Annotated in this window: 47 protein-coding genes and 2 pseudogenes (2 of these 49 running past the window's edge); 26 read left to right on the plus strand and 23 right to left on the minus strand. The window is 72.9% G+C overall.

Features of this window, described 5'->3' with window-relative positions:
• Positions 1-74, minus strand: the beginning of a protein-coding gene (locus BX285_RS33765) for an esterase family protein (RefSeq protein ID WP_097241094.1). Its footprint begins 1105 nt before the window's first position; the window shows 74 of its 1179 coding nt (coding positions 1-74); it begins with the start codon at positions 72-74; its stop codon lies beyond the left edge, outside the window.
• Positions 75-468: 394 nt separating this feature from the next.
• Between BX285_RS33765 and BX285_RS33770 the strand changes: the two genes are divergently transcribed.
• The gene (locus tag BX285_RS33770) at positions 469-1467 is read left to right on the plus strand and encodes a chitinase (RefSeq protein WP_121179384.1); all 999 of its coding nucleotides are present in this window, start codon (positions 469-471) and stop codon (positions 1465-1467) included.
• 20 nt (positions 1468-1487) lie between these two features.
• On the opposite strand, the gene BX285_RS33775 is transcribed toward BX285_RS33770, so the two are convergent.
• The 4 genes from BX285_RS33775 to BX285_RS33790 form a co-directional block, all read right to left on the minus strand.
• Positions 1488-2303: an SDR family oxidoreductase gene (locus BX285_RS33775; protein ID WP_121179385.1), complete on the minus strand. Its 816-nt coding sequence runs from the start codon at positions 2301-2303 to the stop codon at positions 1488-1490.
• A 390-nt stretch (positions 2304-2693) separates the two neighbouring features.
• Positions 2694-3710 (minus strand): MerR family transcriptional regulator, encoded by a 1017-nt coding sequence (locus tag BX285_RS33780; RefSeq protein ID WP_097241092.1) that lies wholly within the window; start codon positions 3708-3710, stop codon positions 2694-2696.
• A gap of 3 nt (positions 3711-3713) precedes the next feature.
• Positions 3714-4427: a HEAT repeat domain-containing protein gene (locus BX285_RS33785; protein ID WP_183107325.1), complete on the minus strand. Its 714-nt coding sequence runs from the start codon at positions 4425-4427 to the stop codon at positions 3714-3716.
• A 79-nt stretch (positions 4428-4506) separates the two neighbouring features.
• Entirely contained in the window at positions 4507-6024 is a 1518-nt protein-coding gene (locus tag BX285_RS33790; RefSeq protein ID WP_220784016.1) for an MFS transporter, read from the minus strand.
• Positions 6025-6272: 248 nt separating this feature from the next.
• On the opposite strand from BX285_RS33790, the gene BX285_RS33795 reads away from it, so the two are divergent.
• Together BX285_RS33795 and BX285_RS33800 are read left to right on the plus strand one after the other, a co-directional pair.
• Positions 6273-6911 (plus strand): ATP-dependent Clp protease proteolytic subunit, encoded by a 639-nt coding sequence (locus tag BX285_RS33795; RefSeq protein WP_097241090.1) that lies wholly within the window; start codon positions 6273-6275, stop codon positions 6909-6911.
• A 1-nt stretch (position 6912) separates the two neighbouring features.
• Entirely contained in the window at positions 6913-7515 is a 603-nt protein-coding gene (locus BX285_RS33800; protein WP_121179387.1) for a ClpP family protease, read from the plus strand.
• A gap of 90 nt (positions 7516-7605) precedes the next feature.
• Here the strand turns inward: BX285_RS33800 and BX285_RS39390 are convergent, their stop codons facing one another.
• The 3 genes from BX285_RS39390 to BX285_RS33815 all read right to left on the minus strand — a co-directional run bounded on the left by BX285_RS39390 (position 7606) and on the right by BX285_RS33815 (position 9267).
• Positions 7606-8121: a RodZ family helix-turn-helix domain-containing protein gene (locus tag BX285_RS39390; protein ID WP_121179388.1), complete on the minus strand. Its 516-nt coding sequence runs from the start codon at positions 8119-8121 to the stop codon at positions 7606-7608.
• Between the two features lie 113 nt (positions 8122-8234).
• Positions 8235-8894, minus strand: a complete 660-nt coding sequence (locus tag BX285_RS33810; RefSeq protein WP_121179389.1) for a nucleotidyltransferase domain-containing protein — start codon at positions 8892-8894, stop codon at positions 8235-8237.
• A 100-nt stretch (positions 8895-8994) separates the two neighbouring features.
• Positions 8995-9267 (minus strand): MarR family winged helix-turn-helix transcriptional regulator, encoded by a 273-nt coding sequence (locus BX285_RS33815; RefSeq protein ID WP_259470953.1) that lies wholly within the window; start codon positions 9265-9267, stop codon positions 8995-8997.
• Between the two features lie 21 nt (positions 9268-9288).
• Here BX285_RS33815 and BX285_RS33820 point away from each other — a divergent pair, with 21 nt between their 5' ends.
• Positions 9289-9552 (plus strand): hypothetical protein, encoded by a 264-nt coding sequence (locus BX285_RS33820; protein WP_183107358.1) that lies wholly within the window; start codon positions 9289-9291, stop codon positions 9550-9552.
• Between the two features lie 67 nt (positions 9553-9619).
• Here the strand turns inward: BX285_RS33820 and BX285_RS33825 are convergent, their stop codons facing one another.
• Positions 9620-10078: a MarR family winged helix-turn-helix transcriptional regulator gene (locus tag BX285_RS33825; RefSeq protein WP_121179390.1), complete on the minus strand. Its 459-nt coding sequence runs from the start codon at positions 10076-10078 to the stop codon at positions 9620-9622.
• 136 nt (positions 10079-10214) lie between these two features.
• Here BX285_RS33825 and BX285_RS33830 point away from each other — a divergent pair, with 136 nt between their 5' ends.
• Positions 10215-11486: an alpha/beta hydrolase gene (locus BX285_RS33830; RefSeq protein ID WP_121179391.1), complete on the plus strand. Its 1272-nt coding sequence runs from the start codon at positions 10215-10217 to the stop codon at positions 11484-11486.
• Between the two features lie 75 nt (positions 11487-11561).
• Here BX285_RS33830 and BX285_RS33835 read toward each other — a convergent pair whose 3' ends face one another.
• The gene (locus tag BX285_RS33835; RefSeq protein ID WP_259470982.1) at positions 11562-13607 is read right to left on the minus strand and encodes an AAA family ATPase; all 2046 of its coding nucleotides are present in this window, start codon (positions 13605-13607) and stop codon (positions 11562-11564) included.
• A 313-nt stretch (positions 13608-13920) separates the two neighbouring features.
• Here BX285_RS33835 and BX285_RS33840 point away from each other — a divergent pair, with 313 nt between their 5' ends.
• The gene (locus BX285_RS33840) at positions 13921-14226 is read left to right on the plus strand and encodes a cupin domain-containing protein (protein WP_121179393.1); all 306 of its coding nucleotides are present in this window, start codon (positions 13921-13923) and stop codon (positions 14224-14226) included.
• A gap of 62 nt (positions 14227-14288) precedes the next feature.
• Here BX285_RS33840 and BX285_RS33845 read toward each other — a convergent pair whose 3' ends face one another.
• The gene (locus BX285_RS33845) at positions 14289-15353 is read right to left on the minus strand and encodes a winged helix-turn-helix domain-containing protein (protein ID WP_121179578.1); all 1065 of its coding nucleotides are present in this window, start codon (positions 15351-15353) and stop codon (positions 14289-14291) included.
• A gap of 61 nt (positions 15354-15414) precedes the next feature.
• Here BX285_RS33845 and BX285_RS33850 point away from each other — a divergent pair, with 61 nt between their 5' ends.
• The 6 genes from BX285_RS33850 (at position 15415) to BX285_RS33875 (ending at position 22463) form a co-directional block, all read left to right on the plus strand.
• The gene (locus BX285_RS33850) at positions 15415-16614 is read left to right on the plus strand and encodes an MFS transporter (protein ID WP_121179394.1); all 1200 of its coding nucleotides are present in this window, start codon (positions 15415-15417) and stop codon (positions 16612-16614) included.
• Between the two features lie 275 nt (positions 16615-16889).
• Positions 16890-18056, plus strand: a complete 1167-nt coding sequence (locus BX285_RS33855) for an alanine--tRNA ligase-related protein (protein WP_097241185.1) — start codon at positions 16890-16892, stop codon at positions 18054-18056.
• A 294-nt stretch (positions 18057-18350) separates the two neighbouring features.
• Positions 18351-18680: a hypothetical protein gene (locus BX285_RS33860; RefSeq protein ID WP_143685930.1), complete on the plus strand. Its 330-nt coding sequence runs from the start codon at positions 18351-18353 to the stop codon at positions 18678-18680.
• Between the two features lie 30 nt (positions 18681-18710).
• A complete protein-coding gene (locus BX285_RS33865; protein WP_121179395.1) occupies positions 18711-20546 on the plus strand; it encodes a hypothetical protein in 1836 nt (611 codons plus the stop codon).
• 142 nt (positions 20547-20688) lie between these two features.
• A complete protein-coding gene (locus BX285_RS33870) occupies positions 20689-21108 on the plus strand; it encodes a YciI family protein (protein WP_097241079.1) in 420 nt (139 codons plus the stop codon).
• The gene (locus tag BX285_RS33875) at positions 21081-22463 is read left to right on the plus strand and encodes an RNA polymerase sigma factor (RefSeq protein WP_183107327.1); all 1383 of its coding nucleotides are present in this window, start codon (positions 21081-21083) and stop codon (positions 22461-22463) included. The genes BX285_RS33870 and BX285_RS33875 overlap by 28 nt, the downstream gene beginning before the upstream one ends.
• 12 nt (positions 22464-22475) lie before the next feature.
• Here the strand turns inward: BX285_RS33875 and BX285_RS33880 are convergent, their stop codons facing one another.
• The 3 genes from BX285_RS33880 to BX285_RS33890 all read right to left on the minus strand — a co-directional run bounded on the left by BX285_RS33880 (position 22476) and on the right by BX285_RS33890 (position 24348).
• On the minus strand, positions 22476-22883 hold the full coding sequence (locus tag BX285_RS33880; protein WP_121179397.1) for a VOC family protein: 408 nt from the start codon (positions 22881-22883) through the stop codon (positions 22476-22478).
• A gap of 67 nt (positions 22884-22950) precedes the next feature.
• Positions 22951-23733, minus strand: coding sequence for a DUF2182 domain-containing protein (locus BX285_RS33885; RefSeq protein ID WP_121179398.1), 783 nt, complete (start codon positions 23731-23733; stop codon positions 22951-22953).
• 9 nt (positions 23734-23742) lie between these two features.
• Entirely contained in the window at positions 23743-24348 is a 606-nt protein-coding gene (locus BX285_RS33890; protein ID WP_097241075.1) for a DUF1326 domain-containing protein, read from the minus strand.
• 140 nt (positions 24349-24488) lie between these two features.
• Between BX285_RS33890 and BX285_RS33895 the strand changes: the two genes are divergently transcribed.
• Positions 24489-25049 (plus strand): YcxB family protein, encoded by a 561-nt coding sequence (locus tag BX285_RS33895; RefSeq protein ID WP_121179399.1) that lies wholly within the window; start codon positions 24489-24491, stop codon positions 25047-25049.
• Positions 25050-25066: 17 nt separating this feature from the next.
• On the opposite strand, the gene BX285_RS33900 is transcribed toward BX285_RS33895, so the two are convergent.
• Positions 25067-25990, minus strand: a complete 924-nt coding sequence (locus tag BX285_RS33900) for an NADP-dependent oxidoreductase (RefSeq protein ID WP_121179400.1) — start codon at positions 25988-25990, stop codon at positions 25067-25069.
• A 135-nt stretch (positions 25991-26125) separates the two neighbouring features.
• On the opposite strand from BX285_RS33900, the gene BX285_RS33905 reads away from it, so the two are divergent.
• Positions 26126-27181, plus strand: a complete 1056-nt coding sequence (locus BX285_RS33905; protein ID WP_121179401.1) for a GlxA family transcriptional regulator — start codon at positions 26126-26128, stop codon at positions 27179-27181.
• Positions 27182-27194: 13 nt separating this feature from the next.
• On the opposite strand, the gene BX285_RS33910 is transcribed toward BX285_RS33905, so the two are convergent.
• Complete coding sequence (locus tag BX285_RS33910) at positions 27195-27824, minus strand: helix-turn-helix domain-containing protein (protein ID WP_121179402.1); 630 nt, start codon at positions 27822-27824, stop codon at positions 27195-27197.
• A gap of 152 nt (positions 27825-27976) precedes the next feature.
• On the opposite strand from BX285_RS33910, the gene BX285_RS33915 reads away from it, so the two are divergent.
• The 3 genes from BX285_RS33915 (at position 27977) to BX285_RS33925 (ending at position 31736) form a co-directional block, all read left to right on the plus strand.
• Positions 27977-29110 (plus strand): aryl-sulfate sulfotransferase, encoded by a 1134-nt coding sequence (locus BX285_RS33915; protein ID WP_121179403.1) that lies wholly within the window; start codon positions 27977-27979, stop codon positions 29108-29110.
• Positions 29107-30507, plus strand: coding sequence for a solute carrier family 23 protein (locus BX285_RS33920; protein WP_259470954.1), 1401 nt, complete (start codon positions 29107-29109; stop codon positions 30505-30507). Before BX285_RS33915 ends, BX285_RS33920 begins: the two co-directional genes overlap by 4 nt.
• A 92-nt stretch (positions 30508-30599) precedes the next feature.
• Positions 30600-31736, plus strand: a complete 1137-nt coding sequence (locus tag BX285_RS33925; protein WP_121179404.1) for a D-TA family PLP-dependent enzyme — start codon at positions 30600-30602, stop codon at positions 31734-31736.
• A gap of 18 nt (positions 31737-31754) precedes the next feature.
• On the opposite strand, the pseudogene BX285_RS33930 reads toward BX285_RS33925, so the two are convergent.
• From BX285_RS33930 to BX285_RS36970, 4 genes and pseudogenes are all read right to left on the minus strand, one after another.
• Positions 31755-32153: pseudogene (locus tag BX285_RS33930) on the minus strand (transposase); the annotation flags it as partial.
• 103 nt (positions 32154-32256) lie between these two features.
• Positions 32257-33951, minus strand: coding sequence for an IPT/TIG domain-containing protein (locus BX285_RS39395; protein WP_310794275.1), 1695 nt, complete (start codon positions 33949-33951; stop codon positions 32257-32259).
• A gap of 1252 nt (positions 33952-35203) precedes the next feature.
• Complete coding sequence (locus tag BX285_RS33940) at positions 35204-35938, minus strand: DUF2637 domain-containing protein (RefSeq protein ID WP_101948359.1); 735 nt, start codon at positions 35936-35938, stop codon at positions 35204-35206.
• 58 nt (positions 35939-35996) lie between these two features.
• Positions 35997-36248, minus strand: coding sequence for a hypothetical protein (locus tag BX285_RS36970; RefSeq protein WP_143685929.1), 252 nt, complete (start codon positions 36246-36248; stop codon positions 35997-35999).
• A 1469-nt stretch (positions 36249-37717) separates the two neighbouring features.
• Between BX285_RS36970 and BX285_RS37715 the strand changes: the two genes are divergently transcribed.
• The 3 genes from BX285_RS37715 to BX285_RS33955 all read left to right on the plus strand — a co-directional run bounded on the left by BX285_RS37715 (position 37718) and on the right by BX285_RS33955 (position 41597).
• Positions 37718-39736 carry a hypothetical protein gene (locus BX285_RS37715; protein ID WP_183107328.1) on the plus strand — a complete coding sequence of 673 codons (2019 nt, stop codon included), beginning with the start codon at positions 37718-37720 and terminating at the stop codon, positions 39734-39736.
• 931 nt (positions 39737-40667) lie between these two features.
• Positions 40668-41195, plus strand: coding sequence for an ATP-binding protein (locus BX285_RS33950; RefSeq protein ID WP_183107329.1), 528 nt, complete (start codon positions 40668-40670; stop codon positions 41193-41195).
• A gap of 90 nt (positions 41196-41285) precedes the next feature.
• The gene (locus tag BX285_RS33955) at positions 41286-41597 is read left to right on the plus strand and encodes a hypothetical protein (RefSeq protein ID WP_121179407.1); all 312 of its coding nucleotides are present in this window, start codon (positions 41286-41288) and stop codon (positions 41595-41597) included.
• 377 nt (positions 41598-41974) lie between these two features.
• Here the strand turns inward: BX285_RS33955 and BX285_RS33960 are convergent, their stop codons facing one another.
• Complete coding sequence (locus tag BX285_RS33960; RefSeq protein WP_121179408.1) at positions 41975-42397, minus strand: hypothetical protein; 423 nt, start codon at positions 42395-42397, stop codon at positions 41975-41977.
• 414 nt (positions 42398-42811) lie between these two features.
• Positions 42812-44242 (minus strand): Mu transposase domain-containing protein, encoded by a 1431-nt coding sequence (locus tag BX285_RS33965; RefSeq protein ID WP_121179409.1) that lies wholly within the window; start codon positions 44240-44242, stop codon positions 42812-42814.
• 1132 nt (positions 44243-45374) lie between these two features.
• Between BX285_RS33965 and BX285_RS33970 the strand changes: the two genes are divergently transcribed.
• The 3 genes and pseudogenes from BX285_RS33970 (at position 45375) to BX285_RS33980 (ending at position 49806) form a co-directional block, all read left to right on the plus strand.
• Positions 45375-46118: an IPT/TIG domain-containing protein gene (locus tag BX285_RS33970; protein ID WP_097241061.1), complete on the plus strand. Its 744-nt coding sequence runs from the start codon at positions 45375-45377 to the stop codon at positions 46116-46118.
• A 720-nt stretch (positions 46119-46838) separates the two neighbouring features.
• Positions 46839-47123: pseudogene (locus tag BX285_RS38905) on the plus strand (DnaB-like helicase C-terminal domain-containing protein); the annotation flags it as partial.
• Positions 47124-48306: 1183 nt separating this feature from the next.
• Entirely contained in the window at positions 48307-49806 is a 1500-nt protein-coding gene (locus tag BX285_RS33980) for an S-layer family protein (protein WP_121179410.1), read from the plus strand.
• 349 nt (positions 49807-50155) lie between these two features.
• On the opposite strand, the gene BX285_RS33985 is transcribed toward BX285_RS33980, so the two are convergent.
• Positions 50156-50656, minus strand: a complete 501-nt coding sequence (locus BX285_RS33985) for an IPT/TIG domain-containing protein (RefSeq protein ID WP_097241059.1) — start codon at positions 50654-50656, stop codon at positions 50156-50158.
• A 633-nt stretch (positions 50657-51289) separates the two neighbouring features.
• Between BX285_RS33985 and BX285_RS37720 the strand changes: the two genes are divergently transcribed.
• The 3 genes from BX285_RS37720 to BX285_RS34000 form a co-directional block, all read left to right on the plus strand.
• Positions 51290-51499, plus strand: a complete 210-nt coding sequence (locus BX285_RS37720; RefSeq protein WP_097241058.1) for a DUF5988 family protein — start codon at positions 51290-51292, stop codon at positions 51497-51499.
• A 175-nt stretch (positions 51500-51674) separates the two neighbouring features.
• Positions 51675-53015 carry a beta-ketoacyl synthase N-terminal-like domain-containing protein gene (locus BX285_RS33995; protein ID WP_257033234.1) on the plus strand — a complete coding sequence of 447 codons (1341 nt, stop codon included), beginning with the start codon at positions 51675-51677 and terminating at the stop codon, positions 53013-53015.
• A gap of 80 nt (positions 53016-53095) precedes the next feature.
• A protein-coding gene (locus tag BX285_RS34000; RefSeq protein WP_121179411.1) for a type I polyketide synthase crosses the window boundary here: on the plus strand, positions 53096-57671 show its 5' portion. Its footprint extends 1934 nt past the window's final position; 4576 of the gene's 6510 nt are visible here — the first part of the coding sequence; it begins with the start codon at positions 53096-53098; its stop codon lies off the right edge, out of view.

Below are 57671 nucleotides of genomic sequence, written 5' to 3' on the forward strand. Positions count from 1 at the left end.
GCCATGGCCAGGGCGATCGAGGCCGCGAACAGCACTGTCGCGAGGACGAGCAGGGGAGTGCCAGTCAGGTTCATCGTTGTTCGACGCCGGTTTCTGTCCCGCCGGGCCCGCTTGCCCGGTCACATGGGGGACTCCGGGGAACACCCGTTCAGTTGCCTCTCCCTGGGAATTTCCTGGGAGCATCTTTTGGGCCCTGCCGACCGACCTGCCGACCGGCGGGCGCGGCTGCCTGATGCACCATTGGGAAACTTTCCTAACGAAAGCCATTGACCCCGGGGCCCGGGTGCCCCGATTCTGTGAGACACCCGCTGTGGGGCGTCGCGCTCCGTTCCGGGATTGCTCCGCCGCCCTGAACTGCCGTCACCGTTCTGCTGGTTCGCCCGGATCAACCGGAATCAACCGGATCAACCGGTTCGCCTGGATCAACCGGTTCGCCTGGATCGACTGGATCGACGAAAGTGAGTTGGCATGCGCAAGACCATCGGAGTCCGTCTCACCGCCCCGCTGCTGGCTGCCGCGCTCGGCCCGGCCGCGCTGCTGCTGGCCCCCGCGGCCACCGCCTCCGCTTCGGCGGCGGCCGTGCCCGGTATGGCCGCCGCGCCGTACGAGTACCTGGGCTGGGGAAGCCCGCAGAAGCCGACCGATGTGATGAAGGCGGCCGGGGTCAGGTGGTTCACCCTGGCGTTCGTCCTCTCCGACGGCGGGTGCAACCCGAAGTGGGACGGCAGCCGGGCGCTCACCGGGGGCTCCGACGAGGCGGCGATCAAGTCGATCCGGGCGGCCGGCGGTGACGTCGTGGTCTCGGTCGGCGGGTGGAGCGGCAACAAGCTCGGCGAGAAGTGTTCCAGTGCCGGCGCGCTGGCCGGCGCGTACCAGAAGGTGATCGACGCCTACGGGCTGAAGGCGCTCGACATCGACATCGAGAACACCGAGTTCGGCAACGCGACGGTCCGTCAGCGGGTCGTCGACGCACTGAAGATCGTCAAGACCAAGAACCCCGGCATCGTCACCTACGTCACCATGGGCACCACCCCGACCGGCCCGGACGCCACCGGCAAGGACCTGATCAAGCGCGGCGCGGCCGCCGGCCTGGCCAACGACGGCTGGGTGGTGATGCCGTTCGACTTCGGCGGCCACAGCGGCAGCATGGGGCAGGCGACGGTCGGGGCGCTGGAGGGCCTGAAGGCGGCGGTCAAGAGCGCGTACGGCTACGGCGACGACGCGGCGTACCGGCACATCGGCGTCTCCTCGATGAACGGCAGGACCGACGAGGCCGGGGAGACCGTCACCACCGGCGACTTCCGCACCATCCTCGGGTACGCGCAGCAGCACCACCTCGCCCGCTTCGCCTACTGGGCCGTCAACCGGGACCGCGCCTGCGGCTCCGGCACGGACGCCGACGCCTGCAGCGGAGTCGCCCAGTCCCCGTACGAGTTCACCAGGATCGTCGTCCAGTACCAGGGCTGAGGTCGCCGTGGCTGAACCCCTCAGAGGGCGTCGATCAGGCCGCCGTCGATGACGAAGTCCGCGCCGGTGATGTTGCCGGAGCGGGGGCCGGCGAGGAACAGCACGAGGTCGGCGACCTCGGCCGGCGTGGTGAAGCGGCCCGTCACGGCCTGGGCCTGCGCCATCCTGGCGACCTCGGCCGGGTCGACGCCGAGGCTCTGGCCGACGGTCGCGGCCACGCCCTCCGCGCCCTTCCACAGCGCGGTCTCCACCGGGCCGGGGCTCACACAGTTGACGCGGACGCCCTGCGGTCCGACCTGCTTGGACAGGGCCTTGCAGAAGTTGCTGAGGGCCCCCTTCGCTGCGCTGTAGTCGAGGACCAGCGGGTCGGGCAGCCGCGCGTTGACGGAGGAGACGGTGACGATCCTGCCGTCGCCGCCGGCGGTCAGGTGCGGCAGCGCGGCACGGGTGGCCCGTACCGCCGCCAGGAAGTTGATGGTGAGCGTCCACTCCCAGTCCGCGTCGGTGATGGCGGCGAAGCCGTCGAGGCGGGGCCGCACCGCGCCCACGTTGTTCACCAGGACGTCGACGCCGCCGTGCGCGGCGACCGCGGCGGCGACCAGTTCGGCGGGGCCCCCGGGCGTGGCGAGGTCGACCTCCACGACGGTGAGATCGGCGCCCCGCCGGACCAGCCCGTCCAGCGCCTCGCTGCGCCGCCGGCTTCCGGCGACCACTCGGGCTCCGGCGGCGAGGAACCCTTCGGTGACGGCGAGTCCGATGCCGCGGCCGGCACCGGTGACCACGACGCGCTGTCCCGCGAGTCCCAGGTCGAAGGGGGTCGCGCTCGGAACGGACATGACGGTGCCTCCCGGTCGAGGGGGTGGAGTTGCCCACATCCTCCGGTCGGCCGACCGCCCGCCGCCCCCGAACCGGGGACGACACCCGGGCGCCAGGGCGGATTCGCCTGTCCGGTCCATCGGAGCGGACTCGCAGCGCTGGAATCCCGGTCGCCGACCCGCGGGTAGACCACTGGTGATCCACACGATGCGGCTGCTGCCGGCCTGGGTGGTCAACCAGTCGCGGGCGCGCACCGGAGCGCGGTTCAATCGACCCGGCCTCAAGGCTCACGGTTCTCCGGCGCCGGCCGGACCTCGCGCTTCTCCCCACGTGACACGTGTGACACCTGTGACACCTGTGACACGTGGACGGATGCGCCCGAGCCGGCCGGGCCCGCTACCGCTCGGCCGCTACTGCGCGGCGCGCAGCGTGAGGACGTACGCCGCGGTGAGGGCGACGGCGCGGTCCTCGTCGTGGGAGAGGTCCGTGAGGGCGCGGGAGGCCGTGGCTCCGGGGATGTCGGCGAGCGCTTGGGCGAGCCAGCGGCGTGCGGACGGGCCGGCGGTGCCGTGGGCGAGGCAGTCGGCGAGCAGGGTGGCGATCGGCTCCGCCCGTGCGGGGTCGGCCGCCAGTGCGGCCAGCGCGTCGGCCGCGTCGGCGTCCTTGCGTTCCTCGACGATCATCTCGATGAGCGTCGGGACGGCGTCGGCCACCCCGCGCGCCGCGAGCGCCAGGGCCGCGTACTCGCGGACCACGACGTCCGGGTGCGCGAGGGAGTCCTGCAGCAGTGCGGTCGCCGCGTCGTCCTCGAACTCGGCGATCGACTGCACGGCGCGCTTGCGGACCTCGGCCTCGGGGGAGTCGAGGGCCTGTGCCAGCAGCGCCGCCGCGTCGCCTCCGGACTGGGCGAGCGCCCAGCGCAGGGCCCCGGAGACGACCGGGTCCGACTCGCCCAGGACGGCCTCGGCCAGTGCCTCCACCGGCACCGCGGCCCCGTCGGCCGCCCCGTCGGCGGCGGACAGGGCCGCGCGCTGCCGGGCCCCCGGGCTCTTCGACTCCAGGGCCTGGAGGAGCGCGACGATCCGCAGCACGTCCTCCCAGCCGGCCGGCCCGGCGGCGCCGATCCGGCGCAGCCGGGTGAGCAGTTCGGTCTCCGCGGCGATGCGCTCCAGCGTCCGGTCGATGAGCTCGTCCACGAGCCCCGAGGGCGTGAAGCCGGGGTCGTCCAGCGCCCGCCCGACGTCGCCCAGCGACAGGCCCAGCGACCGCAGGCTCTCGATGTGGAAGATCCGCCGGATGTTCTCCTCGGAGTACTCCCGGTAGCCGGTGCCGGTCCGGCCCGAGGGCCGCACCAGCCCGAGCGATTCGTAGTGCCTGAGCATGCGGGCACTGACCCCGGACCGCTGCGCCACCTCGCCGATCAACACTGCCTACCGCCCCTCCTGGTCGTCCGGGCCGAGGACCGCGATGCGCTTCGCCTCCTCGACTGCGAACTCGAATCCGGCATCCGGGTCGCGCCACAGCCGTTCGGTGGCGATCGCGTGCGCGCGCACCCGCAGGTCGGGGTCCGCCGTCGCGGTGCCCAGCACCGGCACCACCGCCTCCCCGAGCGAGATCAGTGCCCGGCTGAGGCTCAACTGCGTCTCGCGACCGCCGCGTCCGAGCTGCGTCGCCAACAGTACGGCCAAGCCGTGCACCGCCCCGTCGGGGACGAGCACGACCGCCGCCCGCCAGGCGCTGCGGGCCACCTCCTCGTCGGCGTCGGCCAGCAGGGCCGGCGTGACCGCGGGCCACGCCCGCCGGTCGCCGATCTTGGAGAGCGTGTGCAGCGCCTGGCTCCGGGCCTGCGCACGCTCCGCGCGGACCTCGTCGAGCAGCGGCGGCACCGTCAGCGCCGCCGGGTGGCGGGTGAGCGCCCAGGTGAGCATCTCGCGGACGTGGAAGTCGGGTTCGACCGCGCACCGCCCGACGAGCGGGCGCACCGACGCGGGGTCCGGGTTCGTGCCGACTGCCAGCGCCGCCTTCAGCCGCACCGACGGGTCGTCGTGCCCCAGCGCCCGAATCGCCCCCGTCGTGCCCGTCCTGGCGTCCGTGCTTGCGGTCGCGTCCGTGCCTGTGCTCGTGCCATCTGCCGACCTGGTCATGGGGACCACCTCCTCGGCCACAGTGAAGGGCTTGTCACCGTGTCAAGGTCAAACGGATCCGGGTCGGGCGCCGGGAGTGCTACGCCTCGCGGCGGTCGATCTGGTCCTCCCGGACCAGCCAGAGCGCGAGGCCCGCGCCGACCAGGCTGACCAACCCGCCGAGCAGCAGCACGATGTTGAGCCCGTCGAGGAAGCCCGCCCGGGCTGCAGCCTCGGCTGCCTCGCGGGCCGGTGCGGGGAGTGCCTGCAGGGCCTGCGGGAGGCTGCCGGAGGAGGCGGCCTCGATCAGTTCGCGCGGGTGGGGGCCCTCCGCGATCGGGGTGCCGGCGGCCAGTTCGCGCACCTTGTGGGAGCCCCGGCCGACGAAGATCGCGCCCCAGACGGCGATGCCCACCGCGATGCCGACCTGCCGGAAGGTGTCGTTGATGCCGGCCGCCATGCCGCTCTTCTCCTTGGGCACCACGCTCACCGCGACGTCGGCGATCACCGGGTTGATCAGGCCGACGCCCGCGCCGCCGACCAGGAAGCCGGCCAGCAGCCCGGTCCAGGTGTCCTCGGGCTGGATGTCGCCCATCAACAGCAGGCCCGCGCCGACCGCGACCAGGCCGACGCAGAGCATCAGCCGGGCCGGCACCCGGGAGAGCAGCGCCCCGGCCACCGGCGCCACGACGAAGCTGAGCACGGTGATCGGCAGGTAGCGCACGCCGGCCGCGAACGGGGACAGCCCGAGGTAGTTCTGCAGGTACAGCGTCAGGTAGAGGAAGAGGGCGAACAGCGAGCTGGAGACGGCGAACGCGGCCAGCTGCACCCCGGTGAAGGCGTGCCGGCGGAACAGCCCGAGCGGCAGCATCGGCTCGGGGACGCGCCGTTCGACCAGCACGAAGACGACGAGCAGGGCGCCCGCGGCGACGAACAGACCCACGATCAGCGCGCTGCCCCAGCCCTCGGTGTTGCCCCGCACCAGCGCGAGGACGAGCAGGAAGAGGCCGCTGCTGAAGGCTGCGACCCCGGCCCAGTCGATCCGGGTGGCGTTCGGGTCGCGGCTCTCCGCCAGCTTGAGGAGGGTGACGGCCAGGGCCGCGGCGCCGATCGGCACGTTGAGGTAGAAGATCCACTCCCAGCCGAGCGAACTGGTCAGCGCCCCGCCCACCAGCGGCCCGACCGCGACGGCCACCCCGATCGTCGCCCCGTAGACGCCCATCGCCGTGCCGCGCTCGCGGCCGGGCGGGAACTCCTGGGCGACCAGGGCCAGCGAGACGGCGAACATCACCGCGCCGCCGACGCCCTGCACCGCGCGGGACACGTTGAGGAACACCGGGTTCGGCGCCAGCGCGCAGAGCAGCGAGGCACCGGAGAAGATCACCAGCCCGGCGGCGAAGGTCCGGCGCCTCCCGAGCCGGTCGGCCAGCGAACCGGCCGTCAGCACCAGGGTGGCGAGCGAGAGGGCGTAGGCGTCGAACACCCACTGCAGGTCGGTGAAGCTCGCCCCCAGGTCCTTGCGGATGGAGGGCAGGGCGACGTTGACCACCGTGATGTCGAGCAGCAGCATGAACGTCGCGACCGAGACGGCGAGGAGCGTCCACCACTTGCGTTGCACGGCTGCCGGTCTCCTTCGACGGAGGGGTGGTTCCGCCGACCGCTGTTCGGGTGGCGATGGCGCCGACCGTACGCACAGCCCCCGCCCGAACGCGGGCCGACGCGGCCGGACGCGCCCGGGGGTAGCCCCGTCCGGGCTCTGCCCGTGGCGAATCTGCGGCGGGCAGAGATACCGCATCGGCGGGCCCCGCCGGGTCGAGAGTGGAGGGCGAGGGCACACCCGCCTCCCGGCCTCGACAAGGAGACCCGATGACTCCGTTCACCACGCTCGCGCCCCGCGCGGAGGAGGGCGACACGGCGCCCAGCCGCTTCGACGACCACCTCGCCGCGCAGCTGCTCGCCCGGCGGATCGTCCTGCTCGGCACGCAGGTCGACGACGTGTCGGCCAACCGCGTGTGCGCGCAGCTGCTGCTGCTGTCCGTGGAGGACCCGCGCAGCGACATCAGCCTGTACATCAACAGCCCCGGCGGGTCGGTCACCGCGGGCCTCGCCATCTACGACACCATGCGGCTCATCCCGAACGACGTCTCGACCCTGGCGATGGGCTTCGCCGCCAGCATGGGCCAGTTCCTGCTCACGGTCGGGGCGCCCGGCAAGCGGTTCGCGCTGCCGAACGCGCGGATCATGATGCACCAGCCCTCGGCGGGCATCGGCGGCTCCGCCGCGGACATCGAGATCCAGGCGGAGAACCTGCAGTTCACCAAGAAGTCCATCGAGCGGATCACCGCCGAGCACACCGGGCAGAGCGAGGAGACCATCGCGCGCGACGGCGACCGGGACCGCTGGTTCACGGCCGAACAGGCCAGGGAGTACGGCATCGTGGACCGCGTCGTGGAGTCGCTCACCGACATCCGCCCGGCCGCCTCGCACCGACGGATGGGGCTCTGACATGGCGTCGTACCCGATTCCCTACGTCGTGGAGCGGACCGCGCAGGGCGAGCGCTCCTTCGACGTCTTCAGCCGGCTGCTGAACGAGCGGATCATCTTCCTCGGCACCGAGATCGACGACGGGGTCGCCAACGTGGTCATCGCGCAACTCCTGCACCTGGAGTCGGCGAGCCCGGAGCAGGAGATCGCGATCTACCTCAACTCGCCCGGCGGATCGTTCACTTCACTGATGGCGATCTACGACACGATGACCTTCGTGCAGGCGCCGATCTCCACGTTCTGCGTCGGCCAGGCGGCGTCCACGGCGGCCGTGCTGCTGGCCGGGGGAGACCCCGGGCGGCGCTTCGTCCTCCAGCACGCCCGGGTGCTGCTCGGCCAGCCCGCCAGCGGCGGCCGGCAGGGGACGGTCTCCGATCTCAGCCTCGCCGCCAAGGAGATGGTCCGCATCCGCTCGCAGGTGGAGGACGTGCTGGCCCGGCACACCGGCCACGACACGGCGACGCTGCGCGCGGACATGGACCGGGACAAGGTGTTCACCGCCGAGGAGGCCGTCGCCTACGGGCTCGCCGACGAGGTGCTGAGCCGCCGGCTCCCGTTCGGGTAACCGCCGCTCGCCGGGCGGTCGGAACGGCTGTGGGCACGGCGGTGCACCACGGCCGTTCCGACCATCGGCCCGCTCGGTTCGCTCGTTCGCTCAGGCGACGAGGCAGAGGCCGTCGTTCTGCGCCGTGGAGGACGGCCGGCCCCGGACGGCGGTGCTCACGCTGCTCGCACGAGCGACCCGCCTGCGGGCGGTGTGTCGGGCCAGGTCGTCCTGGGCGAGCGAGAGTAGGTCCCCGAGGCCGAGCCCGAGGGCCCGGGCGGCGGCCGCGAGCACCTCGGAGGAGGCCTCCTTGCGCCCGCGCTCCAGCTCCGACAGGTACGGCATCGAGATCCGCGCCGCCTCCGCGACGTCCTTCAACGTCCGTTCCTGCGCGAGCCGTTCGCGCCGCAGCACCCCGCCGACGAGGTCGCGCCACAGCGGCTCCCTGGCCGGCTCGGGCGCCGGTGCCGGCGGGGCGCCCGCCGGTCGCAGCGGTGGCCGGGCCGGGCCGCCGGATGCCGGGCCACCGGAAGCAGGGACGCCGGAAGCAGGGCCGCCGGACGCGGGCGGCGAGGCCTGCGGGCGCAGGGGAATGACGCGGGCTTCGTTCGGCGCTTGAGTGCTCACCCCTTCAGCCTAGGGATTCAGGGCGTTGGGGGAAGGCATCGGCGTTCTGCCCTGGGTGAAGCCGCGCGTCGGCAGTGCGTCAGCAGCCGTTCCCCAGGAGCCGTTCCCCGAGCTCAGTCCGCCTCCGCCGCCTCCGCTGCTGCCAGCGCCGCCAGCCAGGGATGGCCGGGGTGCACGAGCTCCAGCCACCCGCCGAGGGCGTCCCGCCGGGCCCGGTTCAGCAGCGGCAGCACACCTTCGAAGTCCGCCACGTCCTTGGGCCGGGTCGCCTTCGCCTTGAACAACAGCACCAACTCCGGTCGCAGGTACGGGATTCCGTCCGCGGTGTGCTCGATGATCTCCTCGTACGGCAGCCGCACGCGCTCGTCCCGCCGGCAGATCCACGTCCCGCCCTCGTGCGGCTCACGGAAGACGTCGAACAGGAACCGGTCGCTCGCCGGATCACGAGCCCAGGTCTGGTGCACGGCCGCCAGCGCCTCGGCTTCCGCCGCGGGCCAGACCTGCCCCCAGCCCACCGCGTCGAAGACGTACTCGGGGAAGTGCTCCCGGACCTCCGGGAACCGCGCCGCCGGCACCGCGATCTCCAGGTCCTCGTGCGGCCGCGACTGCCTCCCCCGGAACAGGTCCAGCGCCCATCCCCCTGCGACGCACCAGGTCACCCCGACCCCGACCAGCCGCTCGGCCACCTGCTCAGGCCGCCAGGCCTGCGCCCACCGGGCGTCCAGTTCGTCCTCGTCGAACACCACACCGCCGGGTGGGAGGGATTCCGTCATGGCCCCAACGTAATGCCGAAGCGCGCCCGTTGTGGGATCCCGGGGATGCTTCGCCGACACGCAGCAACCAACCCGTCCTCCGGGAAGGCCGCCGGACGGCTCAGTGCGGGGCGGCCCGGTCCGCTCGCCGGTGGCGGAGGGCATCCTGGGCGTCGACGTACTTGAGCAGGAGGCGGGCGAAGTCCAGTCGTTCGCGCTCGGTCCAGTCGGCGGTGACGAACTCGAAGGCCGAGCGCTGGTGGCGGCGGAAGCGGGCCATCAGTTCGCGGCCCTCGGGGCTGAGGTGCAGGACCGTGCGGCGGCCGTCCTGCTGGGAGGCCGCGCGGATCAGGTAGCCGGCCGAGATGCAGTCGGAGACCGTGCGGCTGGCCACCGACGGGTCCACACCGAGGTGTTGACGGTCCTGGCCGCCAACGCCGATGGCGCTGCCCTGGCCGACGCCATCGGGACGGTCGTCGCCGACGGCTGGGTCGCCCGCCCGGAGCCGGGCCGCCTCGCCCTGACCGGCGTCGGCCACGCCCGTCTCGCCGAAGTCGCCGAAGGGGTCGGCACCTTCCGCGAGCTGTCGACGGCGGGCATCTCGCCCGAGGAGTACCGGACTGCCGTCACCGTCCTGGAGCGGATGACCCACAACCTGGAGGGCCGAGCGGGACGGTGACCCACCGGGGGTCGCCCGGCCCTGACCGAGGGCGTCGGGGCGTGAGCGTGGGCCCGGCGGGGCGCGGTCACAGCTGGTCGTAGACGGCGGCCAGTTGCCGGAGTACGTCGGTCGCGATGTCCAGGCGGGCGGCGTCGTGGTGGGCGAGGGCGGCGTCGAGGGCCTGGGTCAGGACGGCGTGGCGTTCGTGGTGGCGGCGCCGGCCCGCGTCGGTGAGGGTGACCAGGACCGACCGCTTGTCGCCCGTGGGGCGTTCGCGGGTGACGTAGCCGGCGGCGACGAGGCCGTTGACCAGTTGGGTGGTGGCGGCGCCGGTGGTCTCGGTGGCGGCGGCCAGTTGGCCGATCGACAGCGGGCCCGTCTCGACCAGGACGCGCAGTGCGCGCGCGTGGGTGAGGGAGAGTGCGCCGGGGGTGCGGGTGGCGCGGCCGCGCAGGCGGGAGTCGGCGGCGCTGAGGCTGTAGGCGGCGCGGGTGAGGTCGTCGAGGGCGTGGTCGCGGGTGCGGGCGGGCTGCGGCTCGGGCACGGGGCGGTCTCCGTGGGGTGGGCGGATCGGCGGTGGGTTGACAGCAGCTTAGCCTAAGTACTTAATGAATAAGTACTTAGGCAATTGCGTGGCGGACGCCGTGCGGCCGAGCACCCATCGAGAGAGGACTTCCGTCATGACCGTTCGTTCGACCGGCCAGAGCTGGGCCCTGGACATCGCCCTCGCCCAGGGCGGCTTCGACGCCCTGCACCCCCAGGCCAAGGGCACCCTGGAGCAACTCGGCCACGACCACACCGACTTCGACAAGGTCTTCGAGCTGGTGAGGAGCGGCGCGATGCTCCCCAAGGCCTGGGCCACCGTGGCCGGGCAGGCCGAGGAGCGCGCCGCCCACCACGAGCGGGGCGGCTTCGCCCAGACCGCCGCCGACCTGTACCTGCGCGCCGCGGTGATGTGGGGCCGCGCCCAGTACTCCGTCTTCGACGCCGCCGACCCGCGCAAGCGCGCCTTCCGCGAGCACGCCGACCACTGCGTGGAGCGCCTGGGCGCGCTGCGCGACAACCGGGTCCGCCGGGTCGTCCTGGACTTCGAGGGCCACCGGATCTTCGGCCTGCTGCACCTGCCGGCCGGCGAGGTGCGGAACGCCCCCGCGGTGATCCTCGGACCGGGGATGGACATGATCAAGGAGGACTACATCTGGGCGGCCGAGCGCTACTACACCTCGCGCGGGATCGTCGCCCTCTCCATCGAGGGCCCCGGCCAGGGCGAGAGCCGGGCCGGCGGGCTCACCGTCGACCTCACCAACTACGAGCGGGCGATCGGCCGTTACATCGACCACCTGGCCTCGCTGCCGGAGGTCGACCCGGCCCGGATCGGCATGTTCGGCATCTCGATGAGCGGCTACTGGGGCTCGCGCGCCGCGGCCACCGACCGCCGGCTCGCCGCGCTGGCCGCCTTCGAGGCGGTCACCGGCGACTTCCGGACGATCTTCGAACGGGCCCAGCCGACCTTCAAGAACAACTACATGTTCATGGCCGGCTACACCGACGAGGACGCCTTCGACCGCGAGCTGGCCGACCACATGCCGCTCGGCGACCTCGTCCGGGAGATCACCTGCCCGGTTCTCTACGGCATCGGCGAGTTCGACGAACTCACGCAGCTGGAGCAGGCCCTGGCCAACTACGAGCTGATCCGCGCGCCCAAGGAGATCCGCGTCTACGAGAACGAGTTCCACCCGCTGGGCGGGGCCGCCGCCGAGGTGTTCCGCTTCGGTGCCGAGTGGATCGAGCGCGCCCTGAGCGGCGCGTTCCGCGAGCCCGGCCGCGACGTGCGCCACTACGTGCACCGCGACGGCCGCACCACCGACGGCACCGCCGACCCCGCCTGGTGGCTCGGCACCGTCCCCGCCGGGGTCGCGGAGGCCCGGATCGCCGGGGCCCGTCAGGCCTGACGCCGGCCTGACGCCGGCCTGACGCCGGCCTGACGTCGGACAGGCGTCGGACCGGCGTCGAATGCCGGTCCGTCGTCAGGCCGGCCGGGCGGTGATCGTGCACAGGCGCTTGGTGGCCCTGGTCAGGGCCACGTACAGGTCCCTCTCCCCGCCGGGGCGGGCCCTGATGATCTCCTCGGGGTTCAGGACGACGACCCCGTCGAACTCCAGGCCGCGGGCTTCCGACGCCGGCACGATGCGCGCGTGCTCGGCGATGCCCCGGGCCGTCAGCTCGCCCACCCTGCCGTCCGCGCAGACCACTCCCAGGAGCTCGCCCGGGTGCGCGCTGCGCTGGGCGCGGAGTTCCTCGACGACGGCGGCGACCAGCCCCTCCGGAGGCGGGGTCACGGTGCGCGGGCTCTCGCCGCTGCGCAGTGACCGGGTGGGCTTCTGGTCCGGAGCGATCCGCGCGAGCAGGCCCCGGACGTTCTCCAGGATCTCCTGCGTGGTGCGGTAGCTGACCGTCAGGTCGTGCAGGTGGAACCGCGGTCCGACGTGGGGGCCCAGCGCCTCCTTCCAGTCGCGTGCGGTCGCCACCGGACCCGCCTGGGCGAAGTCGCCCACCAGCGTCATCGCCCGCGCCGGGCAGCGGCGGACGATCATCCGCCACTGCATGGCGGTCAGTTCCTGGGCCTCGTCGACGACGACGTGCCCGTACGTCCGCTCCGGCGGGCCGTCGACCAGGCTCGCCGCCTCGTCCAGCAACGGCACGTCGGCATCGGTCCACGGGTCGTCCGGACCGCGCAGCAGCAGGGAGCGCTCCTGCGCGGTCAGGCCGGGCAGGTGCTCGGCGAGCGCATCGGCGTCCGTCAGGAGCGCGTTCACGAGGTCACCGGGTGCCAGCCGCGGCCACAGCACCTCGACGGCCCGGTCGACGCCGGCGTCGTCCAGGAGCTCGGACCGGACGGCGTCCAGGTCCAGCTCGTGGGCCGGACCGGGGTCGGCCGCGCCCTCGGTACGGCGCTGGGCGGCTCCCGTGAACCGGTCGAGGTCCAGGCCCGTCATCCTGGCGGTGTCGGCGTCGATCTGCTCCAGGACGTCGCCCACGTCCCGTTGCATCGCGTCGGCGACGGCATCGACCAGGAGCTCCCGGAACACCTGGCGCGCGGGGTTGTGCCCCGGTACGGCTGCCACGGCGGCGTCGCGTGCGGTGGCGACCTCCTCGCCGGACAGGTGGACCAGGTCCCGTCCGACCCGCACGGTGAAGTCGCCGACGGGGGCCTGGTGGACGCGCAGCAGGCCGGCCAGGGCGTCGGCGAGGGCGGAGCTGCCCTTGAGCCGCGCCGTGTCGAACGGGGCCACCGTGTCCGGCGCTTCCAGCGTGTCCGTGGACACTCCGGCCAGTTCCCGGCAGGTCGCCAGCACGACGTCGTTCTCCCCGAGGGAGGGAAGGACCTGCGAGATGTAGTCGAGGAACCGGGCGTTCGGGCCCACCACCAGGACGCCCTCCTCCGCGGCGCGCGGGAACGCGTACAGGACGTAGGCCGCCCGGTGCAGGGCGACCACCGTCTTTCCGGTGCCGGGCCCGCCCTGCACCACGGTCACCCCGCGGTGGGCGGAGCGGACGATCTCGTCCTGTTCGGCCTGCAGCGTCGCGACGGCCGCGTGCATCCTGCCCGTGCGCCGGGCCGACAGGGCCTCGGCCAACGGGCCGTCCCCCACGACGTCCTCGTCGGTCGGGGCGGTCCCGTCCAGCAGTTCGTCGCTCACCGAGACGACCGTGCGCTCCTCCAGGCGCAGGTGCCGGCGCCGCCGCAGGCCCATCGGGTGGACGGGCGTCGCCTCGTAGAAGGGCCGCGCCGCGTTCGCGCGCCAGTCCACGAGCAGCGGCAGGTCATCCTCCTCCGTGTGCAGCCCGATCCGCCCGATGCGCAGGGCCGTGCCGTCCGTCCAGTCGATGCGCCCGAATACCAGCCCCTTTTCCGCGCCCTCCAGCCGGCCGATTTCCTTGGCCAGCCGGTCGGCGGCGATTTCCCGCTCGTGTGCCTCTCCGGCGCTGTCCGCCGGGGCCTTCAACAAACTCGCCCGGTGTGCCCGCGCCTCGGAAAGCCGCTCGGTGAGCACCTCATAAAGGGAGGACACATAATCCCGCTCCGAGTCAACTGCGCGCACGGCGGAATCATTCGTTTTCGACAACAGGGGCTCCTTCGATTCGACCGATACCATACGGTCGAATTCCCCGGAAGATAAGTCTTGACTTGCTTGTCGAAGATATGGCCCTGTGGCCGAATAAACGTGGCGGGCGCGGGGTGGTCAGGGGACCTGCCGATGGCAAGCTTTGCCAAACGGTCGACCACCTCGTGCTCCCGGTCGGGTAGCTTCCGAGGCATCCAGTGATCGTGATGCGCGGGCCCGGTCGGCAGGACCGATCGGGTCCGTGGGGGAGGGGTGTGCCGTGAGTGTGGTCGATCTGGTGGCGACGGCGGCTGGTCTGCCGCAGGCGTGGAGCTCTCGTCGGCTGGGCCGGGTGGGGACGGCCTGCGTGAAGGTGCTGCGCATGGACGAACTGCCGGTGGAGGAGGAGAGCCACCGCGCCGACGAGGCACTGCTCGTGCTCGACGGCCGGCTGGAACTGGAGGTCGACGGCACGCCGGTGACGGTGCGGGCGGGCGAGCTGTACCTGGTGGCGGCGGGAACCGTGCACGCGGTCCGCCCCGGAAGCCGTGGCACGCTGGTGATCGTGGAGCTGACCGACGATTGACGGTCCGTCAGGCGGCAGGGAGCCGGCGGGTCGGCCACGCGGCCCGGGTGCGGATCCTCGGGTCAGCGCCCGTCGGGGCCGGCCGGCTGTGCGTCCACCAGGACCTGTCCGGCGGCGGTGCGGTAGTAGAGGACGGAGCGGCCCGCGCGCCGGCGCTGGGCCAGACCGGCTTCGTGCAGGATCCGCAGGTGCCGCCCGACCGCGCCCAGGGGTCGGCCGGTGAGGGCGACCAGCTGGGTGGTGCTCTTCGGCGCGGCGAGCAGGGTGAGCAGTTCGGCGCGGGCGGAGCCGAGCAGCGCGCCCAGCGGCGACGGCCCCGGGCGGCGTTCGCCGTCCGCCAGGACTCCCGCGCACGGGTAGACGACCGCGTACCGCCTGGTGCTCCGGGCGGGGCCCGGGTGCGGGCCGTCGAACGCCGGAACGTCCCAGCAGAGCCAGCTCTGGGCCGGGGTCACCGGGACGAACAGCAGCTGGGCGTCGGAGAGTTCCAGCGGCGGGCTGTCGCAGCCGGTGATCTGCAGGCGGTCCTGCCCCAGCCAGCGCATCCCGGGGCGCATCCCGTCCAGCGTGGCGGCCCAGCCGTGCCGGCCGAGCCGGGCCGTCCGGGCGACGATGTCGGCCTCGATGATCCGCCGCCGGCGCGGCCAGGAGGGCCGGACGGTCCGCGTCCACACCCACTGCAGCAGGTCCGCAGCGCGATCGGCCAGGTCGTCGCGGTGCAGCAGCGGCGGCAGCGGGCCGTCCAGGGCCTGCGCGAGGTCGGCCCGGACGACGGCGGGCGGGGTGGCCCGGACCTGTGCCAACTCCTGCGCGAACGTACGATCGCCGAACACGGGATCGTCATCGCCGACTCCCGTCGCAGCCGCCGGAGCCGGAGCCGGAGCCGGCGTGAGGAAGGTCGCGTTCCAGCGGGGCCTCAGCGCGGCCCCGACCAGCGCCGCCGTGACCGGGTCGCCGGCCAGGCGGTCGCGGTAGTCGGCGAGGTGGGCGGCGAGCCACCGGTGTTCGCCGGGGTGGGCCGCGCCGGCGCGGTGCAGCGTCTTCAGGGCGGCCAGCGCCTCGGCCAGCGGGGAGACCACGAACCGGCTCCCCGCGAGGGTGTCCGCGTCGATCCGCCACCAGCTGATTGGTTTCGCCTCCCCGCGAAACTCTAACGGTCCGCCGCCCGCTCCGGGGAGGGTCTGCCGCATGCGGACGTATCAGGAGCTGTTCCACACCCGGGAGTTCACCCCGCTGTTCCTCGCCTCGGCCGGGCAGAACGCGGCCCAGACGGTGGGCGGGCTCGCCCTCGGGATCCTCGTGTTCGAGCGGACGGACTCGGCACTGCTGTCCTCCCTCGCCATGTTCGGCCCCGCGCTGGCGCAGCTGCTCGGCGCCGTCACCGTGCTGTCCGCGGCCGACCGGCTGCCCCCGCGGGCCGCCATGACGGGCCTCGCCCTGCTGTTCGGCGCGGGCACCGCCCTGCAGGCGGTTCCCGGGCTGCCCCTGGGGGTGCTGTTCGCGGTGCTGCTGGGCCTCGGCCTCGCCGGGTCGGTCGGCGGCGGGGTGCGGTACGGGCTGCTCAACGAGGTGCTGGCAGGCGGCGGTTACCTGCTCGGGCGCTCCGTCCTCAACGTGTCGGTCGGCGTCCTCCAGATCTGCGGTTTCGCGGCCGGCGGGGCGCTGGTGGCGGCGCTCTCGGCGCGCGGCACGCTGCTGCTCGCCGCCGGCCTGCACCTGCTGGCCGCCCTGGTGGCGCGGTACGGGCTCTCCGCCCGTCCGCCCCGCGGCGCCGGACGGGCGTCGGTCGCCGAGACCTGGCGCACCAACGCCCGGCTCTGGTCCAGCGCACCGCGCCGGTACGTCTACCTCGCCCTGTGGGTGCCGAACGGCCTGATCGTCGGCGTCGAATCGCTCTACGTCCCGTACGCGCCCGGCGACGCGGGCCTGCTGTTCGCCGCCGGGGCGCTCGGCATGCTGGCCGGCGACGTCGTCGCGGGCCGCTTCCTGCCCGCCCACCGGCGGCACCGGCCGGCCGTCCCGCTGTGCGTCCTGCTCGCCGCCCCCTACCTGCTCTTCGCGTTCCGCCCGGCACTGCCGCTCGCCCTGGCACTGGTCGCGCTCGCCACCTTCGGGTACGCGTCCGGACTGCTGCTGCAGGACCGGCTGATCGCCCTCACACCCGACGGCCTGAGCGGGCAGGCGCTCGGCCTGCACAGTTGCGGGATGCTCGCCATGCAGGGGATCGGCGCGGCGGCGGCCGGCGCGGTCGCCGAACTGACCTCCCCCGCCACCGGTATGGCGGCGACCGCCGGCGCCTCCCTGGCCGCCACCCTGCTGCTGGCCCCGGGGCTGCGCGGGGCGGGTGCGGCGGTCGGCCGTACCGGGACGGACGGCGTTGACGGGTGACGGCGGGCAGAAAAACCGGGTGCACCGGCCGTACCGGGTGAGCTACCCTCGCCGGCATGAACGTCATGGGCCGAAGCACCACCGCAGCCGCGCGAGCGACCAGCTCGCCGGTTGCCGCCGCCTGACGTACTCCCCTCCCCGGCGACCGGACACGGTCTGCCGGGTGATCCCACGGCGCTCCTGCGCCCGTCCCTGACGATCCGGCGGACCAGTCGTCCGGTGCCTCCCCGCCCCACGCGAAGGAGCACCCCGTGAGCACCCCCGTGAACACCGACCTGACCACCGACCGGATCGTCCGCACGTTCATCGAGTACTTCGAGGACCGCGGCCACCACCGGATCACCGGCTCGACCCTCCTGCCGCCGCCCGGAGACCCGGTGCTGTTCACCACCTCCGGCATGCACCCGCTCACCCCGTACCTCGAAGGACGTCCGCACCCGCTCGGCAAGCGCCTCGTCAACGTACAGCGCTGCCTGCGCACCACCGACCTGGACGAGGTCGGCGACACCACCCACCTGACGGTCTTCGAGATGCTCGGCACCTGGTCGCTCGGCGACTACGAGGGCCCGCAGAGCCTCGACTGGGGCTACGGACTGCTCACCGACGGCTTCGGCATCGACCCCCGGCTGCTCCACGTCACCGTCTTCGGCGGCGACGACCGGACCGGTCCCGACACCGCCTCCCTGGAGCTGTGGCAGGACCGCGGCGTGCCGGTCGAGCTCACCGTCGAGGACAACTGGTGGTCCAACGGCCCCACCGGCCCGTGCGGCCCCGACTCCGAGATCTTCCTGTGGACCGGCGACACCCCGCCCGAGTCCACGCCCACCGGTGACGACCGCTGGGTGGAGGTGTGGAACCACGTGATGATGCGCCACCGGCGACTGGACGACGGCTCACTCGTCCCCCTGCCCCAGCGCAACGTCGACACCGGACTCGGCCTGGAACGCCTCGCCTCGCTCCTGCAGGGCCGGCGCTCGGTGTTCGAGTGCGACGTCTTCGACCCGTGGCGCCGGATCGTGCCGATCCTGTGGCACCTGGACGACCCGTCCCTGCGCGTGGTCTGCGACCACCTGCGCTCGGCCGTCGTGGTCATCGGCGACGGCGTACGCCCGTCCAACACCGGCCGCGGCTACGTCCTGCGCCGACTCGTCCGACGGGTGCTCACCGTCCTGCGCCGCGACGACCCGCGAGTCGGCCTCGGCGACCTGCCGCGCGAACTGATCGAGCACACCCTCGACCGCTTCCGCCAGGCCGGCGACCCGGACACCGTACGGCGGATCCTGCTCGACGAGGAACACCGCTTCGACCGCCTCCTCGAACGCGGCCGCCGGATCCTGACCCGCCCCCGCTTCCACGGCCCGCTGACCGAGGACGACCTCCACTACCTCCACGACACCCACGGCCTGCCCCGCGACCTCATCCTCGACCTGCGCCGCCAGTGAGGGCCCTCGACCCCGACGGCGGCCCGGTGGCCGAACGCCCTTGGAAAATCCGGGACTCGGCGGGCCCGCTGCTGGGATGCTGGTGGCCGCGGAGCTCGCTGCCGTGCCGTCCGACGTCGAGGGGGAACCCCGTGCAGTGTCCGAACTGCGGGTCGCTCATGCAGGATCAGGGTAGGCAGCTGGCCTGCGGGCAGTGCGGCGCCGTCATCGGCCGCGCGGTGCCGTCGGGTCCGCAGGCCGCTTCCGTCGTCCCTGTCGTCCCCGTCGTTCCGTCCCCGTGAGGCTGAGGTAGGCATGAACTCTCCCCGTTGCGGCAAGTGCAGGCAGCCCGTCAGCCACGGGCCGCAGGGAGGGTACGTCTGCGGGTCGTGCTGGTACGTGGTGCCGCCGCCGGCGAACGTCGCCTCGCGGGAGGTCACCACGCGGGAGGTCGGCGTGTCGGGGATGAACTGCGCGCAGTGCGGGGCGGAGATCAACTACGGGCCGGAGGGCGGCTACGTGTGCGGCAACTGCAACTTCGTCGTGGAGCCGCCCAGTGCGGCGCAGGCGCGCAAGGACGCGGCGAAGGACCGGGCCAACCGGCAGCGCCGTGCGGCGGAGGACCGGGCGATGCAACGGCGCTGACAGGGGAATCGGGCGAGGAGAGGGGGGCATATGACGGAGCGTGAGCGGGTCGCGGTGCGGGGCGGGGTCGTGGCGCTGGCGGTCTGGTGGCTGTGGATGCCGCTGGTCGCGCTGCTGGTGTGGGCGGTCAAGCACTTCGCGTTCGGCGGGTTCGGGCAGCAGGACCAGAGCTACGTGCTGCTGCTGCGGCAGGAGTTCTTCCCGCACGGCGGGATCCTGGACGCGACGCCGCTGTTCTGGGTCTGGGTCGCGGTGGGGCTGTGCGGCACGGTGGGCGTGGTCGTGTACGTCGCGCAGGAGTCCGGGGCGGGCTTCCGCGGGTGGCGGGCGCGGCTGACGCTGGCGGCGGTGCTGCTGGCGGTGGCCGGCTCGCTCGTGCGGGTGGGCACCGGGCTGTGGGACGACGACAAGGACGCGGGCCGCTTCTACGCGGCGGCGACGGTGCTCGACGTCCCGGCCGGCGGCGCGGGCACGCCGCGTTCGGTGCTGCCGGTGACCGAGCACACCCGCGCGGGCGACGGCGGCCGCTGCGACCTGGTGGGCACCGCGGACGTACCGGCCTGCGTGAAGACCGCGCCGATGCCGGACTTCGACTTCGAGGCGCGCACCGCCTCCTACGCGGCGGCGACCAAGGCGCTCACCGACAGCGCCGGCCTGACCTCCGGGGTCCACCTGATGGGCCACAGCCTGCACTACCTGCCCGACGCCTCGCAGGGCGGCGGGGTGTGGACGGCCGTCCTGGACGGCTCCGGCGAGCAGCCGATGGAGGGCGTCGCCGTCTGGGACGGCCGCTCCAACTCCGTGGCCACCTGCGCGTTCCGCGGCGACCACGCGTTCGGCCGCGCCTTCGCCGGCACGGGAGCCGTCAGCCTGCGCAACCTGCTCGCCGAGCGCTTCCCGGACCTGGTCTACAGCGACCAGGACATCTGGGGCTACTGCGACGGCCCCGACCCGCGCACCGCCCGGCCGGTGGTGGTGGTCTCGGTGGCGCGGCAGGCCGGCTGGCGCCAGCGCACCGTGCTGGAGCCGGCCGGGGTGCTGGTCCTGCGCGGCTCCCCGGACGGCCGCCCCGACACGACGTACCGGGCGAGCGTGGCGCCGGGCGACCTGCCCGGGGCGGTGTACCCCGCCTCGGTGGTGCGGGCGCAGATCCACGAGGTGCAGTGGCTCGGCGGGCGCGGCGCGAAGGACGACCGCGGCTTCGGCTACGCGCACACCTCGGCGGCGACCAACGCCGTCAACCCGGGGGAGTTCCTGCTGCGCTCGAAGGCGGACGGCCACCTCTACTACGTGACCCCGCTGGTGCCCCGGGAGAGCTCCTCGCAGCTGGTGGTGGCGTTCGCCGTCCTGCAGGCCGACCGGGCCGGCGGCGGCCTCAACGACCTGCACGTGTACGTGCGCGGCGACGACGCCCCGTCGGTGAACCTGGACGTGCTGGCCAGCCGGATGGTGTCGTACATGGCCCAGCAGACCTCGATCACCATCAGTGCCGGCCAGGGCGGCGCGCTGCAGGAGATCGTTCCGTTCGGCCGGGACATGTGGCGCGGGTTCGTGGACTTCAACGGGCAGACCCAGGACTACATCGACCTGTCCGGCGATGCCACGGTGACGCCCAACCTGGTGTCGCTGAACGGCCCCATCACCCCGCCGGGCGGCGGTCAGCCGGCCCCGGCGCCCGGTACGCCTGCGCCCGGTACACCTGCGCCGGGTGCGCCCACGCCGTCCGGTGCGCCGCCGGTCGTACCGGCGGGCGGCTGCGGCGGCGATCCGGGGCAGCTGTCCACCGGGCAGCTCGCGGCCTGTGTCGCGGAGCTGTCCCGGCAGCTGCAGGGGCGCGTCCAGGATCCGGCGCCGGCCCGGCCCTGACGGGGCCGAAAAAAAATTCCGGTCCGATGTCGCCCACCCTGTCGATCCGGGGCTGCGCCGTTCGACCTGGGACTGAGAGGGTCGAGGAACGGCCCTCCGAACCACCCGAACAACCCGAACGACCTGGACAAGGAGAACGACCATGGCGAAGTACATGCTGATCATGCGGGGCACCGACGAGTCCGTCGAGAAGATGATGGGGACGCCCTTCGAGGAGATGCTCGAAATGGTCGGCCGCTTCAACGAGGAGCTGATCCGGGCCGGCGTGCTCGTCGCCGCCGAGGGACTGGACGACCCGTCCCAGGGCGTGGTGGTCGACTTCAGCGGGGAGACCCCCGTGGTCACCGACGGCCCGTACGGTGAGACGAAGGAGCTCTTCGGCGGCTTCTACCTCATCGACGTCGCCTCCAAGGAGGAGGCGGTGGCGTGGGCCAAGCGGCTCCCGGCCGTCCCCGGCTCGAAGTGCGAGGTGCGCCGGGTGCCCAGCATCGAGGAGTTCCCGCAGGACAACGAGTGGATCGTCAAGGAGCGGGCGTGGCGCGAGCGGACCGGCCAGCTGTGACACACCCCGCGGACGGCCCGCCGGCCACCGACGGGCCGCCCGCCACCGACGGCCCGCCGGTCGCCGAGGCGGCGCGGCGGGCCGTCGAGGCCGTCTGGCGGATCGAGTCCCCGCGGATCGTCGGCGCGCTGGCCCGCTACACCGGGGACTTCGCGCTCGCCGAGGACGTCGCGCAGGAGGCGCTGGCGGAGGCGCTCGTCGCCTGGTCGCGGGACGGGGAGCCGGCCAGCCCGGTGGGCTGGCTGCTGTCCACCGCCCGGCGGCGGGCCATCGACGCCTTCCGCCGCCGGTCCGCGCTGGACGAGCGGTACGCGGCGCTCGCGGGCCCGCTCGCCGAGGGCGAGTTCAGCGCGGGCGCGGGCGGGACCGCCGCCTCCGAGCGGCCGGACGACCTGCCCTGGGACGCCGACCGGGTGGACGACGACGTGCTCGCGCTGATGTTCACCGCCTGCCACCCCGTCCTCTCGCCCGAGGCGCGGGTGGCGCTGACCCTGCGCGTGGTGGGCGGACTGTCCAGCGAGGAGATCGCCCGCGCCTTCCTGGTGCCCACGGCGACCGTCCAGGCCCGGATCACCCGGGCGAAGAAGACGATCGCCGCCGCCCGCGTGCCCTTCGAGCTGCCGCCGCAGCAGGAGCGGCGCGGGCGGCTCGGCGCCGTGCTGAGCGTCCTGTACGTGATCTTCACCGAGGGCTCGACGGCGACGGCCGGCGACGACCTGCTGCGCCCCGACCTCGCCTACGAGGCCGTACGGCTGGCCCGGACGCTGGCCGCCCTGCTGCCCGCCGAGCCGGAGGTGCACGGCCAGCTCGCGCTGTTCGAGCTCACCGCCGCACGCTTCCCGGCCCGCACCGGGCCCGACGGCGAGACGGTCCTCCTGGAGGACCAGGACCGCCGCCGGTGGGACCGCTCCGCGATCCGCCGCGGCCTCGCCGCCCTCGGCCGGGCCTCCACCCTCGGGCGGGGCCTCGGCCGGGGTCTGGGACCGTACGGTCTTCAGGCCGCGATAGCCGCCTGCCACGCGACGGCGCCCTCGGTGGAGGAGACGGACTGGGAGCGCATCGTGCTCCTCTACGAGGCGCTGGGCCGGGTGGCGCCGTCACCCGTGGTCGACCTCAACCGGGCGGTGGCCGTCGCGATGGCCGGCGGGCCGCAGGAGGCGCTGGACATGGTGGACGACCTGGTGGTCTCCGGCCGCCTGTCGGGTTCGCACCTGCTCCCGACCGTGCGCGGCGAACTGCTCACCCGCCTGGGCCGCACCGCCGAGGCCAAGGCGGAACTGGAGCTCGCCGCCCGCCTGTGCCGCAACACCGGCGAACGGTCGGTGTTGCTGCGCAAGGCAGCCGCCCTGGGCTGACGGCGGCCCGGGTCAGGCGTTCGCGGCGGCGCGGTCGGACTCGGCGTCGGCGGTGCGGTCGGAGTCGCTGCGCAGGACGCAGAACTCGTTGCCCTCGGGGTCGGCGAGCACCGCCCAGCCCGAGCCGTCGGGGTTGCGGTGGTCGCCGACCCAGGTGGCGCCGAGGGCCAGCAGCCGCTCCACCTCCTGGTCGCGCGAGGTCTCGGGGCGCAGGCACAGGTGGACCCGGTTCTTGACGGTCTTGGGCTCGGGCACCTGGTTGAAGTACAGCACCAGGCCCTCCGTCAGCTGGACCGCCGTCTCCCGCGAGCCCGGCCCGTCCTCCGGATCCAGCGGCCGGCCCGTCACTTTGCTCCAGAACAGGGCCAGTTCATAGGCGTCCGCACAGTCGACCGCGACGTTCTGCACTACCGAGACCATGCGCGCGAGTCTTCCCGATCGCTGCGCCGAACGCCACCGAGTCGTGTTCCCGGGGTGCGGGTGCAGCTCACATCGGCATGGCCGGCGGCATGGACAGCCCTGGCAGCAGGCCCGGGTTCCAGGGCACGAAGCAGGCGTAGCCGATCAGGGCGACGCCCAGGACGAGGCTGAACGCCTTGCCGTGGCGCCAGGTCTTCTCCAGGAACACGGCCACGGCCAGACCGGCCATCCAGGCGAGGTTCATCACGCCGACCACGATCAGGACGACCATCAGGCCCCAGCAGCAGCCGACGCAGTAACCGCCGTGGTAGAGGCCGACGCGCAGGTCACGCAGCCGTCCGGTGTAGCCGCCGAAGTGCAGGAGGAAGCCGACGGGGGAGCGGCAGTGGCTCAGACAGCGGTCCTTGAGCGGGGTCAGCTGGTACAGGCCGGCCCCCGCCAGCAGGAGGGCGCCGATCCAGGGCGCGGCGCCGGGCGCCCTGGCGGCGAGTTCGCCGCCCGCCCAGGCCGCGCCGTACGCGCCCAGCCCGAAGGCCTCCCAGGCGAAGAGGTAGCCGACGACCAGACCGGTGCTGCGCCCTGCCCGGGTCCAACCCGTCGCGTGGGCGCGCAGGGTCCGCAGGTACAGCGAGACGACGGGCGTGACGGAGGGGAGCATCATCGCGGCCATCATCAGCCCCCACAGGACCAGGAAGCCCCACAGGTCGCGCCCCATCGTGCCCGGCCCGGGCGCCATGCCGGAGGAGCTGCGGACCGTCAGCACCCAGGCCAGCACTGCCGCAGCCAGGAGTGCTGCGGAGCTCGCCGGCAGGACGGCCCGTCGGGTCCGTCGGGCAAGCGGTGGCGACATCGGCGACATTCAGGCCGCCCAGGAGAACGGCGCCGAGAAGGCGTTCTTCCCTTCGTTTCCGAACTCAAGGCCGAAGGCGTTGACCCGCGACCTCGTCGCGACTCCGGCCGCGAGGGTGTCCGCAGGGAATCCGACCCCGCTGACCCTGACGCCCTTTCCGGTCGCGTCGAGCGGGGAGACGAAGTCCTCGACTTCGATGTCGATCGCGTCACCGATCGTCACGCGGTGGTTGCGGCCGTCGTCGGCGTAGTCGATCCGGGCGGTCTCCAGTCCGAGCATCTCGCCGACCAGCGGTCCGAGGGCCTCCATGGGGCCGCCGCGCTGACCGGAGAAGACGGCCCCCAGGGCTTCGGCCTGCTCCGGCGAGGCGGCCTCGTCCATGATCACGCCCATCCGCCAGTTGCCTTCGCTCATGAGCGGCGGGGCATCGCCCACGACTGCGACCGTCAGTCCGCTGACGTCGACGTCGTCGACCCGGCCGGAGTCGACGTGGAAGGCCAGGACGACCCGGCAACGGTCGTAATCCGCCGGTGCCGTGAGGCCGGAGGTGGAGCAGGGGCACACCATGTCGCAATTGCAGTTCTCGAAATACGTCCCCTCGATACGCCATGCCATCGGAAGCTCCCTTCCTGAGGCCGAGGAACACGTTCGGTCATTCCATTCTCCGTCCGTGACGATCACCCGGCAATGCACGGGCGGGGCCCTGCTAGGATCCGCGGGCCGAGAAGCGGATCACGGGGGACACGGGGTTGACGATGGACGAGCAGGGCGGGCCGGACGAGCAGGGCGGGCCGGACGAGCGCGTGGAACTCGCGTACACGCTCACGGTCGAGGACTTCCGCGAGGCGCTGGCCGCGCGCACCCGCGCCACCCCGGCGGGGCGGCGCGGGCGGGTGCTGCTGTACGTCGTCCTGGCCTGCTGCCTGGCCAGCGCTGCCTTCGGCCTCGCGGGCGACGGGAGCGTGGACACGCCGCTGGTCGTCATGGGTATCGCCTGCGTCCTCGCGATGTTCGGCCTGCCCCGGCTGCAGGCGCGCCAGTTCCAGCGGCTGAGCGCCGAGAAGGGCGAGTTCGGCGCCGTGGTCGACCGCGCCGGGGTCACCGTCACCAACCGGCACGCCACCAGCACCCTCAGCTGGCAGGCGGCGCCCCGGTACGTGGAGACCCCGCAGCTGTTCGTGCTGCTCAGCGGTGACAAGAACGCGTCCTGCCTGACCATCCTGCCCAAGCGCGGCACCGCCGAGCCGGACCGCCTCGGGGCCCTGCTCGCCCGGCAACTGCCCGCCTCCGCACAGCAACTGGCCGCCTCCGCATAGTTGCGGCCAGTGGACCGTCAGTTGACGGTCAGGACGATCTTGCCGGTGGTACGACCCTGCTCGCCGAGCTCGTGCGCCTGCGCGGCCCGCGACAGCGGCAGGACCATCTCCACCACGGGCCGCAGCGCGCCCCGCTCGACCAGGGCGGTGATCTCGCGCAGGCCCTGGTGGTCCGGTTCGACCAGCACCCACAGGGCGCGCACCCCGTCCGGGGCGGCGGGCACGTCGTCCGGCCCGGGCAGGGTGATCAGCCGGCCGCCGGGCCGCAGCACCTTCAGCGAGCGCTCCGCCGTCTCGCCGCCGAGCCCGTCCAGCACGACGTCGACATCGGACACGGCGTCCTCGAAGCGCACGGCCCGGTAGTCGACCACCTCGTCCGCGCCCAGCTCCCGCAGCAGCCCGTGCTTGCCGGCGCTCGCGGTGCCGATCACGTAGGCGCCGCGGGCCTTGGCGATCTGCACCGCGAGGTGGCCGACCCCGCCGGCGGCCGCGTGCACGAGTACCCGCTCGCCGGGGCGCACGTCCGCCGTGTCCACCAGCGCCTGCCAGGCGGTCAGCGCGGCCAGCGGCAGCGCCGCGGCCTGCACGTGGGTCAGGCCGGCCGGCTTGGGAGCGAGGTGGCGGGTCGGCGCCACCACGTACTCGGCGTACGCGCCGGCCTGGCGCGGGAACAGCGGCATCCCGAAGACCTCGTCGCCGGGGCGGAACAGGCCCACGCCCGGTCCGACGGCCTCGACCGTGCCGGACACGTCCCAGCCGACCGCCGGGACCTCGCCCCACTCGATCAGGGCGCCGCCGGCCCGGGTCTTCCAGTCCACCGGGTTCACGCCGGCCGCGTGCACCCGCACCAGGACCTCGTTCATCCCCGGCTCGGGGCGCTCGACCTCGCGCTCGACCAGGTTCTCGGGTCCGCCCCACCGCTCCACGACCACTGCTCGCATGCCGTCCTGCCTCGTCCTTCGTTGCGTTCCGTAGCTCTCCGTGCGTCGCCGGATCCCCGGCGGCGCAGTCCACGATCCGGCATCGCGGGCCTCGGCGGCGTTGGCCGTCCGGCCACTATGTGACAGGATCTGGCCATGGTCAGCAGGACAGGCGTGTGTACGGATGCGGCGCGGACGACAGGGCGGTCACGGCGTCACCGGATCGCCGTGCTCGCCCTGCCCGGCGTCCCGCCCTTCGAGCTCGGGATCCCCTCCCGGGTCTTCGGCAGCGCGCAGGACGCCGACGGCCGCCCGCTCTACGACGTCGTGGTCTGCACCGCCGACGGCGCCCCGGTCCTCAGCGACGCCGGCTTCACCGTGCAGCCGGCCGCCGGGCCGGAGGCGCTGGCCGGGGCGGACACCGTGATCGTCCCGCCCACCCACGCCATGCCCGAGCTGGGCCACGGCGGCCCGCTGCCGCCCGAGGTCGGCGCGGCCATCGCCGGCATCCGGCCCGGCACCCGGCTGGTGTCCATCTGCTCCGGCTCCTACGTGCTCGCCGCGGCCGGGCTGCTCGACGGCCGGCCCGCCACCACGCACTGGAACCTGGCCCCGGAGTTCCGCCGGGCGTACCCGAAGGTCAGGGTCGACGAGGAGGTCCTGTTCGTCGACGACGGCGACGTGCTGACCTCCGCCGGTGTGGCCGCCGGCGTCGACCTGTGCCTGCACGTGATCCGGCGCGACCACGGAGCCGCGGTCGCCAACCGGGCCGCCCGGATGTGCGTGGTGCCGCCCTGGCGGGACGGCGGGCAGGCCCAGTACATCGACCGCCCGGTCCCCGAGCCCACCGTCGCCACCACCACGGCCACCCGCGCCTGGGCGCTGGAACACCTCGGCGAACCGCTGTCCCTCGCCCGGCTCGCCGAGCACGCCCGGATGAGCCTGCGCTCCTTCACCCGGCGCTTCCGCGACGAGGTCGGCATGACGCCGGTGCAGTGGCTCACCGCCCAACGCCTGGAAATGGCCAAGCAGTTGCTGGAGACCACCGACCTGTCGATCGACCTGGTCGCCCACCGGGCCGGCTTCGGCTCCGGGAACTCGCTGCGCGCGCACATGCGGACGGCCTTCGGGGTCTCCCCGGCCGCCTACCGGCGCACCTTCAGCCCGCACGAGCCGGGCACGCCGGCCGCACCGGCCGCCGCCGTCGGCTGACCAGCCGTTCGGCTCAGTCGCGCCGCCCGGCAGGGGGCGCAGCGGCGGCGTGGCCGGAGACGGCCACCACCAGCACGCGGGTGCCGGGGCTGGTGCTGCGCCAGCGGTGGCGGACCCCGCCGGCCAGGTAGAGGGTGTCGCCGCGGTCCAGCCGGTAGAGCCGGCCGTCCGCCTCGACCTCGGCGGCGCCGTCCGCGACGTACATCAACTCGTCGTCCGGGTGCAGGAATTCGCGGTCGGCCTGCTGGTCGCCGGTGAACTCCAGTGCGTGCAGCCGGCGTTGCCCGCGCACCAGCGGGCGGACCCCGGAGCCCGGCGACAGGCCCGCGTCGTCCAGCGCGAGGACGATGTCCACCGGGTGGCCGACGGGGTCGGCGGAGGCCAGCAGTTCGACGGCCGTGGTCTCCAGCCCGTCCGCGATGCGCTGGAGCGACCGCATGCTGGGCCGGGCCCGGTCGTTCTCGATCTGGCTGAGGAAGGGCACGGACAGGCCGGTGCGCCGGGCCACCTGGGCCAGGGTCAGGTCGAGGGCCCGGCGGCGCTGCCGGATCGGGCCCCCGAGCCGCGGCTGCGCCGCTTCGCCGCCGCCGGTCCCGCGCCCGCCCCCGCTGCCGGTCCCGGATCCCGGCTCCGCGTCACTCATGATCAGCTCCTTCTTCCCGCGGCCACCTTACGCACCGGCGCGATGCGCCCGCCGCCACGTTTCGCACGGCTGCAACAGAGCCGTCACATGACGCTCCTATCGTCGAAGCAGTTTGACAGCATCAAAAAAACTTTGATCGGAGTGGATCCATCATGCCGCCCCAGCCCCGCATCGACCAGAACCAGCGCCGCCGCCGCGGCACCGGGCTCATCGCCCTCGACCCGGAGGCTGCCTTCCCCGGCTTCACCCTGTTCGCCCCGCTGACCGGCGGCGGAGATGTGTACCTGGTGGACCTGCACGGCACGACCGTGCACCGCTGGAGCCTGCCGTACCGGCCCGGCCGGCACGCCCGGCTGCTGGCCGGCGGGCAACTCGCCTACAACGGCGTGCTGCCCGGGCAGCAGGCGCTGTTCCCGATGTGGCACAAGTACCGGGGCGGGGTGATGCTCCGCGCCGCACCCGACGGCACCGTGCTGTGGGAGCACCGCGACCCGCGCCAGCACCACGACGCCCACCACCTCGACGACGGCGGCGTCCTCTACACCGGGATCGAACCCCTGCGCGGCGCGGAGGCGAAGGCCGTCCTCGGCGGAGTCCCCGGCTCCGAGGCCGGCGGGGAAACGGTGTGGGCCGACACCATCACCGAGGTCGGCGCGGACGGCGCCACCCGCTGGTCCTGGCGGGCCGCCGAGCACCTCGACCGCGCCGACTACCCGCTCCACCCCGACTACGCGCGCGAGCACTGGCCGCTGATCAACAGCGTCACCCCGCTCGCCGACGGCAACATCCTGGCCAGCCTGCGCAGCGTCTCGGCGGTCGTGGTGATCAGCCGCGCCACCGGGAAGATCCTGTGGCGCAGCCGGCCCGGCACGGTCTCCCAGCAGCACAACCCCACCGAACTCGCCGACGGCCGGCTGCTGGTCTTCGACAACGGCGTCTTCCGCCCCGGCCACGACGTGCCGTACTCCCGCGTCATCGAGATCGACCGGGCCCGGGACGAGGTGGTGTGGGAGTACCACGACCCCGCCCGCGAGTCCTTCTTCGCCCCGTTCATGGGCTCCGCCCAGCGGCTGGCCAACGGCAACACCCTGGTCACCGACTCGCCGGCGGGCCGCCTCTTCGAGGTGACCGCGGACGGCTACCTCTGCTGGGAGTACGTGGTGCCGCACTTCGGCGCCTACACCGAGAGCGAGGTCCGCACCCTCTTCCCGGCCGAGCCCAACGCCGTCTTCCGCGCCTACCGCTACGCCCCCGAGGAGATCCCGTGGCTGGAGACCCGGCCGTGACCACCCCAGCGACCCCCGCCGACGGGACCGCCGCCGACGGGACCGCCGCCGTACCGCCCGCCGACGAGCGCCTGCCGCTGCGGCGACTGCTCCCGCTCGCCCTCCAGCACGTGCTCGCCATGGCAGCCACCCCGGTGTCCACCGTGTTCCTGATCGCGGCGCCGCTGCGGCTGACCCCCGCCCAGACCTCCTCCCTGCTGGGCGCGGCGCTCGTGCTGTCCGGGGCGGGCTCGGTGCTGCAGTCCCTCGGCGTCTGGGGCTTCGGTGCCCGGCTGCCGTTCGTGATGCTGCCGGGCGGGGCCGCCACCGCGCTGTTCGTCCAGATCGCCCACGACCACGGGCCCGCCGTCGCCTCCGGCTCGGTGCTGCTCGCGGCGGCGCTGCTGCTCGCCGTCACCCCGCTGTACGGCCGGGTGGTGCGGCTCTTCCCGCCGGTGGTCACGGGCGTGACGGTGCTGCTGGTCGGGATCTCCATGGTGCGGGTCAGCACCCAGCTGCTGTCCGGCCCGGGCGGCCGGGCGGCACCGGGCGCCCTGGCCGCCGCCGGGCTCACCGTCGCGGTCACGCTCGTCGCCCACCTGCTGCTGCGCGGCGCCTGGCGCCAGTCCGCCGTCCTGATCGGGCTCGCCGGCGGCGCCCTGCTCACCGTCGCCACCGGCCTGGGCGCGCTCGCCCCGGCCACCGGGGCCGAGGTCCTGCTCCCGCACCTCCTGCCGTACGGCACCCCGCGGCTGGACCTGCTGGCGGCCCTGCCGCTGCTGCTCTTCAGCCTCACCTCGCTCGCCGAGGCCACCGGCCAGACCGTCCTCAACAGCGACGTGCCGGACCCTGGCCGGGACGTCCCGCGGGTGGCCCGCGCCGACGCGCTGATCTCGCTGCTCGGCTCGGTCCTCGGCACGCCCACGATGGTGACCAGCTCCGAGAACATCGGCATCAACCGGCTCACCGGGGTGCGCAGCCGCTTCGTCACGGCAGCGGCCGGGGGCCTGCTGATCGCGGCGGGCCTGCTCTCCCCGCTGTCCCGGCTGGTCGCCGCCCTGCCCCCGGCGGTCGTCGCGGGCTCCGCGCTGGTCGTGTACGCGGTGATCACCGTCATGGGCGTGGAGATGCTCGGCCGGGTGCGGGTGGGTGACTCCCCGGACACCCTGGTCGTCGGCCTGGCGCTGACGGCGGGCCTGCTCCCGGTGGTCGCCCCCGCGCTGTACACGGGGTTCCCCGCCGCGGTCCGTACGGTCCTCGGGAACGGGGTGGTCGCCGGCACGCTGGCGGCGGTCCTGCTGCACGCCCTGCTCATCGCCGTCCGCAGCGGTACCCGCGACGGCAGCCGTAGCCGCAGCCGCAGCCGCAGCCGACGGCCCTGGCGCGCGGGCGCCCTCGGCGACGGCCAGGCGCCCTGACGCGCCCCGACCGTACGGCCGGGAACCCGGCGCGTGCCCGGCCCGCCGGGCGGAGGATCATGGCCGGTGCGATTCGCGTCGAAAGGGAGCAGATGAGCCTCATCCCGGTGGAGATCGACACCCCGGACATCATGGTCGAGCTGGGCGTGCTCGAACGGAACATCGAGCGCATGGCGGCCGCCCTGCGGGCCAAGGGCCTGCGGCTGCGGCCGCACGCCAAGACCCACAAGATGCCCGAGATCGCCGCACGGCAGCTCGCGGCCGGGGCCGTCGGGCTGACGGTGGCGACCATCGGGGAGGCCGAGGTCTTCGCCGAGCACGGCGCCACCGACCTCTTCATCGCCTACCCGCTGTGGATCGGGCCCCGGCAGGCCGAGCGGCTGCGCCGCCTCGCCGGCCCGGTGCGGATCGCGATCGGCGTGGACTCCGTCGAAGCGGCCGAGGCGGCGGGCCGGCACCTCGGCTCCGCGGCCGGTGACATCGAGGCCGTGGTGGAGATCGACAGCGGGCACCACCGCAGCGGCGTCCGCCCGGAGCAGGCCGTGGCGGTGGCCCGGGCGGCGGCCGGTGCGGGGCTGCGCGTCGGCGGGCTGTTCACCTTCCCGGGCCACGGCTACGCACCGGGCATGCCCGCGAAGGCGGCCGAGGAGGAGCAGCAGGCCCTCGGCCGGGCCGCCGAACTGCTCGCCGCGGCAGGCTTCGAGCTCACCCGGGTGAGCGGCGGCTCCACCCCGACCGCCGAGCTCACCGGCACCGCCGAACTCACCGGCGCCGCCGAGCAGGCCGGGCCGTCGGCGCTCACCGAGGTCCGCCCCGGCGTCTACGTGTTCGGCGACGCCCAGCAGCTCGAACTCGGCCGGTGCACCGCAGCGGACATCGCGCTCACCGTCGCAGCGACCGTCGTCAGCCGGCACGAGGGGAACGACGCCACACCCCGACGGCTCGTCCTGGACGCGGGCAGCAAGGTCCTCGGCGGCGACCGCCCCGCCTGGGCGACGGGCTACGGCCGCCTCATGGACCACCCCGAAGCCCGTATCACCGCGCTCTCCGAGCACCACGCCACCGTGGTCTGGCCCGAGGGCGTCGACCTCCCCGCCCTGGGCGAGCGGCTGCGCGTGATCCCCAACCACGTCTGCGTCGCCGTCAACCTCGTCGACGACGTCGCCGTGGTCAGCGAGGGCAGGCTCGTGGACCGCTGGCGCGTCGCCGCCCGCGGCAGGAACAGCTGACCCCGGGCGGCCACCACGCAGGTGCCATCGGTCGCTGACCTGTACCGCTTCGGGCAGGGCCCGGCGTACGGCCTCGCCGTAGGATCCGGAGCCGTCCCGGCAGGCGACCTCCGCGCCGGGGTGCTCGCGCAGCCACGTCTCCGAGGCGTTGGCGCCTCGGCCGGGGAGTACGTCGATCCGCTCGCCGGTCTCGGCGTCGATCAGGACGGTGGCGTACCGGTGGCGGCGCTTGAGGGCGGAGTCGTCCACACCGAGAACCCGTGGCGCCTGCCGCGTGGGCAGCGGCAGGCGCATCAGTGCCCGCAGTGCTGTCGAGCGGGACGCCGGGACCGCCAGGGCGTGCAGCAGCCGGGAGCCGGCGCGGCCCGCTGACTCTCTGACGACCGCCCCGAGCTGTGCGGCCAGCCGGGCCGTACGTCACGCCGCCGGCCAGCGGCCCGGGAGGGCCCTTGAACGTCCCCCGCCCCGGGGCGCGCAGGCGTGCGACGCGCCCCGGGGACGGGCCGGGTCGGCGGCAGGGTCAGATGCCGGGGGCGTCGAGGTAGGTGTAGGTGTCGCCGGTGCTGCCGCCGAGGGTGGTGACGGTGATGGTGATGGCGCCGGCGGAGTGGGGCGGGGCGACGGCGGCGATCATCTGGTCGGAGGTGACGGAGAACGGTGCGGGCGCGCCGTCGAAGGTGACCTCCTGGGTGGTGGCCAGGTGGTTGCCGGTGAGGGTGACGTCGGTACCGCCGCCGGCGGGTCCGGAGTCGGGGCTGACGCCGTTCACGGTGGGCACGTCGAGGTAGGTGAAGGTCTGGCCGCCGGCGCTGCCGCCGGGGGTGATGACGGTGACGGGCACCGGGCCGGGGGACGGGACGGCCGGGATGGTGACGGTGACGGCGGTGTCGGTGACGGACTCGATGGTGGCGAGTCGGGAGCCGAAGCGCACCGAGGTGGCTCCGGCCAGGTCGGCCCCGGTGATGACCGCGGTGCCGCCGCCGGTGTAGGGGCCCATGGCGGGGCCTGCACTGGTGATGATTCCGGTCAGCAGCGGGGGCGGGAGGTAGGAGAAGGTGCCGAAGACGGCGGTGCCGCCGGGGGTGGTGACGGTGACGGGGACCGTTCCCGATCCGGCGGGGGTGCTGACGGTGATCGAGGTCGCGGTGTTCGCCAGGATCGTGGCGGGGGCGCCGCCGAAGCGGACCGAGGTGGCTCCGGCCAGGTCGTGGCCCCGGAGGGTCACGATGGTGCCGCCGGCGGTGCTGCCGCGGTCGGGCTCGACGGTGAGGGCGATCACGCTCACGGCGTTGTCGGCGTTGTCCGTCACGTACAGCCGGTTCCCGGCGGGGGCGACCGCGACGCAGACGGGGCCGTTGCCCACGGGGATGCTGCCGGTGGCGGTGTCGGTCGTGGTGTCGATCACGCTGACGGTGTTGTCGGCGTAGTCGGTGGTGTAGGCGGCGGTCCCGTCCGGATTCACGGCCACGAAACGGGGCAGACTGCCGACGCCGATGGTGGCGATGACGGTCGTGGTGGCGGTGTCGACCACGCTGACGCTGTCGCTGCCCGCGTTGCAGACGTAGCCGCGGGTGCCGTCCGGGCTGAAGGCGATGATCACCGGGACGTCGCCGGCGGTGAAGCTGCCGATGACAGTGTTGGTCGCGGTGTCGATCACGCTGACGGAGCTGTCGCCGACGCAGCCGACGTAGGCGCGGGTGCCGTCGGGGGTGACGGCGACGCCGACCGGCATCGGGCCGGTGGTCACGGTGGCGGTGACCGTAGTGGTCGCGGTGTCGACCACGCTGAGGGTGTTGGCGCTCTGGCTGGTGACGTAGGCGAGGGCGCCGTCCGGGGAGAGCGCCACCGCGACGGCTGCGGCACCGACCGCGACGGTGGCCGTGAGGGTGTTGGTGGCGGTGTCGATCACCCCGAGGGTGCCGTCGTCGAACAGGGTCACGTAGACGCGGGTGCCGTCCGGCGAGACCGCCGTGAGGAACGGGCCGCCGCCGGTGGTGATGATCGCGGTGACGGTGTCGGTGGCGGTGTCGATCGCGCTGATGGTGTTCGACGCCCGGTTCGCGACGTAGGCGCGTCCCCCGTCCGGGGACAGTGCCACCCCCAGCGGGGAGAGGCCGACGGGGATCGTGGCGTCGGCCGATGACATCACGGTGAAGCCCTGCCGGGGCAGCGCGACGGCGGACAGCAGCGCATCGGGTCGGATCGAGTCGGTCACGGCGCAGCCTCTCTGAGCACGGTTCGGAGCCTCGCAGCGCACTGCCCCGGACGTGGAAGGCGTTCATGGGACAAGTGGCTGCGGCTGATGCCGCCGCGGGGGCTTTGCCCGCGGCGCTGCGGCCCGTGCTGCAGGCGGTCGACGGCCCTCACTGGTCCTCATGACCGGAGGAGCACACGGGAGAACCGCTGCGACCGCCTCAGGCACGGCCCCCGGCAAGGGATGGGCAGCCCACCGGTTCTACTGCTCAAAGTGACCCATACCATCAAATGGGTGACAAGAGCCGGTCGTGCGGGATCACCCGAACAGCCCAGCATGCGACGCCGGCCTCTCTCGGGTCCCGCCTCGCGTACAGACCGGGCGGTAATCGGCGGGAATCCGCGTGGCGATCCGTGCGGCAGCGGCCTGCGCAGCGGCCGCGCCTCGGCACGGCGTCAGGTGGCGGAGTGGTCACGGTACCTGTGCAGGTGCCGACCGCAGCGGTGGCGGGGATCGTGATCACCGCGGCGGGATTCCGGCTTGTGGAGCCGTTCCCGCTGCCGGTGGAGGTGAAGGCCGGCCCCGGGCTGTCGAAGGCCTGTCGGCCGAGGCGTCGCGCTCGCCCGGAGGGTCGTCACGGTGGCGTTGCGCGACCAGCGCCGGCTTGTCCGGATCGGTGAGGCCCGGCCGGCGTGCGGCATGGGATGGCGTCAGTCGCCGGACATCCTGCAGTCGCGGCAGGCTCTTGGTGAGTCCGGCCCCGTCACCGAACGCGCGGGCGGGGCCGGCTCGCCGCCGGGTGGGTCGACAACCGCTAGAGCAGCCAGCCGAGGAAGGCCACGATGTTACCGAGCAGAGCGAGGAGCATGAGTCTCGTTCCTTTCAATTCCGTCGGAGCATGGTTACCGGCCGTATGAGTTCAGCGCCCGGGTGCGGCTACGGTCTGCAGCTCGTCGCACGCACTCCGTAGCTACCCGCGCCAAACGTGAGGTCACCCGAAAGATGGAGGATTCACCCCATTGGGCCAACCTGATGTGACCCGCCTCGTCATGGGAGCCGCTCGGTGCGGCACGCCCGATCGGTTGCCCCGGGCACGGGCGGGGAGGGAAGAGGGCGCAGCGATCGTCACCGACCGCGGGGTCCCGCGTGGCAGCGGATCGGCGGCCGGTCGATGCGGGAGCGCGCTCCGTGGCCCCGGCGTGTGACGCGTGGTCGCGGTCTTCGGGCTGCCTCACGGACGGGCGGGGAATGCGGGCGCCGTGTTGTCCGGGTGCTACCGGGATGCCCGGTGTGAGGGTTTCTGCCGACGGTCCTCCTGGGACTCCTGTCGGGCGACGAGCAGTTGGCGCACCATCTGCTGCAAGGACACCACAGCCGTCACCGGCGGAAGGCCCGCGACGACGGCCTCGGGCATCGTGCAGGGTGTGCTGACGATGCACAGGAGGCTGGCGATACCCGCGAACACCAGGATGACCGACCAGGAGTTCGCCACCCTGCGCCCTCCCAGAGCGGCACGCAGAACGGAGAGGGACGCGACCATCCACGGTCCGTAGACGACGACCGGCCAGTACTGGGACAGACCCCTCGGCAGCTGCGAGAGGGCCACGTCCCGCAGCGGATGGTAGGAGATCATCCAACCGAGGATGCAGACCGCGGTGACGATCGTCAGCGTCAGGAATCCGATGACGGATCCGAGGACGTCGGGCCGGCGGCGTGCCGGGCGGGCGCGGTGCTCCCGGTGGTCGGCGACAAACTGGGGGTGGAAGCCCATGGCCGGCAGGCCGGCCTCCTCCTCGACCGCTTCCGCGTTCGAAGGATGCGGAAGCATCCCCGGGTCTACCCAGCCGTTGCCGACCGGGTCGACCCAGCCGTTGACGACCGGATAGGACAGGTCGGCGGACAGCTGCCCGGTGGACGGCCAGAGGGAGCGGTTGTGTATGACCCCGTTGTCGGGGGTGAACCCGGCTGTGCGGTAGGGGCTGGAATCGATGTCCGTCGACTCGTACACAGCAGTCCTCCTGTTTTGCGTCATCGTGGATCGTGGCCGGCGCTCTCGATCAGCCCGTTTATTCCTCTGATCGTTGCAGCCGCGTCGAGAACTCGAACTCGAGCCGGCGCAGGATGCGGAAGAGTTCGGCCAGCTGGCGTGAGCAATGCGTCAGCACCACGCGTTCGCCATTCTTCACGAGATAACCACTTTCCAGGTCGCCCGCGGGATTCGTCCGGTCCGGAACGAATAGCCAGTTGTCACCGGCACTGCACATCCGGTCCCGCTCCAGCGGCAATGGAAGAGGCGGCTTGACTGCTGTTGGACTCATGCCCCGACAACGATGGGCTAATCTCCGGGAAATGTACGGCATCCGGGTGTCCTGAAATATGCTCAGGCTGCCGGCGCTCGGAGCTTTTACCCGGGCCGCCGAGCTCCTTACCGGGCGTGCGGCGTTCTTGCGGCTGGCTTCGGATGGGGACGGTCGAAGCGGGCGCGACCCCGTCCGCTCGCTCGGCTTCCCCTCTTCCGTAGCGGGACGGCCTCGAACGGTGCCGGATGCTCTGCAATTCTCCCCAGCGGGGCTCGCTCGCGCGGGAGCCGCACGGCCACTGTTGCGCCCCTTTCCCGTTCGGTCATCCGATTAACGGACGCTCGGATTGCGTGCGTGAAATGGCCGGTTGCACGTTTCCCGTTTCGGGTGACTGGTGATAGGACCGCTGGATGCCGCATCATGGTCGGCGTCCTGCCGCCGCCGTCACGAGGAACGCTCCGGGCGGACGACCGAACCCCACTGCCAGGCGTTCGAGCCGTCCGTTCCTGCCGACCGGAACGAACCACTGCCCGTGGCCGGATCCAGTGGGCCCCGACAATGAGTCGTACACGAGAGGTATTCACACCCTGTGATGGGAGGAGTACTCTTGGTCGAGACTTGGTTCAGTCGTGGATCAGCCGTCCGGACTCGGGTGAGTCCGGACGGCTGTGGGGGTGCAGTCGGTGCGACATCGCTGTTCCAGATCACCCTCGGGCGCCTGAATTCGAAACCGCGTCAGGCAGAAGCGACCACTCGTGATCGCTTCTCTTCGTTCGTTCGACCCTCTTCAATCACTGTGCCCCCTGTGGGGAGGTTTTGACGTGACCTAGCAGTATGGAGACGGACTTGGTCCGCACCACCGGACCTCCACCGTCTGTGCACCAATCACATGCCTGGGTGTCTGAACGCCCTGTATCCGTCGCCGCCGGCCACATACCTGAGTCGACGACGGAATCTCACCGCTGCCTCGGCCCGTCCGCACACTCGGATCAGGCGAGAACCTGTGTCCTGACGGGCTGTTGCCTCCTCACACGTCCGTAAGTAGGCACTGCCATTTTGCATCACCGAATCAGAATCTGCCAGCCGCTCCCCACCCATGTCGTGATCCGCCGTTCCGTCCTTCCCCGGGAAGGACGCAGGGCTCTGAATGAGCGAAACCTCAAAGGACCTTCCCAAACGGGCTGTCGAGCGCGCGTGACCACCGCTCGAACGGAGCGGGTCGGGGAAAGGGCCGCCCCGGCGACTTCGGGCCGGCCGGCGTATCGCCCGTCGACCGGTCCTGGCGTCGACGGGCGGCCGGGCGGGCCGGGCAAGGAGACGGGCGGGCGTCGGGCGTTCGGCGGTGCTCCGTGAGCCCGGGGTACTCGGAGACCGTGGGCACGGAGCAGGCCCAAGGCCCCGGGCCTGCTCGCGGGCAGGCCCGTGCGACCGGGCGGGCCGGCCTGCCCGCCACCCGGTTCCCGGCGGCGTGGCTCAGTGACAGGGACTTGACCGGCGACCTGCTCCGGGTCGTGACGCTGGTACAGGACTACGGCTGGAAGTCGGGATTCTGCTTCGCCGCCGACGAGACCATCGGGCGGCAGCTGGGGCTGTCACGGGGCGGTGTCAACCGTCTGATCGCCAGGGCGAAGGCCAAGGACCTGGTTCGGGCGTCGCGGAATCCCGCCACCGGAACCATGAACCGTCGTGTCCGTCCGCCTGCCGACGACGAGCTCACCGTGTGCGTCGGCTCCTACGCCCGGGCGAGTCTGGCCGGTACCCGGTTCAAGGTCTATGCCCTGCTCTCCCTGCGGCAGCACTTCCCCGAACCGACTCCCGTCGCGCGGATCGCGCGCGAGTGCGGGATGAAGGAGGCGACGGCCCGTGAAGCGGTGGCCGAACTCCTGGCCCAGGGGTGGGTGAGCCGAGGAGCCGTCGAGAGGAGGGCGTACAGGTACGTCGTCCATCCCGTGCCCGTCCGCGTACCGGACGGGCAGCCGCAGTCCCTCCCGAGCGGGCCCGTCCCCGCGCCGCGGTCCGCGGACGGGCCCGCGGGCGACGGTGTCGGGGTCCTCGACACCGGACCGGATTCCCGTGACGGCGACCTGCTCGACCCGGGCCGGGAGGCCGCCGGTTCGGTGACAGCCGATGCCCCCGTTCCGGTGACACCGGCCACCCCCGATTCGGTGGCAGAAACACGATCCTTCCAACATGACCTGCTGAACACGTCCGCGGTCGTGGACGGTCGTCCGTCCCGCGGACCGGGAACCGTGCGCACCCGCGCGCGAGGCCACGCGGCGGGAGCCGACGGGGACGCAGCAGGCCCGAGGGGGCGCGAGGGACGGCAGACCGACCGCAGGACGATCCGGTCGATGACCGACGAGCAGAAGCGGTGGGGCCGGCAAACCGCGTCGTCGGCCCTGAGCCGCCTGCCGAGGCAACTGGCGGACCGGCTGACCGAGCGACAGCTCGACTTCCTCGCCCGGTACATCGTCGCGACCTTCGCCGACTACGGCACATCCCCCGAGGTCCACGGCGCGGTGGTCCTCGAAGCCCTGGAGTCGGCGTGGGAGTTCGCGCGCCGCAGGGAGCCGGTCGGCGCCGTGCCGTGGTCCTCGGTGGTCTCCCCGCTGCCCTGGCTGGTCAAGGTCGTCGACCGGGCGAGCGAGACGGTCACCGGGAGCAGGCCGGTCCGGAGCCCCGAGTGCGCGCTCTGCCGCGGGCCGCTGGTCGTCCGCGACGCCGACGATCCGGAAACCTGCCGTTCCTGCGGTCCCGCCGCCGCCGCTGCCGCCTGCCGCCGGCTCCGGGCGCAGTGGGAGCCGTCCGACCGGGCGCCGCACGCGCCACCCCCGGCGGACCCGTTCACGGCGCGGGTCGAGCCCGGTGCGGGCGAACCCGCCGACCGGTCGGCGGCAGGGGACGACGAGTCGGAAGGAGCAGTCCTTCGCCGGCGGATCGCCGCTCGCCGGATCGAGCGGGAACGGACCTGTGCCCGTGGTGGCGGGGCTCTGCCGACGGCCCGCCCCGCCGACGCCGCTCGGCACCGGCGGGGCGCCACCGAGGCCTCCGGTCGGGAGGCTGCCGGTCGGGAGGCTGCCGGTCGGGGAGGCGTCGGCCGGGAGCCCGGACACGGGACCGGGCCCCGTGACGTGCCCCCGGGAGCCGTAGCGGCGTCCGATCCCGCTCCGCGGCGGGACGGCCGACCCGATGCGGGGAAGGCCGGCACGGCCGCCGCAGCGCGGCCGGGGCCTGCGGGACGCCACCGCGGAACCTCCCGCCGGGTCCGCCTCTCCGGTGGTCCGCCGGTTGCCGCCGGCGCCCGAGGCCGACGCGGGTGCGGGGACAGCCGGCCGGGATCCCCACCCCGGGTCCGGCTCCTGTCGTTCCGATCGAGCCTGCGGTCGGTGTGCGGTGATCGCCGCCGTCGGGTCCCGACCGGTTCCCGCACGCGGTATTCCGCGATCGACGGGCAGTCTCCTCCGGATATGGTGTCCAATTTCCCGAGCGGACGGACCGGGATATGAAAATTTCCTGACGGAAGGGCTTCCGGTCCGATCGCACAAGCGGTTTGCATTTCTGGCGCGCTCGGCCGTACGAGTGAATCGACCGGTCTGGGGATTGCGGCTATTTCGGTCCGATGAGTAACTGGGTGCATCCGAATCGGGTGGGTCACCCATCCTCCCCGGGGGTAAGTAGCTGCGGTGTCTGCCGGCGCTTCCGGATTGCGCCCAATCGCTGAAGTGGCGCGTTGCCGCACCCCCGGTCGAGGAAATTGGATCAGCGGGCCGGTGCGACTCCATCGCACCGGCCCGCGTCGGCTCACGGGGTCGTCTCCGCAAGAGCCGGCAGAAGCACTCCTCCCGGGCGTGCACGGGCCTTCGGGGTCACACCGTCGATCAGAGGCCCCACGACAGGATCGTTCCCGGCGCAGCTTCTCGCGGCGCAGCTCCTCGTCGACGGTGCCTCCCACTCCGGTGCGACGTCCGGCCGAGGCCGGCCGGCCCGGCTGCGCATCCCCACCAGGACGCCTTCCCGGCCGCGACGCGCACAGGCGAAACGGCTGATTTCGGCCAGGTCGGTGCGGAATTCCGTGAGCGAGCCTCCGCCCTTGTGCGCCCGGAGGAAGTCCGCCCCAAAAGGCTCCACTGATTGCCGGGACCAATGACCCCGGATGTCTGCCATTCGCTGTCGGATCCGGACCCGGGTGGACGATACAAGCCGTTTCATTCCACCGGATCGTCGACGGCGTGAACTATTCCTACCTTCACACTAGGCGCTGCATTGCATAAATGCGCCCCCCTTTTCTTGCGGCGGATAGCTCCCCGCGAATAATCTATTTCTGATTTACTTCCACCAGTCCGGCGCCCGCTCGGCCGGCTGCGCGCCGAAGGGAATGGTCCGCAGGCGCCGGGCGTGGACCGGGACGCGAAAGCCACGAGCAGTCGCATGCGGCCCGTGAGCCGGGAAGCGGTCCCGCCGTTCACCGAGGAGGAGATTCCACTGACCACCGCAGAGATCGATGGACGGCCGACAGGAGCTCTCGCCGAAGATGTCCTGCGCCACTGGGTCAGGGGCCGTCCGCTGTCCTTCCGGCTGCCGTCCCTGGTCCGCGCGGTACCGGTCTCCCGGCGGCTGGCAGGGCTGTGGCTGGACGCCGAGGGCGTTCGGGCCGGCCATACCCGGGAGGCCGTCCTGCTGGTGATCTCCGAACTGGTCACCAACGCCGTCGAGCACTCCAACAGCGCGTACATCACCGCCTGGTTGCGCCGGACGGCGGACCGGCTCCTGGTGGAGGTCCGTGACCAGGGAAGGACCTCCGTGGTGCCGCGGCTGCACCGCGCCACGCCGGAGGAGGACCACGGTAGGGGTCTGGCGCTCGTCGCGGACTACTCGCAGGACTGGGGGGTGCGGCTCGGTACGGACGGCAGCTGCTCGGTGTGGGCCGCCGTCCCGCTGTCCGGTCGGAGCGCCGCGGCGTGCTGACCGTTGCGGGACGGCCGCGATCCAGCCGGGCCGGGCGGCGCATCGAGCGTCAGCCCCCGTCTTCCACCGCGCACATCGTAAGGAGAACCCATGTCCAGCTCAGGCATCGAGAGCCGTGAGATCGTCAACAGCGTCATCAACTCGGTGGCCCGGCTCGACCGCGACGGCCTGCGTCGCCTCGATTCCGAAGGGCTCAGCGCGCAGTTCAACGCGCGTCTGGAGCTGGAGGACTACTTCCACGCGCTCTGGGAGCACCTGAACGAGTGCGGTGAGCACCCGGCCATCCGCACGGAATACCAGCCGCTGGCCGCCGTCCTCGACCTGCTCGCGGGCTTGAGTGAGAACGCCATGTTCGCGGACGGCGTCACCCGACAGGACCTGTTCCGCCAGCCCCAGCAGTGACAGGCCCCTCCGGAGGCAATGCCTCGGCGGGTCACGCATCAGCCCGTCCACCGAGTGCGCGGTTCCACGACCGCGCACTCGGGGATGGGCTGATCGGGTTTCATCGCGGTACGCCTCACGCCCGCACGGCGTCATGACGCCGTCCGGCGAGGTGGAGACGGTAGCCACCTCGCCGGACGCCGCCCGGCCTTCGCGGACCACGCGGGTACGTGACCTTCACCAGGTGGGCCCCGCTGTCCGGCGCATCGAGGACCGAGGCCTTGTCGACCGGTGCCGTCGTGCCGCGCTTGTGAAGCGGACGGCTCCACGGCGCGGCCCGACCGCCGGGGCCCCGCACCCGAGCGGGTGGACGACGGGCACCCTTGTGCCGCGAGAGCTCACACCGCGGAGTACCAGACGATCTCCAGGGCCTCCGTCAACTCGGCCGCCACGGCGTCCTCGCTGTCCAGCGCGGCGGCGGAGTCGCCGACCGAGTTGGACAGCGCCGCGCGGACGCTGTCGGCCGCCGCGGCGGCGATGTCCGCGCGGACCTGGCCGTGCTGGCAGGAGCAGTCGTGCCTCGCCCCGGCCAGGACGGCGAGGGTGTGGAGGTTGTCGGCACGGGCGGTGGCGGTGTCGTCGGCGGTGTCGGCCTCGATGGCCGCCGCGTTGCTGTCGAGCGCGGCCGCGAGATCGGCGGCACACGTGGACCCCTGGAGCACGGGGGCTTCCGCGGCCCGGGCCGCGGGGGCGATGGCGAGGGCAGCGCCGGTTGCGATCGCGACGGCGACGACGCCGGCGGCGAGACGAGAACGGATCATCCGAATCCCCTCCGAAAAGAAGCGTTGTTGCCGGCGGGGCGCCGGCATGGACGGAACGTAATGCACCGCCGAGCACGGATGGCAGGGCGCGCGGACGGGCAGGGTGGTGCGAAGAATTGATGTTCCGGCAATCGAAGGCGAATTCAGTAGTCTTCATACAAAATCTGCGCTACTCCATCCGAGTTGCTGTCGGGAAGGCCGGTGTTCGGGGTCCGGAAGGGCGGGGTGGGGAATTCGGTTAGCAATTCCCGGCGTTTTGCCTGCCGCTGGTCGGTGAAATTACCCGGACCCGGCCGGCCGTGCGCAGGACGGGGGCGCGACCCCGCGCGTCCTCGGGCGCGGTCTGCCGGACCCTGCGCCGGGCGTGATCACGCCCGGCGCAGGGTCCGGCAGACCGCGGGGCCGTCGTACGCGCTATCTCCCCTCGGAGGGCTCCTGCCGCATTCGTGTCGTCCGGTTCGGGTGCCACGCCGAGCCGGTGTGGCTTCGCCGGTACGGCGTCGGGTCGTGCTGCCGATGCGCGGCGAGGTGGATCACGGCTTCGGACCGGACGTGCTCCTCGTCCTCGGCCGGGTCCTTCCGGATCCGGCCGAGGACGTCCGTCCACCGCCAGGACCGGCCGGAGCGCGCCGACGAAGCGCCGGCCTGTCGACCGGGCTCTAATCCGTCCTCCTGGCGGGTGTCCTGTCGGAGCGCCTCGGCCGCCGCGAGCGCTTCGGCGGACGGCGGACTGTACATCTTGCTGTTGCAAGCCGGCCTGGGCACAGGGAGCGGACGATCGAGACCGATCCCGTGCCGGTGGCCGATGACCGACAGGCCGGCACCGTCGGGCGCCAGTGAGTGCTGGGCGATCACCCGTCCACGAGGGGTCGCGATCGCCAGGAGCGGGTCACCGAGCCTCTGGCGCACTTCCACGGTGTGGCCGTGCAGGTGCCGCGGAACCGCGTAGAGGTTGCCCCGGTACGACACCATGCTGTTGGCCGAGACCGCGCGGGTCACGCTGATCCTGGCGGGGTACGGGTCGTGGGGGAGGTCGAGCAGGACCGGCGCGGGCGGCACGGTGCTCCCGTCGTGGCCGCCCCGTGTCGGGGCCTGGCGGGTGTGGATGAGCCTGGCCAGCCTGTCGAGGCTCTCCTGCGCCTCCAGCGGGCCGGTGTCCGCACCGCCGGTCCGCCACCACAGGGCGAGCGTCTGCCCGATCGCCTCGTCGTCGGCGCCCTGCCGCGCCGGACCGAGGTCCGCGACGACACCGTAGTGCTTCGCGACCTTGCCCAGCGCCGTGGTCAGCTTGCCGCCTCCCGGGCAGTGGACCGCCGGCGTCCGGTCGAAGCGCCAGCGCCAGCCGGTCCCGCCGAGCTGGCGCAGGATCCGGTCGACGGAGCCGACCAGGTGGCCGAAGTCGATCTGCTCCGCGAGCGCCGCGCTCCAGCGCTGGGAGCGGGTCAGGCGTCCCACCAGGACGCAGGCGTGGGTGCAGCCCCAGTCCGCAGGGGGGTCGCAGAAGACGAACCAGCGGAAGTGCACTTCCTCCGCGTCGTCCTGCCGAGCGGGGCGGGTGCGGGGCGGACGCTGGCACAGCGGGCACCTGGGACGCAGCTGATGGGTCCGCAGAGCGCGGGTGAAGGTCGAGTAGCCGCCGTTGTAGCCGAGATCGACGAGTTCGGCGAACAGCGCCGACGCCTCGAAGTGGGCATCGTCCTGCAGTCGCTGGCGGCAGTAGGGGATGAACCGCTCGAACTCGCCCCCGCCGGAGCTGCGGACCCCGACCGTGCGCTTCCCGCTCAGATAGGAGCTCACCGTCTTGCGGTCACGGCCGAGGAGACGGGCGATTGCGGCGATGGACAATCCTCGGGATCGCAGGGCACAGATGTTGATGTATTCCTCTCCGGTCAGCAATTTTGCTCCTGTAAGGATCCGATAGGGATTACGGATCCCTCATGGGACCCATTGGAAGCCAGGAAATATACACGAAATCCGGAGGCGGGAGCAGAAAGGATTCTTCAAGACCTCGCCGATTGCTGTGCAATTTGAGTGAGCGAATCGAGCTGCAATCAATTGGCGAAGACCCCGTGCATCTCGTGTCAAGTCGCACGCGGAGATCGGCCAAAGAGTGGCCGGATCCCGACTGCCGGATGCTTGACAACTTTCGCAAGCACGCAATGAGGGTCGACTGGAATAGACCTCTGTGGGCGCGGCGGCGCTCCCGGTCCTCCCAGGAATTCCGGGCCGTTCACGCATCCGGCGGCCCGTCGCGCCACCGTGCCCGGCGTACCGTGGCGCACGGCCGTGATCCTGGCCGGTCGCACGGTCGGCACCGCCGCTCGGAGAAACGGTCGGTGGCATATGCCGGTGTACATGCGCACCCGCGCGCCCCCCGTCCGCTCCCGTGCCCGGACGTCGGCCGGGTCGGACGTCAACGGAAGTTGACGCGTCGTGGGCTCGCCGCCGCACGCCGGAAGCGCACGCGGCCGCCAGGGGACCGACCCGCGGACGGTCCCGCCGGTGCGACCGGAAGGTCCACGCGTCCGGCGCGGCCGGGCGTTCGCGCGGGGCGGGCCGCGCTCCAGGCCGCAACGTGCCGCCAATCGGGTGATGCGACGTCAAGTGCCTTGCCTGCTTGTCACCTCAATGGGTTACTGGAAGCTCCAAGCCGGTGGGTCGCCCATCCTCTCCGGGGGAGTGGGGCGTCGGCCTGCCGTACGGCCGGTCACTACCGTGGCGCCATGGGCTCCCCTGGGTGGGGCGTGAACGATCCGCCCGTCACCGCGACCGGCGACATCCATCCAGGACGGTCTTGTCCTCACGCCCGGAAAGCGGCCCGGCCACACCCGTGGACCGGCCCGCCGGCGCCCGGTCCACCGCCTCGGCCGTCCGTTTCGTCCCGGCCGGGGCCTGGTCCGGCCCGCACCGTGCGTAACCGCGCTTCCTCCTGGGCCCGCCGTCGCGGCATTCACCCACCTCGTCCAAGGAGACAGTCGTGCCCATCTCCCCCAACCAGGGATCGTCCGGCGGCGGAACCACCGTCACCATCACCGGCGTCAACCTCGCCGGAGCCACGGCCGTGCACTTCGGCTCCAAGCTGGCCACCATCACCGCCAACACCGCCACCTCGGTCACCGTCATCGCGCCGTCGGGCAGCGGGACGGTCCAGGTGACCGTGACCACCGCGGGGGGCACCAGCAACCCGCTGAACTTCTACTACGTCGGCGCGCCGTTCAAGGCCTCGCTCAGCGACACCTCCGGGCCGCTGGCCGGCGGCAACACCGTCACCATCACCGGTACCGGGCTGTCGACCGCCACCGCCGTGAACTTCGGGGCCAACAGCGCCACGCCGACCGTCGTCAGCGACGGCGTCATCACCGTCACCGTGCCCGCGGGCACGGCGGCCGGATCGGTCGGGGTGAGCGTGACCACTGCGGGCGGAACCAACAACGGATTCAGCTACACCTACGTGGACGCGCCGACCGTGGCCACTGTCGTTCCTGCCGTGGGCCCGACCTCCGGCGGCACCCCGGTGACCATCACCGGCACCGCCCTGAGCACCACCCAGTCGGTCACCTTCGGCGGCACGCCGGCCCCGTTCGTCGTCGTCAGCGACACGCTCGTCACGGCCGTCACGCCGCCCGGCACCGCCGGGGCCGTCGACGTCGCCGTCACCACCGAGGGCGGCAGCGCGACCGCCGTGGGCGCGTTCACCTACCTCGCCGGCCCGGGGATCTGAGCCGGGAGTCAGGCCACTGGCGACCGGACCCCACGGCCGACGAGGCCGTCTGCCCGGGCGGGACCGTCATCGGTCCCGCCCGGGCAGTCTCGTCCCGCCGTACCCGCCGCCCGGCCCCCGTCGCTCCGGGGAACGGAGCCGGCTGCCCGACCGCGCAAGGGCCGGCGGCCGTGGGCGCCGCGATCGGGCGCAGGCCGAGCACGGCGCCCACGGCCGCCGCGCGCCGGACGGAGCCATCCGCGTCGAGGCGGCCCCGTTCCGAGGGGTTGATCGCGATTCGGTGAGTGGCGTCCGCGCGCAGCGGCCACTGGTTGATCCTTTCGGGATGGCTGCAGTCGCGAAGAGGAGATCAACACGATGACCGCACCCAACGGCACGAGGTTGCCCGGACGTCCGGTCGGCGCTCCGGTCCCGGAGCATCCCGGTCCGTCCCGCCGCCCCGGCGGTCCCGCGGTCGGCGCGCTGCTGCGCGCGTGCCCCGGACACGCGCCGTGTGTACGACATCTTGATCCCCGTCTCCTTCTTCAGCCCCGAACAGCTGGCGAAGGTGAACGAGGACCGGGCCGACCGCGGGCTGGGACCGCTGACGGCCGAGGATCGGCCGCCGCTCGCTCCCGCACCGCCGCGCAAGCCCCGGGTCGACAAGGGGACGAAGCGGTCCGCGCGACCGGACGTCCCGGGAGGGGCTTCGAGCACCCCCAGTGCTTCGAGCACCCCAACCTCAACATTCCGGTGGTCGTGGCCGCTCAGCTCAACCGGTGCGTCGAGCAGCGCGCGGGCAAGAAACCAGCCATGGCCGACCTGCGGGAATCCGGTGGCATCGAGGCCAATGCCAACGCAATCATCCTGCTCCACCGGGAGGACGCCTACGCGAAGGATTCTCCGCGCGCGGGCGAGGCGGACCTGATCGTGGCCAAGAACCGCATGGGCGGCACATTCACGGTGACGGTCGCGTTCCAGGGCCACTACTCGCGTTTCGTCGACATCACCCGCAACGTCACCTGACGTCCCCGGGGTCCCGCACTCCGCGGCCGGATCCCAGGGCCGGATCCCACGGCGGACGACCGGCCCGCGGCCGCTGGCGGGACTTCGCAGGTCAGCGGCTCGGCCGGGGCCGGGCGTGCCGGGGATGACACGGCTGTGAGGCCGGTCGACCCGGCCCGCTGCGACAACCTCCGAGCGTCCCCGCGCAGGTCCCGCCCGGACCGATCCCACGGCGCAAACCCGGGTCGGGAAGTCGCGATCCCACCGGGTGGGGAATCAGCGTGAAAATTCCCCGAAGGGGTGTCCGTTTTCGCTGATCGGCGTCGGGTCGCGCGCTACGGAAACGGCCGTTTCGCGGATTTCGGAAGGCGGCCGGGCGCTGCGCCAAGCGGGTGAAAGCGAGTCGGAAGACTTGTCACCGATTTCACGGCTCTGGATTACTTTTCCGTATCCAACCGGCGGGCCGCCCATCCCTCCCGGGGGAAGCGCGCAGTCGGCGCCCGCTGTTGCTTCAGGCGGCGGGGTGACGTACGGCTCGCGATGGGCACCCCCGTGGAGGACGTGGATCCATCTGCCGGCACCGTCTCAGCGGTGCCGGCAGATGCGGCGGCTTACATACGCCCAGGAGGCGTCATGCAAGCGATCCGAAGGCTCCGAGGCGTGCTGGCCCGTGCGGCGGACAGGTGGTCTGCCAGCTCCCCTCCCTCGGACCGTCGACGGACGACTTCAGCGGTGTGGTGCTGGGGGCACCTGCTGGGGTGGTACGTGCCGACCGTGCTGGTGGGCCGTCAACCTCCGAGCAGACCGTCGACGACGGAGAGCGCGACCGCAGCCGTCGACGGCCACGCTTTCGAACGGAACTCCTCCGTGATGCGCTCGGCCGAGTCCGTCCGCGGCAAGCACAGGCGGCGCCGGGGGCGGATCGGCCGAGGACGGCGTCCCGACCGCCCCGGGGAGGCTCCCGGCGACGGCGACCGGGCGGACGACGGCAGTCTCCTCCGCTGGGAAGAGCCGGTCTGTTCCGCCTGACCCGCCCGGCGACACACCCCTGACGAGCCCCGGTCGATGTTCCCTCCATCGACCGGGGCTCCCCGCCTCGGCGCCCGCGGTCGCGCATCTCCGGGTGGACAACCGGCTCTCCGGCCGCTTGCGCACGCACGACATTCGTCAACTCGAAGACTGCACAAGCCTTTGGGAGTAAACCATGCTTGACCACAACATACCGGTGATCGTTTCGGTCAGTCCGGCGTCGGGGGCAGCGGGGTCGGTGGTGACCCTGACGGGCACGGGGTTCACGGGGGCGACGGCGGTGCGGTTCGGTGCCGTCAACGCCTCGTCGTTCACGGTGGTGTCGGACACGCAGATCACTGCGACGGTGCCGGCGGGTTCGGGCACGGTGCAGGTGACCGTGGTGGCGTGGTGGTGGGGGGCGACCAGCAACGGTGTTGCGTTCACGTATGCGGTCGCCGCTCCGGTGATCGTTTCGGTCAGTCCGGCGTCGGGGGCGGCGGGGTCGGTGGTGACCCTGACGGGCACGGGGTTCACGGGGGCGACGGCGGTGCGGTTCGGTGCCGTCAACGCCTCGTCGTTCACGGTGGTGTCGGCGACGCAGATCACTGCGACGGTGCCGGCGGGTTCGGGCACGGTGCAGGTCACGGTGACGACGCCCGGTGGCACCAGCAATGGTGTCGCGTTCACCTACGTTCCCGTTCCCCAGTTGGTGAGCGTGGTTCCCGCGGCGGGGCCGACCTCGGGCGGGAACACGGTCACGCTGACGGGCAGCGCGCTGGGCGCTGCCACCGCGGTCGCCTTCGGGTCCGCGCCGGCTGCCTTCACCGCCGTGTCGGACACTCAGATCACCGCGACCGCGCCGGCGGGCTCGGGCACCGTGCAGGTGACCGTGACCACCCCCGGCGGCACCAGCAACGGCCTCGCCTACACCTACACCGCGGCACCGGTGGTGGCCACGGTCGTCCCGGCCCAGGGGCCGGCGTCCGGTGGCAACACGGTCACGCTGACGGGCACGGGGTTCACGGGGGCGACGGCGGTGCGGTTCGGTGCCGTCAACGCCTCGTCGTTCACGGTGGTGTCGGCGACGCAGATCACCGCGACCGTGCCGGCCGGGGGGCCGGGGCCGTCCGGCGTCACCGTCACCACGGCCGCCGGCACCAGCCTTCCGGTGCCCTACTTCTACCTGAGCAGCCCCCAGCTCACCGCTGTGGTCCCCGGCCAAGGGCCTGTCCTCGGCGGAACCACCGTCACCGTCACCGGAAGCAATCTGCTGGGGGCGGCGGCGGTGCGGTTCGGTGCCGTCAACGCCTCGTCGTTCACGGTGGTGTCGGCGACGCAGATCACCGCGACGGTGCCGGCGGGTTCGGGCACGGTGCAGGTCACGGTGACGACCCCCGGTGGCACCAGCAATGGTGTCGCGTTCACCTACGTTCCCGTTCCCCAGTTGGTGAGCGTGGTTCCCGCGGCGGGGCCGACCTCGGGCGGGAACACGGTCACGCTGACGGGCAGCGCGCTGGGCGCCGCCACCGCGGTCGCCTTCGGGTCCGCGCCGGCTGCCTTCACCGCCGTGTCGGACACTCAGATCACCGCGACCGCGCCGGCGGGCTCGGGCACCGTGCAGGTGACCGTGACCACCCCCGGCGGCACCAGCAACGGCCTCGCCTACACCTACACCGCGGCACCGGCGATCTAGGGCCTGTCCGGCGGATCTTGCCGGGCGCACGACGCCGGATCATCCCGCCTGGACGCACGCCCGAATCGTCCAAGTACACCCAGTACGAGGGCGATTCGGGCGCACCCAGACGGGCGCGAAGTGGGGGTACCTCCCGGCCGAAGGCTGGGGGAGCCACTCGCTGATCCAACGCGAATCGTCAGACACACCCTAGGGCCGCCGCCGCTTCCGGGAGCGGCGCGGAGGTCGGAGTCCCGTCCATGACGGGGTGTCCGACGAACAGTGAGCTCCGACAGCGAATGCTGTCGGAGCTCACTGTTCTCGTGCCGCCGGGTCATCTCGCGCTCGGACCGGCGGTTCGGCCGCCGTCCTACAGGTAGGTGTAGGTGGCGCCGTTGCTGGTGCCGGCCGGCGTGGTCACCGTGACCGGGACGGTCCCGGATCCGGCCGGCGAGACGGCCAGGATGGCGCCGTCGCCCAGCACGGTGAAGTTCGAGGCCGGGGTGGCGCCGAACAGGACCGACGTCGCGGCGGACAGGCCGTGGCCCACGATGAGGACGGGCAGGCCGCCCGTGGCCAGGCCGACCGGCGGCACGAGCGCGAGGATGGTCGGCGGGGTCGGCGGCTGGTAGGTGTAGCTGAGGTTGTTGCTGGTGCCGCTGGGCGTGACCACCGTGACCGGGACGGTCCCGGTCCCGGGCGGGGCGACGGCCGTGATGGCGCCGTCGAACTGGACGGTGTAGCTGAGCGCGGGGGTGGCGCCGAACAGGACCGCCGTGGCCCCGGTCAGCCCGGTGCCGACGAGCAGCACGGGGCTACCCCCGGTCGCCGGACCCTGCGAGGGGACGAGTGCGAGGAGAATCGGGGACATAGGATTCCTCTTTTCCGTCTTCCGAACGCCTGACAAGGCCGTTGCGGCCGAGTCGGGGAGGCGTTTTCCTCACGGTAGGTTCGGGTTCCGGTGCATGGCAATAGGGAATTCGATAAGGGTGGTAGCGCGAGGCCGGATCGGGAGCGCACAACTTTTTCGACGCCTCGCCGAGTGGGGTCGGAAGCGACCCAAGGCTTGCCACTGGGTATTTTAGGTGAGCATGGGCGGGTGCCTTCCCGGGTGCTCGTCGAAGAATTCTCAAGAATTCGGTGGGGAATTATGGCGGGAGCGCCCGTGAACTGGGGAGATCGTATCCGGAAGTCAGCCGATACTCCCCCTCTGACCTGCGACTATGTCAATGACTCGGCGCGCCTCGGGAGCATGGCGCAGTTTTCGTACTTATCCTTGGCGGCGCTTCGGAATCGGGGCTTTGTTCGGATGGAATAGCGGCTTCTGAGGCATCCCTGTGATCTGCTGGCTGCGGTGCGAGTGCGCCCCTGGCTTGCGTCGTGCGCTGTTGGTTTTCCTGGGTTGAACGGCTTTCCGTTGGGGTACTCCGTGTGTACGCCGTCAACCGGCCGGATGATCGTCTCGAAGAATTCTTCTGCGTTTCCGAATGGGAAGGTGAGTGTCGTGCCAAACTCTCTGCTCGTCTTCCTCAGGGGCGGCCCGATCGACATTCCTGAGATTCGGGAAGTGAAATCCGGGAACGCCGAGAGCAGGTTGAGGATCCCCCGCGGGAACGGCTACGAGCACTTCGAGATCACGCAGGACTTCAAGGACGTCGGGGGCGTACTGATGCCCGTCTACCAGTGGTCGTACCGGACCGCCATCGCCGAGTAGGTGCGCGCGTCACCGTCTCCCCGGCATCCGGCGCCGGCGCCGGGCCCCGCGAGCCGCACACCGACGCGGCGCCGCCCCGCATCACCCCACCCCACACTCCGAGGTGAGCAATGACCAGCGACCGTCCCGTACGAGTACGGACAGAGCATCAGCCCCGCACCCGTGGGGGCGCGTCGTGAGCGGGCCCTCCAGCCCGCGCCCGCGAAGCGGCACCGGCGAGCGGGACACCGTGGTCACCGGCATGGGGTTCTGCCTGCCGGGCGAGGAGCAGCCGCTGTTCACCGCGGGCGAGGTCTGGGACGTGGCCTCCAACGGCCGCTCGTGCCTCAAACACCACGGTGTCTACTACGGCTCGGTCGATCTGCCGGACGCGGCGTTCGCGGAGCGCCTGCCCGGGCTGCCGGGCATCTTCTCCCAGCACTACACCAACGCGCACCGCTACGGGCTGGTGTCCCTCGTGGAAGCCTGCTCGGACGCCCAACTGAGCATCAGGGACGGCGACCTCACCGAGGCCGCCGTCCTGGTCGGGCGCGGGGGCATCGACGCCAACGTCTCCAGCTACCTAGAGGTCCTGCACGCCGACGCGTGCACCATCACGCCGCACCAGGCGATGGAGCTGTTCGTCAGGGCCCAGCAGGGACTCACCCCTTCCGATGTGGCGCTGGTCCAAGGGGCGCTGATGCGCACCACCGGCCCCTGCTTCACGGTGTCGTGCGGCTGCGCGTCCTCCGCCGTCCAGATCGGCAACGCCCGCCGCATGATCGCGGACGGCGAGACCGACCTCGTCGTCGTCACCGGCGTGGACGTGTTCGGTGTGGACGTGATCCAGAACGTCCAGCGTCTGCTGCACGGTGCCCAGCGCGCCTACGACACCATCCGCGTCGACGGCATGCCCGAACTCCTCCCGGCCTTCGACCGGGTCATGAGGCCCTACGACCGGCGGGCCGACTGCGTGAACCACGGGGAGGGGTCGGTGACCCTGGTGCTGGAGAGCCGCGACCACGCCCAGCGGCGCGGGGCGTACACCTACGGCCAGGTCCTGTCGCACGGCATGACCCGCGACGGCCTGTCCAACCCGCTCGCGAGCGACGAGAACGGCGCCTCGCTGGTCGCCGCCATCCGCAAGTGCCTCGGCGACCGGTGGGACATCGGCCAGATCCCCTACATCCACGGCGGAAGCGACGGCGACGTCGTGGTGACCGCCTTCGAGGCGAACGCCGCCCGACAGCTCTACGGCGACGCCGTCGAAGACCTCCTGATGACCTCCCAGGAAGCCTGCTTCGGCCACAACGGCGCCCCGGCGGGAGCCCTGGGCGTCGCCCTGACCCTCCTGATGCTGGAGCAGGGGGAGGTGTGCCCCACTGCGAACTGCGAGGAGCCGGCCGACAACATCTGCTTCGATCCCGTCCCCGGGCTGCGCACCCGGCACCTGGAGTTCGACTACGCGCTCACCTGCAACTACCAGATCGGTGGCGTCAAGAGCGCGATCCTGCTGGGCAGTTCGGACGTCGACTGAACCCCGGCATCCGCCGACCGCACCGCCGGACGGCGAGCGCTCCCCACCCCCGTCCGCGCAAGCGCGTAGGAGAGCATGTGATGGGCCACGCAGAGAACCTGAAAGCCGCTGACGCGCACATCGCCGTCGTCGGCATGGGATGCCGGCTTCCCCGCGACATCGACTCGCCCGCCGCGTTGTGGCGGTTGCTCGAAGCCGCCCGGGACGCGGTCGGCCAACCGCCGATCGGCCGCGCGGGGCACGTGGCCGCGGCCCCGGCCCACGCCGCCGGGACGATGCCGCCGTGGGGCGGATACCTCAGCGACGTCGCCGGCTTCGACGCCGACTTCTTCGGGGTCTCGGGCAAGGAGGCCGACGTCCTGGACCCCCAGCACCGGCTGCTCCTGGAAGTGACGTGGGAGGCACTCGAACACGCCGGATTCCCCCCGGAGCGGCTGGCGGGGTCCTCCACGGGGCTGTTCTCGGGCCTGAGCTACACCGACTACATGGAGTCCCTCGCCGGCCAGCCCCGGGAACTCGAGGGCGCGGTCCTGACCAACGGGCACTGCGTCGCCCCGGGGCGCATCTCCTACCTGCTGGGCCTGCAGGGCCCGTGCGTGGCACTGGACACCGCGTGCTCGTCCTCGCTCGTGGCGGTCCACCTGGCCTGCCAGGCCCTGCGCGACGGCGAGTGCGACCTCGCGCTGGCCGGCGGCGTCACCCTCATGCTCGGCGCCAGGACGACGATGTCCTTCGCCCGCATGGGGATGCTCTCGCCCACCGGCCGGTGCCGGACCTTCGACGCGGCCGCGGACGGCTTCGTCCGCGGCGAGGGCTGCGGCGTCGTCGTCCTCAAGCGCCTTGAGGACGCACTACGGGACGACGACCGCGTCCTGGCCCTGGTGCGCGGCTCGGCCGTCAACCAGGACGGCCGCTCCGACGTCCTGGCCTCGCCCTCCGCCGAGGCCCAGCAGGCCCTCTACCGCCAGGCCCTCGCCCGAGCCGGAACCGACCCGCGCGACGTGGGCCTGGTGGAGACGCACGGCACCGGCACACCCGTCGGCGACCCCGTCGAGTTCTCCAGCCTGGCCGCGGTCTACGGCACCGGGCAGGGGCGCTGCGCGCTGGGTTCGGTGAAGACGAACGTCGGGCACCTGGAACCGGCGGCCGGCGTCATCGGCCTGATCAAGGCGGTGCTCTGCCTCCGGCGCGGGCTCGTCCCGCCCAACCTGCACTTCACCCGGTGGAACCCGGCCATCAGCGCCGAGGGCACCCGCCTGTTCGTCCCCACCGGCCTGTCCGCCTGGCCCACCCGGACGTCCTCGCGACTGGCCGCGGTGTCCTCCTTCGGCTTCTCCGGGACCAACGCCCACGTGGTCCTCGAACAGGCCCCGGCCCGCCGCCGCACCGTCGTCCTCCCCGGCGCTCCCACCGCGGGCACCGCCGTACACGCGGCCGTGCCCGCCGGCGACCCGCCGTCGCGGTCGCAGGCCGCCCCGCCCCACGTCTTCCTCCTCGCCGCCGGCTCCCCGGACGCACTGCCCGCCGCCGCCGCGCGCCTGGCCCACTGGCTGGAGACCGAGGCAGGCGCCACCCCCCTGCGCGACATCGCCCACACCCTCGCACTGCGCCGCTCCCCCGGGCGCGGCCGGCTCGGCGTGGTGGCCGACTCCCACCGCGGCCTGGCGCACGCGCTGCGCTCCTTCGAAGCCGGCCGGGCCCACCCCGGCGTCGTCCGCGGCCACGTGGGCGCGGGCGTCACCCGCCGTCCCGTCTGGGTGTTCTCCGGCCAGGGCTCGCAGTGGCAGGGCATGGGGCACGGCCTGCTCCACCACGAGCCGGCCTTCGCCGAGGCCCTGGCCGAAGCCGATGCGCTGATCGGCGACGAGACCGGGTTCTCCGTCCTGCGGGCCGTCCGCGACCGCGAACACGTCAGCGGCTGCGGCCGCGTGCAACCCGCGCTGTTCGCCCTGCAGGTCGCCCTGGCCGCCGTCTGGCGCGACCACGGGGTCGAACCGGCCGCCGTCATCGGCCATTCCATGGGCGAGGTCGCGGCCGCCGTCACCGCCGGAGCGCTCACCCTGGCCGACGGCGTCCGCGTCATCTGCCGGCGCTCCGCCCTCCTCACCCGCATCGCCGGAGCCGGGGCCATGGCGAGCGTCGGCCTCGACAGCGCGACCGTCGAGAACGACCTCGCCGCCGTCGGCGACGGCACGGTGTCCGTGGCCGTCGTCGCCGCCCCCGACTCGACCGTCGTCGCCGGCACCGCGGCCGCCGTCCGGCGCCTGACCACCGCCTGGCAGGCCCGCGGACTCGTGGCACGTCTGATCGACGTCGACGTCGCCTCGCACTGCCCCCAGGTCGACCCGCTGCTCGCGGACCTCGCCGCCGAGCTCGCCGAGCTCACCCCCAGCCGGCCGGCCGTCCCCTTCTACACCACCGTCCTGGACGACCCCCGCGACACCCCGGTCTTCGACGCCGCCTACTGGTGCGCCAACCTGCGCCGACCCGTACGCTTCGGCGCCGCCGTGGCCGCGGCCGCCGCCGACCGCCACCAGGTGTACCTCGAAGTCTCGCCGCACGCCGTCGTCACCCGCCCCCTCGCCCAGAGCCTGACCGGCCTGCTCCACGAGCCCGTGATCCTGCCGACGCTGCGCAAGGGGGAGGACGACCGCACCACCTTCCGCACCCAGCTCGCCGCCCTGCACTGCGCCGGAGCCGGCGTCGACTGGTCCCGCCTCTACGCGGGCGGCCGCCTGGCCGACCTACCCGCGCTGACCTTCGACCGCCGACCCCACTGGACCGACACCACCCCACCCGCAGCGGCGGCCTCCCCGCACACCGGGAGCGCCCCCGCCGCCCTGCCGGGAGCGCACACGGAGGTGCCCGGCGACCAGCCCCGCCACACCTGGCACGGCGACGCCGGCACCGACGTCCTGCCCTGGATGGCCGACCACCGCGTCCACGGCCGGCCGGTCCTGCCCGGCGCCGCCTACTGCGCCCTGGCGCTGTCCGCGGCCGGCGAGGTCTTCCGCGGCGCCGCGCACGATGTCGAAGCGACCGACATCCGCTTCCGCGAGCTGCTGCACCTCGACGCCCGCACGCCCGTCGGCACGACCGTCACCCTGACCGGCGCCGACCGCGCCGACTGCGAAGTCTTCGGCCAGGACGAGGACGGGACCTGGGTACGGCAGGCCACCGCGGTCCTGCGCCGCACCGACGCCTCCCCCCGGACACCGGCGCTCCCCGCGGCCGCACTGGCCGCCGACCACCCCGTCGTCCTGGACCCGCACGCCCTCTACGCGAGCCTGCGCGCACGGGGCCTGGAGCACGGACCCGCCTTCAGCGGCATCACCGAGCTGCGCGCCGGCGCCCAGGGCGACAGCTTCTGGGCCCGCGTGACGCTGCCGGACCCGGCACGCACCGCCCGCCACGGCCTGCGGATCCACCCGGTCCTCCTGGACCTGTGCGCCCAGCTCGTCGTCGCCGGCCTGATCGACGAACCGGGCCACGGCCTGGTCCTGCCCGTCGGAGTGCGCGCCGTGCGGATCCTCGCGGCCCCCGAGGACGCCTGCTACGCGCACGCCCGGCTCACCCGCACCGACGCGGACGGCATCGTCGGGGACGTGCGGCTGCTGGACGAGGAGGGAAACCCCCTCGTCGAGATCGACGCGCTGCGCTTCGTACGCCGCGGCGCGGCGGCCGAGGAAAGCGTCGACCGGTGGTTCATCGAGACCGGCTGGCAGCCGGTGCCGCGCCGGGAGAGCCCCGAACCGCCCGCCCCGGGCCCCTGGCTCGTCATCGGCGAGGAGGACGGATCCGCCCGGGCACTGGCGGACGCCCTGGAGCTCGCCGGAGCCCGTACCGACGTCCTCGACGTCCCCGTCGACAGCGCCGCCCTCCAGCCGCTCAAGCAGAGCATCGCCCGGCACTGGGACCGCGCACCCGCACCGTGCGCCGTGGTTCTGCTGTGCGCGCCGTCCGCGCCCGAGGACGACGCCGCCGCGATCGCACTGCGCCGCACCCGCCGCCTGCTCGCCGCCGCACAGAGCGCGATCGCGCGCGACACTCCCGCACGCCTGTTCGCCGTCACCCGGTCCGCCCACGCTCCGGAGCCGGGGCAGCCCGCCGACCCCGCCCAGAGCGCCCTGCGCGGACTCGTGCGCGTCCTGACGCACGAACACCCGGAGCTGCGGGCGACCCTCGTCGACGCCGACCACGCCGACACCGGCCTGCACCGGCTCGCGGCCGAACTCCTCGCCGACCCTCCCGAGGACGAGATCGCCCTGCGCGGTGACACCCGGCACATCGCCCGGCTGTCCTACACCCCCCTGTCGGAGACCGAACGCGCCACCGCCGTCACCCGCACCGTGCGCTACGGCGCCGACCGCTTCCAGCTCCACGCGGGGCGGCTCGGCGACCTCGACGCCCTGCGCCTGACCACCTCGCCACGGCGTGCCCCCGGTCCCGGGGAGGTCGAACTGCGCCTCCACGCCGCGGGCGTGAACTTCCGCGACGTGCTCACCGCCATGGGCATGCTGGCGACCGACGACGAGGCGGGCTACCGCATCGGCTTCGAAGCCACCGGTGTGGTCACCGCCGTCGGACCGGGCGTCAGGCACGTGTGCGTCGGCGACAGCGTCATCGCCGCCGACGTGCGAGGCGGACTCTTCACGA

The organism is Streptomyces sp. 1114.5 (genome assembly GCF_003635085.1).
Lineage (GTDB): Bacteria > Actinomycetota > Actinomycetes > Streptomycetales > Streptomycetaceae > Kitasatospora.

Excerpts from the sequence above, each read along its gene's own strand:
- BX285_RS33770 (WP_121179384.1), top strand. The coding sequence starts at position 469 with ATGCGCAAGACCATCGGAGTCCGTCTCACCGCCCCGCTGCTGGCTGCC.
- BX285_RS33775 (WP_121179385.1), bottom strand. The coding sequence starts at position 2,303 with ATGTCCGTTCCGAGCGCGACCCCCTTCGACCTGGGACTCGCGGGACAG.
- BX285_RS33785 (WP_183107325.1), bottom strand. The coding sequence starts at position 4,427 with ATGACCAGGTCGGCAGATGGCACGAGCACAGGCACGGACGCGACCGCA.
- BX285_RS33795 (WP_097241090.1), top strand. The coding sequence starts at position 6,273 with ATGACTCCGTTCACCACGCTCGCGCCCCGCGCGGAGGAGGGCGACACG.
- BX285_RS33800 (WP_121179387.1), top strand. The coding sequence starts at position 6,913 with ATGGCGTCGTACCCGATTCCCTACGTCGTGGAGCGGACCGCGCAGGGC.
- BX285_RS33810 (WP_121179389.1), bottom strand. The coding sequence starts at position 8,894 with ATGACGGAATCCCTCCCACCCGGCGGTGTGGTGTTCGACGAGGACGAA.
- BX285_RS33830 (WP_121179391.1), top strand. The coding sequence starts at position 10,215 with ATGACCGTTCGTTCGACCGGCCAGAGCTGGGCCCTGGACATCGCCCTC.
- BX285_RS33850 (WP_121179394.1), top strand. The coding sequence starts at position 15,415 with ATGCGGACGTATCAGGAGCTGTTCCACACCCGGGAGTTCACCCCGCTG.
- BX285_RS33860 (WP_143685930.1), top strand. The coding sequence starts at position 18,351 with ATGAACTCTCCCCGTTGCGGCAAGTGCAGGCAGCCCGTCAGCCACGGG.
- BX285_RS33865 (WP_121179395.1), top strand. The coding sequence starts at position 18,711 with ATGACGGAGCGTGAGCGGGTCGCGGTGCGGGGCGGGGTCGTGGCGCTG.
- BX285_RS33870 (WP_097241079.1), top strand. The coding sequence starts at position 20,689 with ATGGCGAAGTACATGCTGATCATGCGGGGCACCGACGAGTCCGTCGAG.
- BX285_RS33880 (WP_121179397.1), bottom strand. The coding sequence starts at position 22,883 with ATGGTCTCGGTAGTGCAGAACGTCGCGGTCGACTGTGCGGACGCCTAT.
- BX285_RS33885 (WP_121179398.1), bottom strand. The coding sequence starts at position 23,733 with ATGTCGCCACCGCTTGCCCGACGGACCCGACGGGCCGTCCTGCCGGCG.
- BX285_RS33890 (WP_097241075.1), bottom strand. The coding sequence starts at position 24,348 with ATGGCATGGCGTATCGAGGGGACGTATTTCGAGAACTGCAATTGCGAC.
- BX285_RS33895 (WP_121179399.1), top strand. The coding sequence starts at position 24,489 with ATGGACGAGCAGGGCGGGCCGGACGAGCAGGGCGGGCCGGACGAGCGC.
- BX285_RS33900 (WP_121179400.1), bottom strand. The coding sequence starts at position 25,990 with ATGCGAGCAGTGGTCGTGGAGCGGTGGGGCGGACCCGAGAACCTGGTC.
- BX285_RS33905 (WP_121179401.1), top strand. The coding sequence starts at position 26,126 with ATGGTCAGCAGGACAGGCGTGTGTACGGATGCGGCGCGGACGACAGGG.
- BX285_RS33910 (WP_121179402.1), bottom strand. The coding sequence starts at position 27,824 with ATGAGTGACGCGGAGCCGGGATCCGGGACCGGCAGCGGGGGCGGGCGC.
- BX285_RS33915 (WP_121179403.1), top strand. The coding sequence starts at position 27,977 with ATGCCGCCCCAGCCCCGCATCGACCAGAACCAGCGCCGCCGCCGCGGC.
- BX285_RS33925 (WP_121179404.1), top strand. The coding sequence starts at position 30,600 with ATGAGCCTCATCCCGGTGGAGATCGACACCCCGGACATCATGGTCGAG.
- BX285_RS36970 (WP_143685929.1), bottom strand. The coding sequence starts at position 36,248 with ATGAGTCCAACAGCAGTCAAGCCGCCTCTTCCATTGCCGCTGGAGCGG.
- BX285_RS33955 (WP_121179407.1), top strand. The coding sequence starts at position 41,286 with ATGTCCAGCTCAGGCATCGAGAGCCGTGAGATCGTCAACAGCGTCATC.
- BX285_RS33960 (WP_121179408.1), bottom strand. The coding sequence starts at position 42,397 with ATGATCCGTTCTCGTCTCGCCGCCGGCGTCGTCGCCGTCGCGATCGCA.
- BX285_RS33980 (WP_121179410.1), top strand. The coding sequence starts at position 48,307 with ATGCTTGACCACAACATACCGGTGATCGTTTCGGTCAGTCCGGCGTCG.
- BX285_RS33985 (WP_097241059.1), bottom strand. The coding sequence starts at position 50,656 with ATGTCCCCGATTCTCCTCGCACTCGTCCCCTCGCAGGGTCCGGCGACC.